Annotated in this window: 43 protein-coding genes, 1 tRNA gene and 2 pseudogenes; 30 read left to right on the forward strand and 16 right to left on the reverse strand. The window is 67.0% G+C overall.

Translation table 11 applies throughout. The features are described 5' to 3' along the window. Positions 1-392: 392 nt before the first annotated feature. From ACODRX_RS21330 to ACODRX_RS21345, 4 genes are all read left to right on the forward strand, one after another. Complete coding sequence (locus ACODRX_RS21330) at positions 393-1,562, forward strand: FAD-dependent monooxygenase (RefSeq protein WP_488873548.1); 1,170 nt, start codon at positions 393-395, stop codon at positions 1,560-1,562. Between the two features lie 52 nt (positions 1,563-1,614). Further along, complete coding sequence (locus ACODRX_RS21335; RefSeq protein WP_488873549.1) at positions 1,615-2,166, forward strand: (2Fe-2S)-binding protein; 552 nt, start codon at positions 1,615-1,617, stop codon at positions 2,164-2,166. Next, positions 2,163-5,045, forward strand: coding sequence for a c-type cytochrome (locus tag ACODRX_RS21340; protein WP_488873550.1), 2,883 nt, complete (start codon positions 2,163-2,165; stop codon positions 5,043-5,045). Before ACODRX_RS21335 ends, ACODRX_RS21340 begins: the two co-directional genes overlap by 4 nt. A gap of 210 nt (positions 5,046-5,255) precedes the next feature. Beyond that, positions 5,256-6,572, forward strand: a complete 1,317-nt coding sequence (locus tag ACODRX_RS21345; protein ID WP_488873551.1) for an MFS transporter — start codon at positions 5,256-5,258, stop codon at positions 6,570-6,572. 134 nt (positions 6,573-6,706) lie between these two features. Here the strand turns inward: ACODRX_RS21345 and ACODRX_RS21350 are convergent, their stop codons facing one another. Further along, the gene (locus ACODRX_RS21350; RefSeq protein WP_488873552.1) at positions 6,707-8,101 is read right to left on the reverse strand and encodes an FAD-binding oxidoreductase; all 1,395 of its coding nucleotides are present in this window, start codon (positions 8,099-8,101) and stop codon (positions 6,707-6,709) included. A 149-nt stretch (positions 8,102-8,250) separates the two neighbouring features. Further along, entirely contained in the window at positions 8,251-8,718 is a 468-nt protein-coding gene (locus ACODRX_RS21355; protein WP_488873553.1) for a MarR family winged helix-turn-helix transcriptional regulator, read from the reverse strand. 227 nt (positions 8,719-8,945) lie between these two features. On the opposite strand from ACODRX_RS21355, the gene ACODRX_RS21360 reads away from it, so the two are divergent. The 3 genes from ACODRX_RS21360 to ACODRX_RS21370 are packed head-to-tail and all read left to right on the forward strand — an operon-like array spanning position 8,946 to position 14,236. Further along, on the forward strand, positions 8,946-11,069 hold the full coding sequence (locus tag ACODRX_RS21360) for a formate dehydrogenase subunit gamma (protein WP_488873554.1): 2,124 nt from the start codon (positions 8,946-8,948) through the stop codon (positions 11,067-11,069). 12 nt (positions 11,070-11,081) lie between these two features. Continuing rightward, on the forward strand, positions 11,082-14,012 hold the full coding sequence (fdhF, locus tag ACODRX_RS21365) for a formate dehydrogenase subunit alpha (protein ID WP_488873555.1): 2,931 nt from the start codon (positions 11,082-11,084) through the stop codon (positions 14,010-14,012). Then, positions 14,012-14,236 (forward strand): formate dehydrogenase subunit delta, encoded by a 225-nt coding sequence (locus tag ACODRX_RS21370; protein WP_488873556.1) that lies wholly within the window; start codon positions 14,012-14,014, stop codon positions 14,234-14,236. Before fdhF ends, ACODRX_RS21370 begins: the two co-directional genes overlap by 1 nt. Positions 14,237-14,265: 29 nt before the next feature. Here ACODRX_RS21370 and nfsB read toward each other — a convergent pair whose 3' ends face one another. From nfsB to ACODRX_RS21385, 3 genes are all read right to left on the reverse strand, one after another. After that, positions 14,266-14,919: an oxygen-insensitive NAD(P)H nitroreductase gene (nfsB, locus tag ACODRX_RS21375; protein ID WP_488873557.1), complete on the reverse strand. Its 654-nt coding sequence runs from the start codon at positions 14,917-14,919 to the stop codon at positions 14,266-14,268. 203 nt (positions 14,920-15,122) lie between these two features. Then, positions 15,123-15,503 (reverse strand): 5-carboxymethyl-2-hydroxymuconate Delta-isomerase, encoded by a 381-nt coding sequence (locus ACODRX_RS21380; RefSeq protein WP_488873558.1) that lies wholly within the window; start codon positions 15,501-15,503, stop codon positions 15,123-15,125. After that, on the reverse strand, positions 15,504-16,424 hold the full coding sequence (locus ACODRX_RS21385) for a Bug family tripartite tricarboxylate transporter substrate binding protein (protein ID WP_488873559.1): 921 nt from the start codon (positions 16,422-16,424) through the stop codon (positions 15,504-15,506). 152 nt (positions 16,425-16,576) lie between these two features. Between ACODRX_RS21385 and ACODRX_RS21390 the strand changes: the two genes are divergently transcribed. Both ACODRX_RS21390 and ACODRX_RS21395 read left to right on the forward strand, forming a co-directional pair. Beyond that, positions 16,577-17,551, forward strand: coding sequence for a LysR family transcriptional regulator (locus ACODRX_RS21390; protein ID WP_488873560.1), 975 nt, complete (start codon positions 16,577-16,579; stop codon positions 17,549-17,551). Positions 17,552-17,597: 46 nt separating this feature from the next. Then, positions 17,598-18,533: a LysR family transcriptional regulator gene (locus ACODRX_RS21395; protein WP_488873561.1), complete on the forward strand. Its 936-nt coding sequence runs from the start codon at positions 17,598-17,600 to the stop codon at positions 18,531-18,533. A 26-nt stretch (positions 18,534-18,559) separates the two neighbouring features. Here the strand turns inward: ACODRX_RS21395 and ACODRX_RS21400 are convergent, their stop codons facing one another. Further along, positions 18,560-19,480, reverse strand: a complete 921-nt coding sequence (locus tag ACODRX_RS21400) for a tripartite tricarboxylate transporter substrate binding protein (protein WP_488873562.1) — start codon at positions 19,478-19,480, stop codon at positions 18,560-18,562. 3 nt (positions 19,481-19,483) lie between these two features. Continuing rightward, on the reverse strand, positions 19,484-20,401 hold the full coding sequence (locus ACODRX_RS21405; RefSeq protein ID WP_488873563.1) for a LysR family transcriptional regulator: 918 nt from the start codon (positions 20,399-20,401) through the stop codon (positions 19,484-19,486). 94 nt (positions 20,402-20,495) lie between these two features. Between ACODRX_RS21405 and ACODRX_RS21410 the strand changes: the two genes are divergently transcribed. From ACODRX_RS21410 to ACODRX_RS21445, 8 genes are all read left to right on the forward strand, one after another. Next, entirely contained in the window at positions 20,496-21,878 is a 1,383-nt protein-coding gene (locus ACODRX_RS21410; RefSeq protein ID WP_488873564.1) for a hypothetical protein, read from the forward strand. A 192-nt stretch (positions 21,879-22,070) separates the two neighbouring features. Continuing rightward, entirely contained in the window at positions 22,071-23,000 is a 930-nt protein-coding gene (locus ACODRX_RS21415; protein WP_488873565.1) for a branched-chain amino acid ABC transporter permease, read from the forward strand. Positions 23,001-23,009: 9 nt separating this feature from the next. Further along, positions 23,010-24,086, forward strand: a complete 1,077-nt coding sequence (locus ACODRX_RS21420) for an ABC transporter permease subunit (protein ID WP_488873566.1) — start codon at positions 23,010-23,012, stop codon at positions 24,084-24,086. A gap of 9 nt (positions 24,087-24,095) precedes the next feature. Next, positions 24,096-24,881, forward strand: a complete 786-nt coding sequence (locus tag ACODRX_RS21425) for an ABC transporter ATP-binding protein (RefSeq protein WP_488873567.1) — start codon at positions 24,096-24,098, stop codon at positions 24,879-24,881. 2 nt (positions 24,882-24,883) lie between these two features. Further along, complete coding sequence (locus tag ACODRX_RS21430) at positions 24,884-25,627, forward strand: ABC transporter ATP-binding protein (protein ID WP_488873568.1); 744 nt, start codon at positions 24,884-24,886, stop codon at positions 25,625-25,627. A 33-nt stretch (positions 25,628-25,660) separates the two neighbouring features. Beyond that, the gene (locus ACODRX_RS21435; RefSeq protein ID WP_488873569.1) at positions 25,661-26,053 is read left to right on the forward strand and encodes a DMT family protein; all 393 of its coding nucleotides are present in this window, start codon (positions 25,661-25,663) and stop codon (positions 26,051-26,053) included. A gap of 165 nt (positions 26,054-26,218) precedes the next feature. After that, positions 26,219-26,866: a DUF47 domain-containing protein gene (locus tag ACODRX_RS21440; RefSeq protein WP_488873570.1), complete on the forward strand. Its 648-nt coding sequence runs from the start codon at positions 26,219-26,221 to the stop codon at positions 26,864-26,866. A gap of 13 nt (positions 26,867-26,879) precedes the next feature. Continuing rightward, positions 26,880-27,890, forward strand: a complete 1,011-nt coding sequence (locus tag ACODRX_RS21445) for an inorganic phosphate transporter (RefSeq protein WP_488873571.1) — start codon at positions 26,880-26,882, stop codon at positions 27,888-27,890. A gap of 102 nt (positions 27,891-27,992) precedes the next feature. Here ACODRX_RS21445 and ACODRX_RS21450 read toward each other — a convergent pair whose 3' ends face one another. Together ACODRX_RS21450 and ACODRX_RS21455 are read right to left on the reverse strand one after the other, a co-directional pair. Beyond that, a complete protein-coding gene (locus ACODRX_RS21450; protein WP_488873572.1) occupies positions 27,993-28,451 on the reverse strand; it encodes a TM2 domain-containing protein in 459 nt (152 codons plus the stop codon). A 3-nt stretch (positions 28,452-28,454) separates the two neighbouring features. Beyond that, entirely contained in the window at positions 28,455-28,979 is a 525-nt protein-coding gene (locus ACODRX_RS21455) for a GNAT family N-acetyltransferase (protein WP_488873573.1), read from the reverse strand. 110 nt (positions 28,980-29,089) lie between these two features. Between ACODRX_RS21455 and rpsP the strand changes: the two genes are divergently transcribed. The 3 genes from rpsP (at position 29,090) to trmD (ending at position 30,825) form a co-directional block, all read left to right on the forward strand. Further along, complete coding sequence (rpsP, locus tag ACODRX_RS21460) at positions 29,090-29,344, forward strand: 30S ribosomal protein S16 (RefSeq protein WP_488873574.1); 255 nt, start codon at positions 29,090-29,092, stop codon at positions 29,342-29,344. A gap of 129 nt (positions 29,345-29,473) precedes the next feature. Continuing rightward, positions 29,474-30,046 (forward strand): ribosome maturation factor RimM, encoded by a 573-nt coding sequence (gene rimM / locus ACODRX_RS21465; RefSeq protein WP_488873575.1) that lies wholly within the window; start codon positions 29,474-29,476, stop codon positions 30,044-30,046. An 11-nt stretch (positions 30,047-30,057) separates the two neighbouring features. Beyond that, on the forward strand, positions 30,058-30,825 hold the full coding sequence (trmD, locus tag ACODRX_RS21470; protein WP_488873576.1) for a tRNA (guanosine(37)-N1)-methyltransferase TrmD: 768 nt from the start codon (positions 30,058-30,060) through the stop codon (positions 30,823-30,825). Positions 30,826-30,833: 8 nt separating this feature from the next. On the opposite strand, the gene ACODRX_RS21475 is transcribed toward trmD, so the two are convergent. Further along, positions 30,834-30,965, reverse strand: a complete 132-nt coding sequence (locus ACODRX_RS21475) for a hypothetical protein (RefSeq protein ID WP_488873577.1) — start codon at positions 30,963-30,965, stop codon at positions 30,834-30,836. On the opposite strand from ACODRX_RS21475, the gene rplS reads away from it, so the two are divergent. From rplS to ACODRX_RS21490, 3 genes are all read left to right on the forward strand, one after another. Further along, positions 30,964-31,344: a 50S ribosomal protein L19 gene (gene rplS / locus ACODRX_RS21480; RefSeq protein ID WP_488873578.1), complete on the forward strand. Its 381-nt coding sequence runs from the start codon at positions 30,964-30,966 to the stop codon at positions 31,342-31,344. The two genes, ACODRX_RS21475 and rplS, sit on opposite strands and share 2 nt — an antisense overlap. A gap of 128 nt (positions 31,345-31,472) precedes the next feature. Beyond that, positions 31,473-32,183: a CoA pyrophosphatase gene (locus tag ACODRX_RS21485; protein ID WP_488873579.1), complete on the forward strand. Its 711-nt coding sequence runs from the start codon at positions 31,473-31,475 to the stop codon at positions 32,181-32,183. Next, positions 32,180-33,148 carry a CobD/CbiB family protein gene (locus ACODRX_RS21490; protein WP_488873580.1) on the forward strand — a complete coding sequence of 323 codons (969 nt, stop codon included), beginning with the start codon at positions 32,180-32,182 and terminating at the stop codon, positions 33,146-33,148. Before ACODRX_RS21485 ends, ACODRX_RS21490 begins: the two co-directional genes overlap by 4 nt. Before the next feature lie 138 nt (positions 33,149-33,286). On the opposite strand, the gene ACODRX_RS21495 is transcribed toward ACODRX_RS21490, so the two are convergent. Further along, positions 33,287-36,352 (reverse strand): beta strand repeat-containing protein, encoded by a 3,066-nt coding sequence (locus ACODRX_RS21495; RefSeq protein WP_488873581.1) that lies wholly within the window; start codon positions 36,350-36,352, stop codon positions 33,287-33,289. A gap of 118 nt (positions 36,353-36,470) precedes the next feature. Further along, positions 36,471-37,664, reverse strand: a complete 1,194-nt coding sequence (locus ACODRX_RS21500; RefSeq protein ID WP_488873582.1) for an MFS transporter — start codon at positions 37,662-37,664, stop codon at positions 36,471-36,473. A 145-nt stretch (positions 37,665-37,809) separates the two neighbouring features. On the opposite strand from ACODRX_RS21500, the gene ACODRX_RS21505 reads away from it, so the two are divergent. Then, positions 37,810-38,784 carry a LysR family transcriptional regulator gene (locus ACODRX_RS21505; RefSeq protein WP_488873583.1) on the forward strand — a complete coding sequence of 325 codons (975 nt, stop codon included), beginning with the start codon at positions 37,810-37,812 and terminating at the stop codon, positions 38,782-38,784. Here ACODRX_RS21505 and rsgA read toward each other — a convergent pair. Together rsgA and ACODRX_RS21515 are read right to left on the reverse strand one after the other, a co-directional pair. After that, on the reverse strand, positions 38,765-39,739 hold the full coding sequence (rsgA, locus tag ACODRX_RS21510) for a ribosome small subunit-dependent GTPase A (protein ID WP_488873584.1): 975 nt from the start codon (positions 39,737-39,739) through the stop codon (positions 38,765-38,767). The two genes, ACODRX_RS21505 and rsgA, sit on opposite strands and share 20 nt — an antisense overlap. Beyond that, complete coding sequence (locus tag ACODRX_RS21515; protein ID WP_488873585.1) at positions 39,736-41,025, reverse strand: M48 family metallopeptidase; 1,290 nt, start codon at positions 41,023-41,025, stop codon at positions 39,736-39,738. Before ACODRX_RS21515 ends, rsgA begins: the two co-directional genes overlap by 4 nt. 60 nt (positions 41,026-41,085) lie before the next feature. On the opposite strand from ACODRX_RS21515, the gene orn reads away from it, so the two are divergent. The 6 genes and pseudogenes from orn (at position 41,086) to ACODRX_RS21545 (ending at position 46,435) form a co-directional block, all read left to right on the forward strand. Next, on the forward strand, positions 41,086-41,706 hold the full coding sequence (gene orn / locus ACODRX_RS21520) for an oligoribonuclease (protein WP_488873586.1): 621 nt from the start codon (positions 41,086-41,088) through the stop codon (positions 41,704-41,706). Positions 41,707-41,978: 272 nt separating this feature from the next. Beyond that, positions 41,979-43,919, forward strand: a complete 1,941-nt coding sequence (locus ACODRX_RS21525) for a DEAD/DEAH box helicase (RefSeq protein WP_488873587.1) — start codon at positions 41,979-41,981, stop codon at positions 43,917-43,919. A 141-nt stretch (positions 43,920-44,060) separates the two neighbouring features. Then, positions 44,061-44,249: pseudogene (locus tag ACODRX_RS21530) on the forward strand (IS701 family transposase); the annotation flags it as partial. Between the two features lie 5 nt (positions 44,250-44,254). Next, positions 44,255-44,395: pseudogene (locus ACODRX_RS21535) on the forward strand (transposase domain-containing protein); the annotation flags it as partial. 196 nt (positions 44,396-44,591) lie between these two features. Further along, entirely contained in the window at positions 44,592-45,803 is a 1,212-nt protein-coding gene (locus tag ACODRX_RS21540) for a hypothetical protein (protein ID WP_488873588.1), read from the forward strand. Beyond that, positions 45,800-46,435: an alpha/beta hydrolase family protein gene (locus ACODRX_RS21545; protein WP_488873589.1), complete on the forward strand. Its 636-nt coding sequence runs from the start codon at positions 45,800-45,802 to the stop codon at positions 46,433-46,435. The genes ACODRX_RS21540 and ACODRX_RS21545 overlap by 4 nt, the downstream gene beginning before the upstream one ends. Positions 46,436-46,610: 175 nt before the next feature. Here ACODRX_RS21545 and ACODRX_RS21550 read toward each other — a convergent pair whose 3' ends face one another. Further along, positions 46,611-47,828 (reverse strand): multidrug effflux MFS transporter, encoded by a 1,218-nt coding sequence (locus ACODRX_RS21550; protein ID WP_488873590.1) that lies wholly within the window; start codon positions 47,826-47,828, stop codon positions 46,611-46,613. 366 nt (positions 47,829-48,194) lie between these two features. Beyond that, positions 48,195-48,270: transfer RNA gene (locus ACODRX_RS21555), tRNA-Lys, on the reverse strand. Positions 48,271-48,397: the final 127 nt, after the last annotated feature.

The raw sequence follows: 48,397 nt of genomic DNA on the forward strand, positions 1-48,397 counted from the left end.
CGGTATCTCGGTCTCCATGGTGGTGTTCGAACTCGGCACGATCTGGCCGATGCGGTAGGTCTTGGTCATTGGGCTTGCTTTCTGCAGTGGTCAATAGGATTTGATTGAAATCAAATGAGCGTATACGCTTTATTCTTGCAAAAGATATGCCGTTTGGCAAACATCATTTTTATAGTGGTTTGTACCTAAACAGTGCAAAAATTGCACCAAAAAATCCAGAAAAACATTTATTCTGCTGCCTTGTGGTGCAGTTGATGTTTTAAAAAATTAAGTGCATACACCTGAATTAAGGCCTTTGAAGCTTGGCATGGATCCTGCTGTACACCCGGCATGAACAGGCTGACGCGATGGCTGTTTTGTCTGCCTCTCAACATTCCCGCAAGGAGAAAACCATGTCCTCATCCACCTCCCAGTCCCCCCGCATCGCCGTGGTCGGCGCCGGCCTCGGTGGCGCAGCTGCTGCCAAGCTGCTGCTCCAGGAAGGCTTCAATGTCCGCGTCTATGAGCAGGCGCCCAGCTTCTCGCGGCTGGGAGCAGGCATCCACGTCGGGCCCAACGTGATGAAGATCCTGCGGCGCATCGGCATCGAGGATGCGCTCAACGAGCAGGGCTCGCATCCCGACTACTGGTACAGCCGCCACTGGCAGACCGGCGACGTGCTGGCCCAGATCCCGCTGGGCGACTACGCCGTCAAGGAGTACGGCGCCAGCTACCTGACCGTGCACCGCGGCGACTTCCATGCGCTGCTGGTCGAGGCCCTGCCCGACAGCGTGATGGCCTACGGCAAGTTCCTCACCAAGGTGGAGGACCGCGGCAACGTGGTGGTCATGCACTTCGCCGACGGCACGACCGAGGAGGCGGATATCGTCATCGGCGCCGACGGCGTGAACTCCCGCATCCGCGAGGAACTGCTGGGCCCCGAGCTGCCCAAGTACGCGGGCTACCTGGCCCACCGTGCCGTGTTCCCCACGCCCGAGGTCAAGGCCGGCATGCTGCCCTTCGATGCCTGCGTGAAGTGGTGGAGCGATGACCGCCACATGATGACCTACTTCGTCACCGGCAAGGCCGACGAGCTCTACTACGTGACCGGCGTGCCGGTCGAGAAGTGGGACCTCAACGACCGCTGGCTGGAGAGCAGCAAGGAAGAGATGCGCGAGGCCTTCTCGGGCTGGCACCCGACGGTGCAGGCGCTGATCGACGCCACCGTGGAAGTGACCAAGTGGTCGCTGCTGGAGCGCGACCCGCTGCCGCTGTGGAGCCGCGGCCGCCTGGTGCTGCTGGGCGATGCCTGCCATCCCATGAAGCCGCACATGGCCCAGGGCGCGGCCATGGCCATCGAGGATGGCGCCATGCTGGCGCGCTGCCTCAAGGAAGTCGGTGCGCACAACCATGAACTGGCCTTCGCGCTGTACGAGGCCAACCGGGCCGAGCGCGCCAGCAAGGTGCAGCGCATCTCGCACGACAACACCTGGCTGCGCACCAACGAAGATCCGTCCTGGTGCTTCGGCTACGACGTGTTCAACGTGCCGCTGGTCGAGCCCAAGGCCAAGGCCGCGGCCTGATACTGGCGGCCCGACAGCCCGAACCGCAGCCCCGTTGCAAGAACCCAGCCCCATGGCAAACCCAGTCCATCACAGCAGTACCGTCCAGCCCCTGCGCCTGCAGGTCAATGCGCGCATGCACGAGGTGCCAGCGGCGCCCGAGGCGGCGCTGCTGCATGTGCTGCGCAATGACCTGGAACTGAACGGTCCCAAGTACGGCTGCGGCCTGGGCGAGTGCGGCGCCTGCACGGTGCTGATCGATGGCGTGGCCGCGCGCTCCTGCGTGATCCCGGTGAAGGCGGCCGTGGGCCGCGAGGTGACCACGCTCGAAGGCCTGGGCACGCGCCAGTGCCCGGGCCCCACGCAGCAGGCCTTCATCGACTGCCAGGCGGCCCAGTGCGGCTACTGCCTCAACGGCATGATCATGACGGTGGAGGCCCTGCTGCGCCGCAACCCGCAGCCCACCGAGCAGCAGCTGCGCAACGAGCTGCACCACAACCTGTGCCGCTGTGGCACGCATGTGGAGATCATGCAGGCCGCGCTGCGCGCGGTGGAGCTGCGCGCCGGCCGCGGCCCGCAGCCCTGCCCGGGCCATGCCTGCGCAGCGCGGGGGGCAAAGGCATGAGCCCGAGCGCATCCCCCGCCCTGCAGGCCGCCGTGGCGCTGCCGCCGGACCTGCTGCACGGCCTGGCGCTGCGCCCGCCGTTCGCGGCCTGGGATGGCCTGCGCTACCAGGGCGCGGAACTGGCCGCGGAACTCGGCGAGGCCCGGCTGGCCGAAGCCCGCGGCATGGCCGGCGTGGTTGCCGCGCTGCGGCGCGCGAACTTTCTCGGCGTGGTTGCGGTGGCGCCTGTCCATGCGCACCAGGCAGCCGCGAGCCTGGCGCCCGTATGGCATGGCGCCAGCGCGGCAGCCCCCTTGGCGGGTAGCGATGGAGAGGGTGCCGGCCCATTCATCTGGCGCATGCCGCGTGCCGATGCGCCGGCGGGCGCGCAGGCCATTGCCTGGTGTGCCGACGGCCATGCCAGCCTCTGGCTGCCGCGCTGCGCGGCCGAGCTGCAGGCCATGATCGTTGGCGAAATCGCCGCGCTGCTGCAGCTGCCCGTCTCGGCGCTGCGCGTGCTGGCCCTGGAAGGCGCTGCGCCGCATCCGCTCGACCTGATGGATGCCGCCGCCGATGCGGCCCTGCTGTCGCAGGCCGTGGGCCGGCCGGTCAGCGTGGCCTGCGAAGGCGAGCAGCTGCCGGGCGAGCTGGTGCTGCGGCCTGCAAGGGCATCCGGGGCTGAGACACTGGCAGCCCGGGCCGAACCCGGCACCGCGCTGCAGCCTGGGGCCGCGGCACCGGCGCCGGCCACCTTCTCGGCCGACCAGCCCTGGGCGGTGCGGCCCAGCCTGGCGCGGCTGCTGAGCCAGCCCGGCCTGGCGCGTGCCGCGGCCCGCGCCAGCGTGGTCGATGCCGGCACGGTGCAGGCACGCAGGCAGGCGGCAGGCCTGGCGCATGCCGGGGTCGACGAGCTGAACGCCGCCCAGGTCTTCGCCAGCGAAAGCCTGTGGCACGAGCAGGCGCTGGAGCAGGGCGCCGAGCCGCTGGCCTGGCGGCTGCAGCACCTGCCACAGGGGCCGGGGCGCGAGCTGGCCGCGCGCGTGGCGCAAAGCGCGGCGTGGCCGGAGAAGGCGCAGGATGCCGATGGCCGCCTGCGGGGCCGGGGCTTTGCCGCGGCGCAAGTACAGGCCCTGGACAGCATGGTCTGGAGCGCCTGGGTGGCCGAGGTGGCGGTGGACCCGCAAACCGGCGAGGTCGAGGTCACCCGCGTGGTCGCGGGGCACGACAGCCGGCATCTGCACGCTGCGCAGGGTGCAAGCCTGCATCCGCAGATTGTGCGGCAAGACCCGCAGCTGCTGGCCGGTGCGCGCCGGCTGCTGGGCGCGCCGGCGGCCTTTGACGACTGGCGCGGCCCCGCCGGTGCCGATGCGGCAGCGGCCGGCGCTGCCCTGGTGCCCGATGCGGCGGCGCCGGCAGGCGCGGTCATCGCGCATGGCAGCCTGGGCCTGGACGGCGTGGCCACCTTGCCCGCCGCTGCCGCGATTGCCAACGCCATCCGCCATGCGACCGGGGTGCGGCTGCGCGAAGTGCCCTTCCAGCCCGAACAGCTGCGCCTGGCGCTGGCCGGCGAGGTCGCGGGCAAGCCATCCGCTGCAAAGCCCGGCCGTGGCTGGGGCTGGCTGGCCGCCGGTGCGGCCGGCATCGCCGGCATGGCCGCCATGGCCTGGCCGCTGAAGCCGGCCCTGCCGCTGACGGACGGGCCCGATGTGTCGCTGTACTCGCCCCAGGCCCTGGAGCGCGGCCGGCTGGTGGCGGCGGCGGGCGACTGCGTGGTCTGCCACACGGCGCCGGGTGGCGCTGCCAATGCGGGTGGCTTCGGCCTGGAGACGCCGTTCGGCACCATCTACTCCACCAACATCACGCCCGACAACGAGACCGGCATAGGCCGCTGGTCCTACGCCGCCTTCGAGCGCGCCATGCGCCACGGCATCCACCAGGATGGCCGCCAGCTGTATCCGGCCTTCCCGTACACGGCCTTCGCCAAGCTCAGCGATGGCGACCTGCAGGCGCTCTACGGCTACCTAATGTCCCAGCCCGCCGTAAAGGCCAAGGCCCCCGAGACGCAGCTGGCCTTTCCCTACAGCCTGCGCCCGGCCATGGCCGGCTGGAACCTGCTGTTCCACGATGCCACGCCCTTCAAGGCCGATCCCGCGCGCAGCGCCGAATGGAACCGGGGCGCCTACCTGGTCGAAGGCGCGGGCCACTGCGCGGCCTGCCATTCGCCGCGCAATGCGCTGGGCGCCGAAAAGACCGGCATCCACTACCTGGGCGGCGGCGAGGCCGAGGGGTGGAGCGCCCCGGCCCTCAACCAGCTCGCAGGCGGCAAGCTGCCCTGGAGTCGCGACGAGCTGTACCAGTACCTGCGCACCGGCTTCTCGGCCCGCCACGGCGTGGCCGCCGGGCCCATGGCGCCGGTGATCCATGGCCTGGCCGAGCTGCCCGATGCCGACGTGCGCGCCATCGCCACCTACCTGATGGCGCTGCCGGGCCAGGCGCCGCAGGTGGCCGAGGCGGCGGCTGCACCGGCGCCGGCCGCGCCGGCCAGGCTCTTGGCGCGCCACGCCAATGGCGAGCGCATCTACCACAACGCCTGCGCGGTCTGCCACGAAGCGGGCAGCGGCCCCACGCTGTTCGGCGCCAAGCCGCTGCTGGGCTTGAACACCAACCTGCATGCGGCCAGCCCCGACAACCTGGTCCAGGTGATCCTGAACGGCATACAGGCGCCGGCCGACGATGCGCTGGGCTACATGCCGGGCTTTGGCGACAGCCTGGACGACCGGCAGATCGCGGACCTGCTCGGATATTTGCGCGAACGATTTGCACCGGAGGAAAAAGCGTGGCCAGACGATACGACGACGATTAGCAGGCTGCGGGCGCAGATGCATGCGCAGCAGCATTAGGGTGCAGGCAGGCGGCGGCATGGCGTGGCCGCGGATACACGAGGCGGGCTCCAGCCCGCGCTTCTGAAGACCAAGGTTTCTTTTGTGATCGGACCATTCGGATGGTGCCGAGGGGATGGGTTTTGCGTTAAGGGTTTCCGGCGGGGGGCGCAGGCCGCTGCCGGATATGGATTCAACAGCATTGCGATGGCTACAAAGAGGAGTTCCTACATGTCATCTTCATTCGTTTCAGTGGAAAAAGGCATCCAGACGGCGGGTGTCGGCAAGTTCCAGTACCGGCTTTTCGTGATCTTCGGCCTGGTCTGGCTGGCCGATGCGATGCAGGTGCTGTCCATCGGCTTCAGCGCGCCGTCGATCGCCAAGACCTTCGGCAAGACCGTGCCCGAGGCGCTGCAGACCGGCACCTTCTTCTTCATCGGCATGCTGATCGGCGCCTTCGTATTCGGCCGCCTGGCCGACCGCATCGGCCGCCGCCCGGTGCTGATGATGGCGGTGGTCATCGATGCCTGCTGCGGCGTGGCATCGGCCTTTGCGCCCGAGTTCGCCTGGCTGCTGTTCCTGCGCTTCCTGACCGGCATCGGCGTGGGCGGCACGCTGCCGGTGGACTACACCATGATGGCCGAGTTCCTGCCCAGCGACCGGCGCGGGCGCTGGCTGGTGCTGCTGGAATCGTTCTGGGCCGTGGGCACCATTTTCCTGGCCATCCTGGCGCTGGTCGCGGTGGCCTGGGGCGACGATGCCTGGCGCGTGATCTTCTTCGTGACCGGCATTCCGGCCCTGATCGGCGTGGTGCTGCGCTTCTACATCCCCGAGTCGCCGATGTTCCTCAACCGTAACGGCAAGTCCGAGCAGGCGCGCAAGGTGCTGGAGCGGGTGGCCAAGACCAACGGCAACGCGGTGCAGATCCCGCCGCTGCAGCCCGAGGCGCAGGTGCGAAAGTCGCTGGGTGCGCTGTTCTCGTCCGAGCTGCGCCGCCGCAGCCTGGCGCTGTTCCTGGCCTGGGCGCTGATCTCCATCGCCTACTACGGCGTCTTCGTCTACCTGCCGGTCAAGCTCGGCAGCGAGGGCTTCGCCTTCATGCGTGGCCAGGTCTTCCTGGTGGTGCTGGCCCTGGTGCAGCTGCCCGGCTTCGCGCTCTCGGCCTATGGCGTGGAGCGCTGGGGCCGCAAGCCCACGCTGATCGGCTTTTTGCTGCTCAGCGCCGTGGGCTGCATGTTCTACAGCCTGGGCTCGTCGCCCTTCGTGGTCATCGGCTCGACCTTGCTGATGAGCTTCTCGCTGCTGGGCACCTGGGGCGCGCTGTATGCTTTCACCCCCGAGGTCTACCCCACCGACCTGCGCGCCAGCGGCATGGGCATGGCCGGTGCCGTGGCGCGCTTCGGCGGCCTGTTCGCGCCGGCCATCATCGCGCCCATCATGGCCACCCACTTCACGCTGGCCCTGGCCGTGCTGTCCAGCATGCTGGTGGCCGGGGCGATCTCGATCTGGGCGGTGGACGTGGAGTCGCGCAACCGGGCGCTGGATTGATGCCTCGACGCAGGCCTGAGGCGAAAAGGCCTGCGCAGCAGGCTGTGTAAACAGTCTGCCGCGCCTGGCATGAAAGCTGCCCCGCTCTTGCGGGGCATCCTTCATGGGAGCGATCAAAAAGCAAGGCCTTGGCTTCAGAGGTATTTGCGCCAGAGCTCGTTGGAGAACTTGGCGTTCGGGTCCACCTGTCGCTTCAGCAGACGCAGCTGCGCTATTTCAGGATAGGCAGACTCAAACTGCCGCGCCGTCGCGTGCAACTGGTAGGGCAGGTAGTAGCGGCCGCCATGCTGCAACGACAGGTCGATGAGTTCGCGCGTCCAGCGGCCCACTTTCTCCTGGGCGCTGCTCCAGGTGCGTTGCTTGTAGTAGAGCACGAAGGAGAACACGTTCTCGCGCGCCCAGGGCAACAGTGCCGTTGTGTCGGCCGGCGCGTGCCGGATGGAGATGTTCAGCGCTGCCACTTCGTGTTGCTGCAGAACCCTGGCCATCGCGCGCACGAAGCTCACGGCCTGCTGTTCCGGGATGAAGTATTCCTGCAGCACATAGGTGGACATGGCACGCGTGCGCGGCTCCAGCGCGGCGACGTCCAGGCTGGCCTCATGGTTCAGCCACTTGACGGCGGGCTTGTCCAGGAGCATGGGCTGGATGAGGTTCTTGCGTAGCGCCTGCCCGCCCGGCAGCTCCGTAACAGACCAGATGATGTTCTGCTCCCACCCATAGGACTGGCCCCGGGGCACCAGCCTCTCGGCCTGGGTCAGCGGCGTGGTTTGCGGCACCTGCCGCCAGGTCACGCACACCGGACTGTCAAAACTGGGGGGCAGCAGGTCGGCGTTGTGCATGACGGCGCGCTGGTCGCCAAGCACCTTCTCCTTGAAGTGCGCCACGTAGCCTTCCAGCGGTACGGTCTCCACCACGCGCTCGATGCGGATGTTGTCCGTGAGTTCAAGCTCGACTTCGGTGATGACGGCAATGGCCCCATATCCTCCGATGGCTGCCCGAAACAGTTCGGGCCGCATGGAGGCGCTGGTCTCGACAACCGACCCGTCGGCCATGACCAGTTGCAGTGCGCGCACCGTATTGCCAATCGAGCCATGGCCAACGTAGCGGCCATGGCAGTTGACCGAGACCGAGCCTCCCACGGTGAAGTTGGCGTAGCTCTGCATCGTCTTGACCGCAAGGCCCAGCGGGTCCAGGCTGTCCTGCAGGTCGCGCCAACACATCCCCGCCTGAACCCTGGCCAGGCGGTTGGCAGGCTGCACCCAGACCAGCCGGTTCATCCGGCGCATATCAAGATGGAGCCCGGCCTGGACGGCGACTTGTCCGCCCATGCTGTAGCGGCCACCCCCGATGCCCACCTGCCCCGGCCAGTTGCGTATCAAGGTGGATACCTCATCAGTGGAGCGAGGGGCCTCGATGCGCGCTACCTGGACGGAATACAGTCCAGTGACGTTGGTGACGAGCAGTCGCTCGGCAGCAAGCGCAGGCACCGGCGCCGGGGCCAGCAAGCCCGCACTTGCCAGCGACTTCACGAGGAATGTTCGGCGGGCCGGGCAAACAGCCGAGGGCAGCTGGGCTGTGTGTTCCGGGGCCTTCGGGTCACCGCATTTGGATCGGGGAGAACGGGCTGGCGCTGCTGCGGTTAGCTCGCAAAGCAATGCCCTGCTGGCAGCCCGGCACGTCATGGGGTGTCGTTGCCTTCAAGCATCTTGCGCAGCAGGAAATCCAGCGCCAGCCGCTCGGCGGGGTTGAGCCTGCCGTAGGTGCTCTCGGTGATCTGCTGGGCGAACGGCTCCATCTCCTGCACCAGCTGCCGGCCGGCCGGCGTGAGGTCGATCACCACCTTGCGCCGGTCGCTCTTGTCGTGGTCCACGCGGACGAGCTCGCGCTGTCTGAGCCGGTCGACCACGCCGCGGATCGTGGCCTGGTCGATCACCGTGGCCTTGACGATGTCGGCCAGCGAGCTGCCGCCATGCTCGCGCACCGAGCACAGGACGACGAACTGGGCGGCCGTGAGCTGCGAGTCGGGGATGTATTGCTGGAACAGCGCGGTGTGGCGCTGGTAGACGCGCCGCAGCAGGTGGCCGATCTGGTCGGAAAAGTGATAGTCGCCCAGGTCGGCGGTTGGCGGATTGGTCATTTGGTGCATGAGCTTAGCAAAGATCGGGCGCGCCGATGCGAATGCCGCGCGCGCCGGCGCCAGGCCAGGGCAAGCCCTCATTTCAGAATTGAATCAGGCAATCACGGGATTGAATTTGACGTGGATGCACATTGCGCTTGAAATAGCGTGGAGACAAGCGGGGTGCCGGCTGCCCAGGGCATGCGCCTCGCCGCCCTACAACAATAGCCAGCGAAGACCCTGCGGGGTCCATTTCCATGCCAGCTACCCACGGGACCACCATCCCCATCGTTGCCAGCGCAGCGCTGGGCGCCCATGAACGCGAAGCCGTCGACCACGCCATCGCATCCCAGGCGCTGCGCCCCGGCCCCCTGATCGAGTTGCTGCACGCCGTGCAGGACACGCTGGGCCATGTCCCCGAAGCCGCCGTGCCGCGCATCGCCGATGCATTGAACCTCTCGCGCGCCGAGGTGCATGGCGTCCTCTCCTACTACCCCCATTTCCGCACCACGCCGCCGGGCCGCCATGTGCTGCAGGTCTGCCGCGCCGAGGCCTGCCAGTCGCGCGGTGCCGACGCGCTGCTGCAGCATGCGGGCGAGGCGCTGGGCTGCGGGTCCCATGGCCGCAGCGCCGATGGCGCCGTGACGCTGGAGCCGGTGTACTGCCTGGGGCTGTGCGCGTCGTCGCCGGCCGTGATGCTCGATGGCCATCCCCATGCCCATGTGACGGCGCGGGATCTGGACGCGCTGCTGCAGCAGTGCCGCCATCCTGGACCGGTGAACGCTGCCGCCCAGCCTGCTGCGGCATCGCAAGGCGTGCGCGTCTACGTTCCCCGCGATGCCGCTGCTCTGGCCGTGGGGGCCGATGCCGTGGCCCGCACCCTGCAGGGCGAGTGCGCTGCGCGCGGCCTTCAGGTGCAGATCGTGCGCAATGGCTCGCGCGGCCTGCTGTGGCTGGAGACCCTGGTGGAGGTCGAGACGCCCGAAGGCCGTGTGGCCTACGGTCCGGTCACGGCCGATGCCGTGCCGGGGCTGCTGGATGCCGGAATGCTGCAGGGCCGAAACCATGCGCTGTGCCATGGGCTGACCGAAGCCATTCCCTACCTGGCGCGCCAGGAGCGCCTGACCTTTGCGCGCCTGGGCGTCACCGACCCGCTGAGCCTGGCCGACTATGCGGCCCATGGCGGCTGGCAGGGACTGGAGCGCGCGGCGGGCCTGGAGCCTGCCGCCATCGTGCAGGAGGTGCTGGATTCGGGCCTGCGCGGGCGCGGCGGCGCGGCCTTTCCGGCCGGCATCAAGTGGAAGACCGTGGCCGCCGCCAAGGGGCCGCAAAAGTACATTGCCTGCAATGCCGACGAAGGCGATTCAGGCACCTTCGCGGACCGGCTGCTGATGGAGGGCGACCCCTACACGCTGATCGAGGGCATGGCCATCGCCGGCCTGGCCGTGGGCGCCACCCAGGGCCTTGTCTATGTGCGCAGCGAGTATCCGCATGCCATCGCCACGCTGAATGAAGCCATTGCGCGTGCCGAGGCCGCAGGCTGGCTGGGCCGCGACGTGGCCGGCAGTGGGCGCGCCTTCCACCTGGAGGTGCGCAAGGGCGCGGGCAGCTATGTCTGCGGCGAGGAAACCGCCATGCTGGAGAGCATCGAGGGGCGGCGCGGCATCGTGCGTGCCAAGCCGCCGCTGCCGGCCATCGAAGGCCTGTGGGGCCGGCCCACGGTGATCAACAACGTGATCACGCTGGCCACGGTGCCGCTGATCCTGGCGCGCGGCGCGGCCTTCTACCAGGGCTTCGGCATGGGCCGCTCGCGCGGCACGCTGCCGTTCCAGCTGGCCGGCAACATCGCGCGCGGCGGCCTGGTGGAGAAGGCCTTCGGCCTGAGCCTGCGCGAGCTGGTGGAGGACTTTGGCGGCGGCACGGCCTCGGGCCGCACCGTCAAGGCCGTGCAGGTGGGCGGCCCGCTGGGCAGCTATGTGGCGCCGGCCGACTGGGATGCGCCGCTGGACTACGAGGCCTATGCGGCCAAGGGCAATGTGGTGGGACACGGCGGCATCGTCGTGCATGACGACACGGCCGACATGGCGCGGCTGGCGCGCTATGCCATGGAGTTCTGCGCCATCGAGTCCTGTGGCAAATGCACACCCTGCCGCATAGGCTCCACGCGCGGCGTGGAGGTCATCGACCGCATCGTGCGCGCCGGCACCGACCCTGCCGCCCACGCCGGTCAGGTGGCCCTGCTGGAAAGCCTGTGCGACACCATGCAGCACGGCTCCCTGTGCGCCATGGGCGGGATGACGCCGTATCCCGTGCGCTCGGCGCTGAACCACTATCCCCAGGACTTCGGCATCGAGTCCACCACGGTGGCTGCAGCCGCCTGACCGGAGAACACCATGCTCGACCATCTGAAGCAAGCCGACTGGGGCACGCCCGCCAGTCCGTCCGAACGCCTGATCACCCTGGAAATCGATGGCCGCGAGGTCAGTGTGCCCGAAGGCACCTCGCTGATGCGCGCGGCCATGGAGGGCGGCGTCAGCGTACCCAGGCTGTGCGCCACCGACAGCCTGGAGCCCTTCGGTTCCTGCCGCCTGTGCCTGGTGCAGATCGAGGGGCGCAAGGGCTTTCCGGCCTCTTGCACCACGCCCGCCGAGCCCGGCATGAAGGTGCGCACGCAAAGCCTGCAACTGCAGGAACTGCGCCGCGGCGTGATGGAGCTGTACATCTCCGACCACCCGCTGGACTGCCTGACCTGCAGCGCCAACGGCGACTGCGAACTGCAGGACATGGCCGGCACCGTGGGCCTGCGCGAGGTGCGCTACGGCTTTGAGGGCGCCAACCATTTCAAGGGCCAGGCGCGGGCCGAGGTCGATGCGTCCAACCCGTATTTCAGCTACGACCCCAGCAAGTGCATCGTCTGCAACCGCTGCGTGCGCGCCTGCGAGGAGACGCAGGGCACCTTCGCGCTGACCATCTCGGGCCGGGGGTTCGACTCGCGCGTGACGGCGGGGCAGGGCGGCAGCTTCATGGACAGCGACTGCGTCAGCTGCGGCGCCTGCGTGCAGGCCTGCCCCACGGCCACGCTGCAGGAAAAGACTGTGGCCGAGCTGGGCCAGGCCGGGCACAGCGCCATCACCACCTGCGCCTACTGCGGCGTGGGCTGCGGCTTCAAGGCCGAGATGAAGGGCGAGCAGGTGGTGCGCATGGTGCCCTGGAAGGACGGCCAGGCCAACGAGGGCCATGCCTGCGTCAAGGGCCGCTTTGCCTGGGGCTATGCCACGCACAAGGACCGCATCACCCAGCCCATGGTCCGCGCGAAGATCACCGACCCCTGGCGCGAAGTCAGCTGGGAAGAGGCCATTGCCCACACGGCCCGCGAGTTCCGCCGCATCCAGGCGAAGCACGGCAAGGATTCCATCGGCGGCATCACCTCCTCGCGCTGCACCAACGAGGAGGCCTACCTGGTGCAGAAGCTGGTGCGCACGGCCTTCGGCAACAACAACGTCGATACCTGCGCGCGCGTGTGCCACTCGCCCACGGGCTACGGCCTGGGCCAGACCTACGGCACCTCGGCCGGCACGCAGACCTTCAAGTCCATAGAGCACACGGACGTGGTCATGGTCATAGGCGCCAATCCCACGGCCGCGCACCCGGTGTTCGGCTCGCGCATGAAAAAGCGCCTGCGCGCGGGCGCCAAACTCATCGTCATCGACCCGCGCGAGATCGAGCTCGTCAAGTCGCCCCACATCCGCGCCGACTACCACCTGCAGCTGCGGCCCGGCACCAACGTGGCCATGATCACCTCGCTGGCCCATGTCATCGTCACCGAGGGCTGGCTGGCCGAGGACTACATTGCCGAGCGCTGCGATGCCAAGTCCTTCGCGCAGTGGAAGGCATTCGTGGCCCGGCCCGAGAACTCGCCCGAGGCCATGGCCGAGGTCACGGGCGTGGCGCCCGAACTCGTGCGCGGCGCCGCGCGCCTGTATGCGCTGGGCGCCGAGGACCATGTGGCGGGCACCCCCGTCAACGCCGCCATCTACTACGGACTGGGCGTGACCGAGCATGCGCAGGGCTCGACCATGGTCATGGGCATCGCCAACCTGGCCATGGCCACGGGCAACGTGGGCCGCGAGGGCGTGGGCGTGAACCCGCTGCGCGGCCAGAACAATGTGCAGGGCTCCTGCGACATGGGCTCCTTCCCGCACGAGCTGCCCGGCTACCGCCACATCTCGGACAGCACGGTGCGCGCCGAGTTCGAGGGCGCCTGGGGCGTGGCGCTCAGCCCCGAGCCCGGCCTGCGCATTCCCAACATGTTCGAGGCCGCCCTGGCCGGCAGCTTCATGGGCCTGTACTGCGAGGGCGAGGACATCGTGCAGTCCGACCCCAACACCCAGCATGTGACGGCCGCGCTCTCGGCCATGGAATGCGTGGTGGTGCAGGACATCTTCCTCAACGAGACCGCCAAGTACGCCCATGTCTTCCTGCCGGGCGCCTCCTTCCTGGAAAAGGACGGCACCTTCACCAATGCCGAGCGCCGCATCTCGCGCGTGCGCAAGGTCATGGCGCCGCTGGCCGGGTACGCCGACTGGGAGGTCACCCAGCTGCTGGCCAATGCGCTGGACTACCCCATGCACTACACGCACCCGCGCGAGATCATGGCCGAGATCGCCGCGCTCACGCCCAGCTTTGCCGGCGTGAACTACGACAAGATCGACCGCCTGGGCAGCGTGCAATGGCCCTGCAACGACAGCACGGAAGAGGCAGGCACCCGCATCATGCACAGGGACCGCTTCGTGCGCGGCAAGGGCCGCTTCATTATCACCCAGTACGTGGCCACCGACGAGAAGGTCACCCAGCGCTTTCCGCTGCTGCTGACCACGGGCCGCATCCTCTCGCAGTACAACGTGGGCGCCCAGACCCGGCGCACGCACAACGGCCACTGGCACAGCGAGGACCGGCTGGAGATCCATCCGCATGATGCCGAGGACCGCGGCATACGCGATGGCGACTGGGTGGGCATCGCCAGCCGCGCGGGCGAGACGGTGCTGCGCGCCACCGTCACCGAGCGCATCCAGCCGGGCGTGGTCTACACCACCTTCCACTTCCCCGAATCGGGCGCCAACGTCATCACCACCGACAGCTCCGACTGGGCCACCAACTGCCCCGAGTACAAGGTCACGGCCGTGCAGGTGCTGCCCGTCCCCCAGCACGCCCAGCCGTCCGACTGGCAGCGAGAATTCGCGCGTGTCCATGAAGAGCAGGTAGCCCTGCTGCAGGCCGCGCAGGCGCCACAGGCGCAGCAGCCCGCCATGGCAGGAGGCAAGTGATGGACAGCGCCAACCTGGTGCGCATGGCCAACCGCATCGGCGAGTTCTTCGAGGCCATGCCCGAGCGCGACGAGGCCCTGCAGGGCATTGCCGAGCACATCCGCAAGTTCTGGGAGCCGCGCATGCGCACCGAACTGGCCCGCGTGCTGGCCAGCCCCGAGGAGGCGCAGGCGCTCAAGCCCATCGTGCGCGAGGCGCTGGCGGCGCATCCGGAGCGGGGATAGCCGAAGGCTGTCTCCCTGCGGGCCCATGCTTACAGCGTGCACATGACCCTGGACTCGGGCAGGCGCGACTTGGGGATGCGCGCGTTGAAGTCCTGTTCGCTGCCGTAGCCCAGCGCCACCAGGGCGATGCTGTGCAAGCCCTTGCTGTGCAGCTTGAATTCCACGTCGAGCTTGGCGAAATCCACGCCTTCCATGGGGCAGGCATCGATGCCAAGGGTGCGTGCGCCCAAGAGCAGCGTTCCCAGGGCCAGGTATACCTGCTTTTCCATCCATGCGCTCAGGCCTGCTGCCGACTGGCGGTTGAGCTCGACATAGAAGCGCCGGCCCTTGTCCTGGCCGGCCTGGGCTTCGGGCGAGGAGAAGCGGCCATCGCTGTTTTCCTGCGCCAGCAGGGCTTGTAGATAGGCGTTGTCGATGTCGTTGCGGGCGCAGAAAACCACGACGTGGGAAGCATGGAGCACCTTGGCTTCGTTGTACCCGTAGCTGGGCTGCGTGGCCAAGGCCACGCGCTTTTTGGCCTCGTCGCTTTGCGCGATCAGGAAATGCCAGGGTTGGGAGTTGACGGAGGATGCGCTGTGGCGCAGCAGGCTGCGCAGCTGCTCCATGTGGGTTTCATCGATCTGGCGCGTCGGATCGAAGGCCTTGGTGGTGTGGCGGCTGGTGGCGATGTCGGCAATGTTCATGATCTCGATGTGGAAAGGTCGAAGAGGCCAGCGGCGCGCCCATGGCCGCTGCTGTGGGAGTCATTCTGGATGCGAGGCCTGATCGAAAAAAGGGCCATGGCGCATAAGCCCGTTTCAAATAAGCGTTGAAATGCCGGCCGTGGTGCCCCTGGGATACCTGCTGGGCACATCCGTTGTGCCGGTTCGCGATGGCTGGTAGTTTGCTAGCCCGCAGGCGCGTTCCATTGCCGTTTGAGGTAGTGCTCCTTGGGGTGCTCGCGCAGAAATACACAGCACTGCACCCATGCTCGGGGCTGGCAGGCCTGCACGGCTGCGCACAGGTGCTCGAAGACCAGCTGCGCCATCTGATGGCAGGTGCCGGGCGGGCGCGGGTTGGTCAATGTCAGGGTGGCAACGAGCTGCGTGGCCGCCGCATCGTGTCCGCACAGCTGTGTGCTGATGGGGAGCACGCGCGACTTCAGGTCGCCCATGGCTGCCCAGCCACGTGCGGCCAGCGCCTCGTGCAGCGCACGCAGCAGCGGGGGCCAGTCGATGGCGGCGGCCAGTTCGGCGGGCGCTTCGATGACGATATGGGGCATTGGCATCTAGTCCAGTCGGATGCCGATCTCTCGGATCAGCGTCTGCCAGCGTGTGCGCTCGCTGTCCATCAGCTGGGCAAAGGCCTGGGGGGAGCTGTCCACGCGGATCGAGCCCAGCTCGGCCAGCTTGTCCTGTGTAGCTTTTTGCGCCAAGGCCTTGGCCATGTTGTTGCTCAGCCAGGCGATCCGCTCCCGGGGCGTGGCGGCCGGGGCAACGAAACCGTACCAGCCGCTGATGTCCGCATTGATGCCAGCCTCCTTGAGCGTGGGTACGGAGGTTAGGGCGGCAGGCCGCGTGGCCGTGGTCACCGCCAGGGCCTTGAGCCTGCCGCTGGCGATGTGCTGCAGGATGGCCGGCGATGCCTCGAACAGCAGCTGCACCGAGCCGCCCAGCACATCGTTGAGGGCTGGAGCCGAGCCGCGGTAGGGCACATGCAGCATGGAGGTCCGCGTCTCGCGCTTGAACAGCTCGCCGGCCAGGTGCTGGGGCGTGCCGTTGCCGGCAGAGGCGTAGGAGTACTTGCCCGGTGCGCGATGCAGCAGGGCCACTGCCTCGCGCAGATTGTCCGCTGCGAAGGATGGATGTGCCGCCATCACCAGCGGTACCGATGCGGCCAGGGCCAGCGGAGTGAAGTCCTTGGCGGGGTCGAAGTTGAGCCTGGCGTACAGCGCGGGGTTGGCCGCCATCGGCCCCAGCGCGGCCAATAGCACGCTGTGGCCGTCTGCTTCGCCGCGGGCGACCTGCTCGGTGCCGATGTTGCCGCCGGCACCGCCGCGGTTTTCCACGATGGCGGTGGCGCCGCTGACGGCCTGCAGAGCGTTGGCCATCAGGCGGGAGACGGCGTCAGTGGTTGCTCCCGCCGGATAGGGGCAGACGATGCGGATGGGGCGGGACGGAAAGCTTGCCGCGTGCAGTGCGCCTGCCATGCGAAGGCTGGCGAGTGCGGCGGTGGCTTGGACAAGATGGCGTCTCTTCATGGTGCGGACTGTGGGTTGTGGGCGAGATGCCAGTGTCCAAAGCCTGGTCGGGGTTGGCAAATCGTACTTTTTTCCCCTATCGATCGGATAATCCGATCACCATGGCTGTCCCCGGAGCTTTCATACCCTCGCAGCGCAACCTACTGGAGCGTGTGTCGCTGCGGCAGCTGCGCTACTTCCATGCGGCCATGCATGCGGCCAGCTTCAAGGAGGCTGCTCGCGAATGCTCGATTTCGCAGCCGGCGCTGTCCGAGCAGATAGCCCTGCTGGAGGACGTGCTGGGCGTGTCGCTGTTTGAGCGCACGGCCGGCCGGGCCCTGCCGACGCTGTCGGCGCATGCGCTGGCGCCGCGCCTGGCGGCTTGTCTGCTGGAGTTGCAGGCCATGCTGCGGGAAGCGCCCGCGCAGGCCGACACCATCGCTGGCCAGGTGCGCATCGGGCTGGTGCAGTCCTATGGTGCCTGCTGGGTCATGCCGGTGGCGCGCGCGGCCCAGGCCCAGTGGCCGGAGCTGTCGGTGGCTTTGCGCCGGCGCACGGCGCAGGCGCTCAACGAGGGGGTGCTGCGGGGGGATATCGATTTCGCGGCCAGCTTCGACCCGGAGCCGCATGCCGACCTGGAGATCGTGCCTTGCTTTATCGAGGGCGTGGTGGCCGTGGGGCTGCAGAGCCGGCCCGGGCGCCGCAAGCAGGCCACGCTGGCGCAACTGGCTGGCAGCCGCCTGGCCCTGCTGCCCAGCGATCATGCGATGCGCAGGCAGCTGGATGCGGCCTTTGCCTCGCTGGGAATCAAGCCCCAGGTGCAGCTGGAGTCCGACGTGCTGGATGATTTGGTGGCTGCCGCGCGCGAGAGTGGCATGGTGGCCATCCTCAACGCGGCGGCGGCGCTGAGCCTGGGTGTACACGATGCCGAGCCGCTGCAGGTGCAGGGCATGCAGCGCCGGGCATGCCTGGTGCGGCTGCGCCAGCGGCAGCACAGCCACGCCAGCCGCTACCTGTGGGATGCGCTGGTCGCTGGCACGCCGAGCCTGCCGGTGTCAGGGCGGCCTCGGCGTACCAATGAGGCAGGCAAGCATTGAAAATGGCTGCGCCCACTTTGAACACGCTCTCAGAAAAAACTCTTCCATGAAAGCACTGCAAGACCTCGACATCTTCTTGCGCACGGCCGCAAGTGGCAGCCTGAGCGCGGCCGCGCGGGCGCTGGATCTGACGCCGGCGGCGGCCAGTGCGGCCGTCAAGCGGCTGGAGGCCGAGCTGGACGTGCGCTTGTTCGTGCGCTCCACGCGCCATCTGCGCCTGACACCCGAAGGCGAGATGTTCTTGGCCGCTTGTGCGCCGGCCGTCGAGTCCCTGCAGGAGGTGGCTCGAAGCGTGGGTGCCGGCACCGAGCCGCGCGGCGTCGTCAAGCTGTCGGCGCCCTCCGATTTCGGCCGCAACCTGTTGCTGCCATGGCTGGTGCAGCTCCAGTCCCTGCATCCTGCGGTGACGGTTCGGCTGCAGTTGTCGGACCAGCTGGCCAACATCTACAGCGAACCCGTGGATGCCGCCCTGCGCTATGGCAGCCCTGCCGACTCGGACCAGGTGGCGCTGCCTGTGGCCCTGGACAACCACCGCATACTGTGCGCCGCTCCGCAATACCTGCAGCGGCGCGGCATGCCTCGTTCTCCCCATGAGCTGGTGCAGCATGATTGCCTGTGCTTCATGGTGGGCAACGAAATCCACGATCTGTGGCGTTTCCTGCCACCCACGCCGCAGGACGCACCGCCCCTGGCCGTGCGCGTGCGGCGCGGCAATGTCTGCAACGACGGAGACGCCGTGCGCCGCTGGGCCCTGGCCGGTCAGGGCATCGCCTACAAGTCGCGTTTCGATGTGGCGCAGGACTTGCATGCGGGCAGGCTGGTGCAACTGTGCCGCGACTGGCGTGGCGAGCCTGCGCCGCTGTACCTGGTGCTGCCGGGCCGCCGCTACATCACGCCCACGCTGCGCCTGCTGCGCGACTTCGTGGCCCGGCAGCTGGAACTGCTGGCCGCGGGCCAGGCCGATGCACCGTGCCCTGCGTAGGCGCGGCGAGGAAATCCGCGCACGGCTCAACGCTCCGCTTCCCGCACCACCTGCAGTGCGAAATCCTCGGACGAACCCTCGAACGGCTGGTTGCTGGCCGCCTGCAGCCGGCTGCGGATGGGCGCGGCGCGCAGCGCCCGGGCGAGCGCCGCATGGATGCGCCCGGCCAGGGCCGGCGGCAGCCGCGGCGGCGCGAACAGGCCGAACAGCGAGTCCAGGTTGGCCTGCGCATAGCCTAGCTGCGCCAGCGTGGGCACATCGGGCAGCACGGATAGGCGCTGCGGCGCGCCCACGGCCAGGGCCTTGAAGCGGCCCGCGCGCAGCGCCTGCAGCTGCAGCGGCGCGACATTGGTGGACAGCAGCTCGAAATGCCCGGCCAGCGCGTCGTTGAGCTGCTGGCCGCCGCCCTTGTAGGGCACATGCACGATGGGAATGCCGGTGGCGCGCCCTATGCGCCGCAGCACCGCGTGGCCGGTAGTTCCGTCGCCCGTGGTGGCCCAGCGGATGCCGCCGGGCATGGCGCGCGCCTCGGCCAGCATGCCTTCGAAATCTGTGGCCTTGAGCGCCGGCGTGCCGACCAGCAGCATGGGTGTGCGCATCACGCCGGCCACCGGCGTCACCGGAGCTTGCGCCAGGCCGGCCGCGGTGGCCGCGGCAAAAGCCAGGGTGCGGCCATCGGGCGCGCTGCGCGCCAGCAGCTCCAGCGCCAGCGTGCCGCTGGCGCCGGGCCGGTTGTCCACCACCACCGGCACGCCCCATTGCAGTGCCAGCTGCTCGGCGAGCGCCCGGGCCACGAGGTCGCTGACGCCGCCCGGCGGGTAGGCCACGAGAATCCGCACGCTGGCGCCGGGCCAGGCCGGCGCCGCGATGGCGGCCCCGGCCAGCGCACCGACGCCGGCCGCCAGCAGGGCGCGCCGGCCGGTGTCGGGGGGCTGTGGGCCGCGCATGCCTCAGCCGTCCTGAGCCTGGTGGCGCTGCGCCAGCTCGCGCGCCAGCGCGATGAAGGTGCCCACCGGGCCTTCGTCGCCGGCCTCGCGGTACACCAGGGTGAGCGGCGCACCCAGCCGCACCGCGGAGGCGAAGGCGCGGTAGACCACCGCCTGGGGATGGGCGCCGCGCACCGAGGCCGGCACGATGGACAGGCCCATGCCCGCGGCCACCAGGTTCACATTGGTCATCATGCGCTCCACCTCGGCGGCCACCTCCACCCGCACCCCTTGCTGGGCGCACAGGGCCAGCAAATTGGCGTACAGGCCCGGCGCGCCGCTGCGCCGCACCAGGATCAGGCGCTCGCCGTCGAGCTGCTTCAGGGCCACCGGCCGCGATGGCTCGCGCGCCAGCCGGTGGTCCGCCGGAATCGCCAGCAGCGCCGGCTCCTGCAGCAGCGTCTCGAACACCAGCCCCTCGGGCCGTGCGACCGGCACGCGCAGAAAGCCGCAGTGCATGCGCCCGAGCTGCACCGCCTCGGTGATCTCGGCCGCGTTGTGCTCGCTCACGTCGAGCGCGATCTCGGCATGGCGGCCGCGGCACAGGCGCAGCACCTCGGGCGTGAAGGCATGGGCCGCGGCCGAGCTGGTGAAGCCCACGTGGATGCGGCCGCGCTCGCCGCGCGCAAAGGCCAGCATGCGCGCGCGCATGGCGCCGAAGTCGCCCAGCAGCCGCGTGGCCTCGCCGCGCAGCTCGCGGCCCGCGTCGGTGAGGTCCACGCCCTTGGGGTGGCGCCTGAAGAGGGCAATGCCCAGCTCTTCCTCCAGCGCGCGGATCTGCTGCGACAGCGGCGGCTGCTGCATGCCCAGCAGCTCGGCGGCGCGCGTGATGTGGCCGGTGTCGGCCACGGCCAGGAAGTAACGGAGGTGGCGCAGTTCCATATATGTCAAAAGTATTCGATCGATATCCTAAAAATCTTTGAAATATTAGGCAAGCCTCTCCAGAATCGAGGCCGACAAATAACCGGAGACCCGCATGCAACGATTCGCCCCTTTTCCCCTGCGTCCCGCCGGCGCCGCGCTGCTGGCAGTATCAGCGCTTGCCGGCTGCGGCGGCGGCTCCACCGTGCTGCAGGGGCCGGTGGCCTCGGTCGAGGCCGCACCCCAGCCCACCGCCTGCCCCGCCGAGATTCCTGCGGGCATCAGCTGCTGGGCCGGCCAGGATTCCAAGGGCGCCTACTACCTGATCGCCAAGCCGGCGCAGTGGAACGGCACCCTGGTGCTGCATGCCCACGGCGGCCCCGACCTGGCCGCGCCCACCGCCGAGCGCGCGGCCGAAGACCTGGTGCGCTGGTCCATCATGGTGCGCGCGGGCTATGCCTGGGCCGGCTCCACCTACCGCCAGGGCGGCGTGGAGGTACGCGCCGCCGCCGAGGACACGGAACGCCTGCGCGGCATCTTCCGCCAGCATGTGGCCAAGCCCCGGCGCACCATTTTGCACGGCCAGTCCTGGGGCGCGGGTGTGGCCTCCAAGGGCGCCGAGATGTTCACCGAGCAGACCGTGGGCGAGCGCCCCTACGATGGCGTGCTGCTGACGAGCGGCGTGCTGGGCGGCGGCACCCATGCCTACGACTTCCGCACCGACCTGCGCGTGGTCTACCAGTACCTGTGCGGCAACCATCCGCGCGCGAGCGAACCCCAGTATGCGCTCAACCTGGGCCTGCCCGCCGATGCCAAGATGCGCCAGGCCGACGTGGCGCTGCGCGTGAACGAATGCCTGGCGCTGGACAAGCCGGCCGCCCAGCGCACGGCCGCGCAGCAGGCGAAGATCGACACCATCGCCCGGGTCATCAAGATCCCCGAGAGCGCCATCCAGTCGCACCTGAACTGGGGCACCATGCACTTCCAGGACATCTCGGCCAAGCGCACCGGCGGCGCCAGCCCCTTCGGCAACGAGGGCGCGGTCTACTCGGGCTCGGCCGACGATGCCGCGCTCAATGCCGGCGTGCTGCGCTACCGCGCCGACCCGGCGGCCTACCGCAAGTTCGCCGAAGACACCGATCCCGCCGGCAAGATCCCGGTGCCGGTGCTGTCGGTCAAGTGGATCAGCGATCCCACCGCCTTCGTGGAGCTGGATGCGCGCTTTCGCACGCTGATGGAGCAGGGCGGCAGCGGCGCGCGGCTGGTGCAGACCTTCACCCGCCAGGGCACGCACAGCTATATCAGCGATCCCACCTATCCCACGCTGATGACGGCGCTGATGCAATGGGTCGATTCGGGCACCAAGCCCACTGCGGCCGGCATCGCGCAGGCCTGCGCGGGCAACGAGGCGCGTTTCGGGGCGGGCTGCAGCTTCGATGCCGGCTATGCGCCGGCGGCGCTGCAGACGCGGGTGCCGGCGCGGCAGCGGCCGCAGTGAGCTGTTGCCTGCGCTGCCGCAGCATAGGGAAACTCCGAGCGTGATGCTTCGGGAAACCACTGCTTCCCCTCGCTAAAATCACCGCGATCCGCATGTATACGACTGTTATCGCGGTTGGTGGTGAGCGGCGCCGGGCCTATCCCTGTCCGGGTTTCGCGCACCAAGTGGGTTCACTCGGCAGAGGGGTTTTGCATGGATATCTTGCTGCAACAGATCATCAACGGTCTGGTGTTGGGCAGCATGTACGCATTGATAGCCTTGGGCTACACAATGGTGTACGGCATTATTCAATTGATCAATTTCGCACACGGCGAAGTGCTCATGGTCGGCGCGCTGACCAGCTGGAGCATCATCGGCATGATGCAGACCGCCATGCCCGACATGCCGGGCTGGATCATCCTGCTGATAGCCACCATCATCGCCTGCGTGGTGGCGGCGGTGCTGAACTTCAGCATCGAGAAGATCGCCTACCGGCCGCTGAGGAGCAGCCCGCGGCTGGCTCCGCTGATCACCGCCATCGGCATGTCCATCCTGCTGCAGACGCTGGCGATGATCATCTGGAAGCCGAACTACAAGCCCTATCCCACGCTGCTGCCCTCCGATCCCTTCGAGGTGGCCGGCGCGGTGATCACGCCCACGCAGGTGCTGATCCTGGTGGTGACCACGATCACGCTGGCGCTGCTGATGTACCTGGTGAACTACACCCGCCTGGGCCGCGCGATGCGGGCCACGGCCGAGAACCCGCGCGTGGCCGCGCTGATGGGCATCAAGCCCGATTTCGTGATCTCGGCCACCTTCGTGATCGGCGCGGTGCTGGCGGCCATCGCCGGCGTGATGTGGGCCTCCAACTACGGCACGGCCCAGCACACCATGGGCTTTTTGCCGGGGCTCAAGGCCTTCATCGCCGCGGTGTTCGGCGGCATCGGCAACCTGGCGGGCGCGGTGGTGGGCGCGATGATCCTGGGCTTGGTGGAGGCCATTGGCGCCGGCTACATCGGCACGCTCACCGGCGGCGTGCTGGGCAGCCAGTACGTGGATATCTTCTCGTTCATCGTGCTGATCATCGTGCTCACCCTGCGTCCCTCGGGCCTGCTGGGCGAACGTGTGGCCGACCGCGCATAAGGAGTGGCGATGCAGAACAAGAAAGCACAATGGATCGTGGGCGCGCTGGTGCTGCTGGCGCTGCCGCTGGTGCTGCAGTCCTTCGGCAACGCCTGGGTGCGCATCGCCGACCTGACCCTGCTGTACGTGATGCTGGCCCTGGGCCTGAACATCGTGGTCGGCTTCGCCGGCCTGCTGGACCTGGGCTACGTGGCCTTCTACGCGGTGGGCGCGTACATGTTCGGGCTGATGGCCTCGCCTCACCTGGCCGAGACCTTCGAGGGCTTCAAGGCCTTGTTCCCCAATGGCATGCATACCTCGATCTGGCTGGTGATTCCGCTGGCGGCGCTGCTGGCGGCCTGCGCGGGGGTGCTGCTGGGCATGCCGGTGCTCAAGCTGCGCGGCGACTACCTGGCCATCGTGACGCTGGGCTTCGGCGAGATCATCCGCATCTTCATGCTCAACCTGGACCAGCCGGTGAACATCACCAACGGCCCCAAGGGCCTGGGCCAGATCGATTCGATCAAGATCTTCGGGCTGGACCTGGCCAAGCGCATCGAGATCGGCAGCTACACCATCGAGTCGGTGTCGCTGTACTACTACCTGTTCCTGCTGCTGGTGCTGGTGAGCGTGTTCATCTGCTACCGCCTGCAGGATTCGCGCATCGGCCGCGCCTGGATGGCCATCCGCGAGGATGAGATCGCCGCCAAGGCCATGGGCATCAACACGCGCAACATGAAGCTGCTGGCCTTCGGCATGGGCGCCACCTTCGGCGGCGTGGCCGGCGTGATGTTCAGCGCCTTCCAGGGCTTCGTGTCGCCCGAGTCGTTCAGCCTGATGGAGTCCATCATGATCGTGGCGATGGTGGTGCTGGGCGGGCTGGGCCATATTCCCGGCGTGATCCTGGGCGCGGTGCTGCTGTCGGCCCTGCCCGAGGTGCTGCGCTATGTGGCCGGCCCGCTGCAGGCGATGACCGACGGCCGGCTCGACGCCTCCATCCTGCGCCAGCTGCTGATCGCGCTGGCGATGATCGTGGTGATGCTGCTGCGCCCGCGCGGCCTGTGGCCCTCTCCCGAGCACGGCAAGAGCGCCTTGCAGAAGAACTGAGGAAGCACCATGAACCATGTGAATACTGCGGCTGCGGTGCTGAAGGTCGCCGGCATCTCCAAGCGCTTTGGCGGCCTGCAGGCGCTGTCCGACGTGGCGCTGACCATCGAGCGCGGCCAGGTCTACGGCCTGATCGGCCCCAACGGCGCGGGCAAGACCACGTTCTTCAACGTGATCACCGGGCTGTACACGCCCGATTCGGGCAGCTTCGAGCTCGAAGGCCAGCCCTACGAGCCCAAGGCGGTGCACCTGGTGGCCCGCTCGGGCATCGCGCGCACCTTCCAGAACATCCGGCTGTTCGCCGAGATGACCGCGCTGGAGAACGTGATGGTCGGGCGCCATGTGCGCACCAGCTCGGGCGTGCTCGGCGCGATCTTGCGCGGCGCCAGGTTCAAGGCCGAGGAGGCCGCGATCCGCGCCCGGGCGCGCGAGTTGCTGGCCTATGTGGGCATAGAGCGCTTTGCCGACTACAAGGCGCGCACGCTGTCCTACGGCGACCAGCGCCGCCTGGAGATCGCGCGCGCGCTGGCCACCGACCCGAAGCTGATCGCGCTGGACGAGCCGGCCGCCGGCATGAACGCCACCGAGAAGGTGCAGCTGCGCGAGCTGATCGACCGCATCCGCAACGACGGCCGCACCATCTTGCTGATCGAGCACGATGTGAAGCTGGTGATGGGCCTGTGCGACCGCGTGACGGTGCTCGACTATGGCAAGCGCCTGGCGGAAGGCACGCCCGCCGAAGTGCAGAAGAACGACAAAGTGATCGAGGCCTACCTCGGCACCGGAGGACACTGAGCATGGCCGATCAATCGAGCAAACAAGAAGGCCGGCAGGCGCTGCTGAAGGTGCGCGGCCTGAGGGTGGCCTATGGCGGCATCCAGGCGGTCAAGGGCGTGGACCTGGATGTATTCCAGGGCGAGCTGGTGTCGCTGATCGGCTCCAACGGCGCCGGCAAGACCACCACGATGAAGGCGGTTACCGCCACGCAGCAGCTCAACGACGGCAGCATCGAGTATCTGGGCGAGAGCATCCGGGGCAAGGGCCCGTGGGACCTGGTCGCCAAGGGGCTGGTGATGGTGCCCGAGGGCCGCGGCGTGTTCACGCGCCAGACCATCACCGACAACCTGCTGCTGGGCGCCTACCTGCGCCGCGACAAGGCCGGCGTGCAGGCCGACATCGAGAAGATGTTCGGCATCTTCCCGCGCCTGCGCGAGCGCAAGGACCAGCTGGCCGGCACCATGTCGGGTGGCGAGCAGCAGATGCTGGCCATGGCCCGCGCGCTGATGGCCCAGCCCAAGCTGCTGCTGCTGGACGAGCCGTCCATGGGCCTGTCGCCCATCATGGTGGACAAGATCTTCGAGGTGGTGCGCGACGTGCACTCCATGGGCGTGACCATCGTGCTGGTGGAGCAGAACGCCAGCCGCGCGCTGGCCATCGCCGACCGCGGCTACGTGATGGAGTCGGGCATCATCACCATGAGCGGGCCGGGCCAGCAGCTGCTGAGCGACCCGAAGGTGCGCGCGGCCTACCTGGGGGAGTAGTTTCCCCTGCGGGCCAGCGAAAAGCGCCGGACAATGGCGCTTTTCTCGTTTTCGGGCGCCATCGTGAATTTCCTGAGCAACCTTCCCGTGCCGGTGCAGGCCATAGCCCTGCTAATCGCCAGCAATGTGTTCATGACCTTTGCCTGGTACGGGCACCTGAAGAACCTGTCGGCCTCGCCGTGGTACATCGCTGCGCTGGTGAGCTGGGGCATCGCGTTCTTCGAGTACATGATGCAGGTGCCGGCCAACCGCATCGGCTTCACGCAGTTCAGCGTGGGCCAGCTCAAGATCCTGCAGGAGGTGATCACGCTGCTGGTGTTCGTGCCGTTTTCGGTCTGGTTCATGGGCCAGCCGCTGAAGTGGGACTACCTCTGGGCCGGGCTGTGCCTGCTGGGGGCGGTGTATTTCGTGTTCCGCAGCGCGTAGGCCCGGGCATCCGGGCTGGATGCAGGGATGTTGTGGCCGGAAATAAGTCGGTTCGATGACAGCTCGCGTAGAATTTCGGAAATCTGTGCCGCACAGTCCCATGGTGCTCTGCCGTGGGGGCTGTGTGGCACATCCTTTATCCGCATAGAACCCCACAGGTACATCATGCTCTTTGGCAAGCTATTGCCGCGCGAAGGCAACTTCTTCGACATGTTCAACCAGCACGCGGATCGCATCGTCGAGGCGGCCCACGCGTTTTCGCAGCTCGTGGCCAACTATGGCGATGCGCATCTGCGCGAGAAGTACAACCAGGACGTGGACAACGCCGAGCGCGCGGCAGACCGGGTGACCACCGAGGTCAACCGCACGCTGCACAAGACCTTCATCACGCCGATCGACCGCGAGCAGATCCATTCGCTGATCAACACCATGGACGACGTGGCCGACCTGATCCAGGATTCGGCCGAGACCATGGCGCTGTACGACGTGCGCCACATGACCGACGAGATCACGCGGCTGACCGACCTGGCGGTCAAGTGCTGCGAGCGCCTGCGCGACGCGGTGAAGATGCTGGCGCGCATCGCCGAGCCCTCGGTGGCCGAGGCCGCGATCAAGACCTGCGAGGAGATCGACCGCCTCGAAGGCGACGCCGATCGCGTGATGCGCAGCGCCATGAGCAAGCTGTTCCGCGAGGAGCCCGACGTGCGCGAGGTCATCAAGCTCAAGGCGATCTACGAGCTGCTGGAGACCATCACCGACAAGTGCGAGGATGTGGCCAACCACATCGAAGGCATCATCCTGGAAAACTCCTGAAGCCGGGGTAGCGATGCAAACCATGCAAACCGCCCTGTGGGTGATCGTGGTGCTGGTGGCGCTGGCGATCCTGTTCGACTTCATGAACGGCTTTCACGACGCGGCGAACTCCATCGCCACCGTCGTCTCCACCGGCGTGCTCAAGCCCACGCAGGCCGTGGTGTTCGCGGCCTTCTTCAACTTCGTGGCGATCTTCGTGTTCCACCTCAGCGTGGCGGCCACCATCGGCAAGGGCATCGTGCAGCCGGGGGTGGTGGACACGCATGTGATCTTCGGCGCGCTGCTGGGCGCCATCACCTGGAACGTCATCACCTGGTACTACGGCATTCCCAGCAGCTCGTCGCATGCGCTGATCGGCGGCATCGTCGGCTCGGTGATCGCCAAGGCCGGCGCGGGCTCGTTGATCGCCAGCGGCATCTGGAAGACGGTGCTGTTCATTTTCGTGTCGCCGCTGCTGGGCTTCATCCTTGGCTCGCTGATGATGGTGCTGGTGGCCTGGATCTGCCGCCGCACCAGCCCCGGGCGCATCGACAAATGGTTCCGCCGCCTGCAGCTGCTGTCGGCCGGAGCATACAGCCTGGGCCACGGCGGCAACGACGCGCAAAAGACCATCGGCATCATCTGGCTGCTGCTGCTGTCCACCGGCTATGCCTCGGCCAGCGACCCGAATCCGCCGACCTGGGCCGTGGTCGCCTGCTACACCGCGATCGGCCTGGGCACCATGTTCGGCGGCTGGCGCATCGTCAAGACCATGGGCCAGAAGATCACCAAGCTCAAGCCGGTCGGGGGCTTTTGCGCCGAGAGCGGCGGCGCGCTGACGCTGTTCATCGCCACCGCGCTGGGCGTGCCGGTGTCCACCACCCACACCATCACCGGCGCCATCGTCGGCGTGGGCTCCACCCAGCGCGCCAGCGCGGTGCGCTGGGGCGTGGCGGGCAACATCGTCTGGGCCTGGGTGCTGACCATCCCGGCCAGCGCGTTCGTGGCGGCGGTGGCCTACTGGGTGAGCCTGCAGATATTCTGAACGGCGCAGCAAAAAAGAGAGCTGCCAGCGCTCGTGTTCTCTAGGTTTCAGATAGTTTTATATCTGAAAACTAGTTGTAGTAAGCGCTGACGGCTCTCTTTTTTAATCAGGGTCCTGCGAGATCTTGCGCGCCTCTTCGATCTGGTACTCGAAATAGTGCTCGAAGCTGTAGGCCAGGCTGGCCATCAGCACCGCGGTGCCCAGCATCAGCGCGGTGGCGATGCCGACCACGGTGAACCAGTTGGTGCGCCCCGCGGGGTGCTCGGGCTCCAGTTGCGGGTTGTGGCGGGCGTTCCATTTCTCCGGCGCCATCAGCCCGTAGATGATGGCGGTCAGCGCGCAGGCGGCGATCGTGAAGCCCAGCAGCGGGATCAGCACCCAGCTGCCCTGGTCGTCGATGCCGTTTTCCAGCAGCCGCTCGATGCCATACAGGCCCAGCGCCGTCGGAATCGGCAGGAACCAGCCCCAGGCGTCGCCCAGGCCGTGCAGGTAGAAGCGGTGCAGGCCCAGCGGCCCGCCCAGGAAGGCGAGCCAGGTCGCCAGGGTCTTGTTCTTCGCCATGGCTCAGGCCGCGGGCGCGCTCGTGTCGCCGGCGCCCAGGGTTTTTTCCATCAAGACCACGTCGCGCCACTGGCCGAATTTCCAGCCCACCGACTTCATCGTGCCCACATGCGCAAAGCCCAGCGCAGCGTGCAGGCCCACCGAGCCCTGGTTGGCCGAGTCGCCGATCACCGCGATCATCTTGCGCACGCCGCCGGCCTCGGCCTGCTCCAGCAGCGCAGCCAGCAGCAGGCGGCCCAGGCCGCGCCCCTGCTGCGCGGCATCGACATAGATCGAATCCTCGGCCGAGAAGCGGTAGGCCGGGCGCGGCTTGAACCAGTTGGCATAGGCGAAGCCCGCCACCTGCCCGTCGTGCTCGGCCACCAGGTAGGGCAGCTGGCGCGCCAGCACGTCGCTGCGGCGCTGCGCCATGTCGGCCTCGGTGGGCGGCTCGGTCTCGAAGCTGCCGGTGCCGTGCAGCACATGGTGGGCGTAGATGCGGGTGATGGCGGCAAGGTCTGCCGTGGTACTGGCGCGAATGCTTGGCATGGTCTGGCGAAAATCGTATAATGCAGGGCTTTGCTGCGTGTCTCTGGCCGGGTGGCTAGTTGCGTGTCTCAAACGCGGCAGGAATTCAATCACCACCCGAAGGATTCATTATGGTCGTAATTCGACTCTCGCGCGGCGGCGCCAAGGCCCGTCCTTTCTTCAACATCGTCGTTGCCGACAAGCGCGTGCGCCGCGATGGCCGCTTCATCGAGCGCATTGGTTTCTACAACCCGACTGCCAAGGGCGGCGAGGAAACGCTGCGCATCGCGCAAGACCGCCTGGCCTACTGGGTGGGCGTGGGCGCGCAGGCTTCCGACACGGTGGAACGCCTGGCCAAGCAAGCCGCTGCCAAGCAAGCCGCTTAAACACACCGCTTAACAGGTCGCCTGAGCAGGCCGCTTAACAGGCTGCCTCAGTTCCGGTAGATTCCATACCCAAGCGGAGGCCGTTGGTCATCGACTGACGGCCTCCGCTTTTTTCCATCGCCAGATTCCATGCAACCCGCCCCAACGCCCCTTCAGCCCGCCGAGCTGCCCGCCGATGCCATCGAGGTCGCCCGCATTGCGGACGCCTGGGGCGTCAAGGGCTGGTTCAAGGTGCTGGCGCACAGCTCCGATCCGCAGGCGCTGTTCAATGCCAAGCGCTGGTTCCTGCTGCCGCCGCAAAAGGGCGCGAAGCACTTTGCCGGCACCGTTCTGCTCGCCATGCGCCAGGCGCGCTTTCATGGCGGCACGGTGGTCGCGTCGGCCGAGGGCATAGACGAGCGCAGTGCGGCCGAAAGCCTCAAGGGTGCGCGCGTGTTCGTCTCGCGCGCCGACTTTCCGCAGGCCGGCGACGATGAGTACTACTGGGTCGATCTGATGGGCCTGGCGGTGGTCAACCGCGAGGGCGTGGCGCTGGGCGTGGTGCGCGAGCTGCTGTCCACCGGCCCGCAGACCGTGCTGGTGATCGGCTACGAGGAGGACGGCAAGGCGCGCGAGCGCATGATCCCCTTCGTCGCGGCCTATGTGGACCAGGTGTCGCTGCAGGACAAGCGCATCACGGTCGACTGGCAGGCCGACTACTGACATGCACTGACATGCGCTTTGACGTCATCACGCTGTTCCCCGAGCTGTTCGAGCCCTTTCTGGCCAGCGGCGTGACGCGCCGCGCCTACCAAAGCGGCCAGGTGGCGGTGCGCTGCTGGAATCCGCGCGACTTCGCCGACGGCAACTACCGCCGGGTGGACGACCGGCCCTTCGGCGGCGGCCCCGGCATGGTGATGATGGCCGAGCCGCTGGCGCGCTGCCTGGCGGCCATCCGCGCAGACCGCGCCGAAGCCGAGGGCGCCGCGGCGCCGCTGGTGCTGTTCTCGCCCATAGGCCGCAGGATCGAGCATGCGCTGGTGCAGCAGTGCTCGGGCGGCGCCGGCGCGGTGCTGCTGTGCGGGCGCTACGAAGGCGTGGACCAGCGCTTCATCGACCGGTATGTCGATGCGCAGCTGAGCCTGGGCGACTTCGTGCTGTCCGGCGGCGAGATCGCCGCGATGGCGCTGCTCGACGCGGTTGCGCGGCTGCAGCCCGGCGTGCTGCACGACGAGGGCAGCCACCAGTTCGACAGCTTCAACCCCGCGCTCGACGGCCTGCTCGACTGCCCGCACTACACCCGGCCCGAGGTCTGGGAGGGCCAGCCGGTGCCCGAGCCGCTGCTGTCGGGCCACCATGCGCGCATCGAGCGCTGGCGCCGCGACGAGCGCCTGCGCACCACCGCCGGCCACCGGCCCGAGCTGCTGCAGCAGGCGCGCCAGGCGGGGGCGCTGGACAAGGGCGACGAGAAGTTCTTGAAGCAGTTGGGCAAACTGCTATAATCCACGGTTTACCGATCCTCTGCGCGGCCGTTTTTCCTGATGGCAGGAAGAGCAAAACCCGTGGACGCCAGCGACACCATGTTCTTGGCTGCCCCATTCGCCCATTCGATGGCGCGTGCAAGATCGTTGGATGACACCATGAATCTGATCCAGATCCTCGAGCAGGAAGAAATCACCCGTCTGAACAAGACCGTTCCCGATTTTGGCCCCGGCGACACCGTCGTGGTGAATGTGAACGTGGTCGAAGGCACCCGCAAGCGCGTGCAGGCCTACGAAGGCGTGGTGATCGCCAAGCGCAACCGTGGCCTGAACAGCGGCTTCACCGTGCGCAAGATCTCCAGCGGCGAAGGCGTGGAGCGTACCTTCCAGACCTACAGCCCGCTGATCGCCAGCATCGAAGTCAAGCGCCGCGGCGACGTGCGCCGCGCCAAGCTGTACTACCTGCGCGAGCGCAGCGGCAAGTCGGCCCGCATCAAGGAAAAGCTGCCGTCGCGCAAGGCTGCCGTGGCTGCGGAATAATCCCCAGCCGCACGCCTCGTGCCACAAGCCGCTACGCTCCGCGTGTAGCGGCTTTTTTCTTTGGAGATGAAAGGATGGCCCCGTTGGATCGCCCGTCAGACACCGCGGCGGCTTTGACGCCGCGTCCGATGTCCAGCATTCCCGGCTTCGACCCGCGCCAGGTGCCGGTGGTCGGCGTGGACACGCAGCTGCCCGCGATCGCTGCCGCGCAGCTGACCGCGGGCGCGCTGCGCCAGCGCTTCGCCGCCCCGCATGCGCCCTGGCAGCCCGAGGTCAGCACCGAGGGCCGCTGGACGACGCGCCCCATCGCCAAGGCCGCGGTGCTGGTGGCGCTGGTGCAGCGCGACCAGCCCTACCTGCTGCTGACCGAGCGCACCCACAATCTCTCGAACCATTCCGGGCAGATCGCCTTTCCGGGCGGCCGCCAGGACGAGGGCGACCGCGATGCCGCCGACGCCGCGCTGCGCGAAGCCTGGGAAGAGGTGGGCCTGCCGCGCGCGCAGGCCGAGGTGATCGGCTGCCTGCCGCAGTACGAGACTGGCTCGGGCTTCGACATCACGCCGGTGGTGGCGCTGGTGACGCCGCCGGTGCAGCTGCGCCCCAACCCCGGCGAGGTGGCCGACGTCTTCGAGGTGCCGCTGGCGTTCCTGATGAACCCGGCCCACCACCACTGGCAGCAGTTCCAGATGCAGGACATGCGGCGGCGCTGGCTGTCCATGCCCTATTTCGACCCCATCGCGGGCAAGGAGCGCTTCATCTGGGGCGCGACCGCGGGCATGCTGCGCAACCTGTACCGCTTTCTGTCGCTGCCCTTGCCTGGGTATGATGTGCGCCCATGAGTTTTTTCGCCACGCTGATCGCGCTGCTGCTGGAGCAGGCCAAGCCGCTGGACCGGGACAACCCGGTCTACGCCGCGGTGCGCGCGTGGGTGCAGTGGGTCAGCCGCAATCTCGATGCCGGCCAGCGTCACCACGGGCGCCTGGCCTGGTGCGTGGCGGTGCTGCTGCCCAGCGCGCTGGCGCTGGGCATCGACTGGCTGCTGAGCTACCTGGTGGGCTGGCCGCTGGCCATGCTGTGGAACGTGGCGGTGCTCTATGTCACGCTGGGCTTTCGCCAGTTCAGCCACCATTTCACCCGCATCCGCGATGCGTTGGAGTCCGGCGACGAGGCCCTGGCGCGCCAGTATCTGGCCGACTGGCAGCAGGTGCAGGCCGATGACCTGCCGCGCCGCGAGATCGTGCGCCATGTGATCGAGTATTCGGTGCTGGCGGCGCACCGCCATGTGTTCGGCGTGCTGGCCTGCTACTCCATAGGGTCGGCGCTGGGGCTGGGGCCGGCCGGCGCGGTGTTCTACCGCATGGCCGAATTCGTCGGCCGGGTGCTGGGCCCGGGCGGGCGGCTGGCCGATGCCAGCGCCGCCATGCAGCGCGCGGCCAGCGCCGCCTGGTGGGCCATCGACTGGCTGCCGGCGCGGCTGACCGCGGTGAGCTTCGCCGCGGTGGGCAACTTCGAGCAGGCCATAGACAACTGGCGCTTCCAGACCCAGCACTTTCCCAATGACGACGACGGCGTGATCCTGGCCGCCACCGCCGGCGCGATCGACATCCGCCTGGGCGGCGCGGCCTTGCGCGCGCGCAGCGCCGCGGCCGAGGATGCCGGCCCGCTGGACGGCGACGGCAGCACCACCCCGGGGCGCGACCCCGAGGTAGCCCACCTGCGCAGCGTGGTCGGGCTGGTGTGGCGCTCGGTGGTGGTGTGGATGCTGCTGCTGGCGCTGCTCACGCTGGCGCGCCTGCTGGGCTGAAGCGGTTTTTCGCAATCAAGCGGGAACGCGGCGCAGAGCCGCTGGCGCCACGAGTAATATCGCCGCCTGCCGGCCTGCCCAGAAAAAACGCCCCATCCCGCGAGCGGAGATGGGGCGCCGGTGGGGCGGGGGCCTAGGTTATCGGCCCGCGGACTTGGCGCGCTTGCGCCAGGCGCCGGCGGCGGCACCCATCAGCATGAGGCCCAGCAATGCCAGGCCGGCAGGGTTGGAGGCCGGCACTTGTTGCAGGTTCTTGTTCGGCTGCACCACCGGGTCGGTGTCGCTGGCCGTGTTGTTGCTCGGGTTGGTGTCGTGCACCGCGGCGGGAATCAGCAGCGTGGCGGTGTTGGTCACCGAGCCGCTCAGGCCTGCGTCGACCGTGGCGGTGACCGTGTAGGTCACCGAGCCGCCGGCCGGCAGCGAGACCAGCTCCGACAGGTTGCCGCTGCCGCTGGCCGCGGCGCAGGTGGCGCCGCCGGCCGCGCTGCAGGTCCAGCTGCCGTAGCTCAGGCCGGAGGGCGCCGGGTTCGACAGGGTCACGCCGGCGATATCCGAATTGCCATGGTTGGTGACGACGACCACATAGGTGGTGGTGCCGCCGGGCTGCAGGCTATTGGCGTTGTTGGTGATGGTCACGCCCACGTCGCCGTCGCCGATCACCGATGCGGTGGCCTGGGCCGGGCCGGTGTTGGCCAGGCCGGTCGACGAGGTCAGGCCGCCGGGCGCAACGATGTTGGTCAGGTTGCCGTAGGCCGTGCCGGTCACATCCACGGAGAGCGTGCAGGTGGCGCCTGCCGGCACGGTGGCGCCGGCGCCCGCCATGGCGACGGTGCTGGCGCCGGCCGCGGCCTGCAGATCGGCCGCTGCGATGGTGCAGCTGCCGGCGAGCGCCAGGTTGGGCGGATCCGCAACCACCATGCCGAAGGGCAGGTTGTCCTGCAGCTTGACCCCGGTCTGCGTGGGCGCGCCTTCGGTGTTGCTGATGATCAGCTTCAGCGTGGTCTTGTCGCCCAGCCGCTCCAGCGTGGCCTTGCTGAACTCCTTGCTCAGCTGCAGCGAGGCGCTGGACGCGGTGAGCGATGCCGAGGCGGTGTTGTTGTTGGACACGTTCTCATCGGTGGTGATGGAGCGCGCCGCCAGGGTGTTGGCGATGGTGCCGTTGGCGCCGGCGGGCGCGCCCACCTCGACCACGATGCTGCAGCTGCTGGCCGCGTCCTGGCCGCCGGCCGGCATGGCGATGGCGCCACCGGACAGCGACAGCTGGCCCGGCGTGCCCAGATCCAGGGTGCCGCCGCAGCTGTTGCTCACCAGGTTCTTGGCTTCGAGCACGAACGGCGCGCTGGGGAAGGTGTCGGTGAACGACAGGTTCGTCAGGTCGGTCGCGCCCGCGGCCCGGTTCAGCGTGATGGTCATGGTCGAGGTGCTTTGCCCGGACGAGATCGTGTTGGGGCTGAAGGACTTGCCGGCGGTGAGCGCCGCGCTGGCATTGACCTCGGCCCACTGCAGGGGCGTCCAGACATTGCCGTTGGTAAGGATCAGGTTGCTGTCGCCCTGGCCCGAGGTGCCGCCGATGCGGTTGCGGTGCAATCCGGGCGTGGCGTTGCCGTCGATCTTGACCGGTACCGAGATGGTGCAGGAGCTGTTCGCGGGGATCGCGCCGTCGCTCTTCTCGATCAGGGTGCCGCCGATGGTGGCGTTGACCGAGCCGCCGCAGGTCGTGCTGGCCGCTCCGCCCACGGTGAACGATGTGCCCATCAGGCTCAGATCGTCCCTGATCGAGGTGATGGTCGCCGGGGTGGCGGCGCTGTTGGTCAGCGTGAGCACCATCTGGAGGGTGTTGGTCTGCCGGCCCTGGTTGGCATTGGTCACGCTTTGCAGGCCATTGAAGGTCTTGGTGGCGTTGATGCCCGGCCCTGGCCCGCCGGGGTTGAGGGTCACGCTGTCGCCCACGACCGTCACGGCGACCGGGCCGAACTGCAGGGGGCTGGGCACGAAGTTCGCTTGGCTGTTGGCGACGGAGATGTAGTTGCCCGTCGTATTGGTCGCGGTGTACTGCACTTCGATGGTGCAGCTGCCCACGCCAGCCGTGGTGCCACCGGCCACGGAGCCACCGCTCAGGCTGACCGACGAGCCGGTGAACGAGGCGCTGCCGCCGCAGGTGTTGCTGTTGATCGCGGTGGGCGTGACGCCTGCCGGCACATTGTCGGTGAAGCTGATGCCGCCAAGCGCAGTGGCGTTGAAGTTCTGGATCACCAGGGTGAAGCGGGCCGAGCCGCCGTTGGGCACCGGGTCTTCGACGAAGTTCTTCACGATGCGCGCGCCGGTGTTGACGCCGACCGTGCCGCTGAACGGCGCGATATTGGTGGCGCCATAGTCCGCGGTGACGCCGCTGGAGTCGATGGTGTTCGTCTGGTTGGCGCTGAAGAACACGTTGGGATCGGACGGGGTGACGTCGAAGCTGAGCGTGCAGCTGCCCTGGGCCGGGATGGTGCCGCCCGACAGGCTGACGCTGCCGGCCCCTGGCGCGGCGCCGACCGTGCCGCCGCAGCTGCTGCTGGCGTTGGCTGGCGTGGCGACCATGAGCTTGGCCGGCAGCGTGTCGGTCAGCGCGGCGCCTGTCAGGGGCACGTTGTTGGTGTTGTTCAGCGTGATGGTGACGGTGGAGATGCCGCCGCCGCGTACCGTCGTGGGGCTGAATGCCTTGGCGCCCTTGATAGGCGCCAGCGCGTTCACCCGCAGCGCCACGCTGGATGGGCTGGCGTTGCTGCCCTGCGACGAGCTGGCTGCTCCCGCGGCGACTTCGCTCAGATAGGTGCCGGAGGCCGGCACGGTGACCTGGGCGGTGATCTTGCACTGTCCGTTGGGGCCGGCGGGTATGGTGCCATTGCTGAGCACCAGGTTGGAGCCCGACATGGCGGCGGTGCCCGGGGCGCAGGTGGTCGAGATGGCGGTGACGTTCATGCCCGCCAGCGGGATGGAAACCCCGGCTCCCGTGGCCGCCGCCGGGTTCTGGTTGATCAGGTTCACCGTCAGCGTGGTGGGCTGGCCCACGATGACCGTGGAGGGGCTGAAGCCATGGTTGATGCCGATATCGGCCTGCGCGGCGAAGGATGCCAGGCTGGCCGTTGCCAAGACCCAGCAGGCGCGGGCCGCTCTGCTGGCGCGCGGCATCGGGGGTATGCCGTTAGCGTTGTCGGGGGACATATAGTTTCTCCAGTGTAAAGCTGATGAAACTATAGATAAAACAAATCAAATAGGACAAAGCTATTTGCAAACAATGCTCTTTGCCGTGTCGGGGAAATCCCCGCCCGCTACCCGCCCGCTACCGCCCCGGTTCGGCCACGCAGCCGGCCGGCAATGGCTGGCGCCCGCCGTCCGCCAGCCACGGGCTTGCCGCGGCCAAGGCCAGGCCCAGGGCCGACAGGGCCGCCGCGCCCCAGCCTATCGACAGCAGGCCCAGCCCGCCGGCGATGATCGCGCCGCCCACCCAGGCGCCCAGCGCATTGCCCAGGTTGAAGGCCGCGATGTTCAGGCTGGACGCCAGGTTGGCGCCGCTGCTGCCGGCAGACTGCAGCACCCGCATCTGCATCGGCGCCACGGTGGCAAAGGCGGCGATGCCCAGGACCACCACATAGGCCATGGCCACGGCCGCCTGGCCAAAGGCCCAGCGGCCCAGCAGCAGGATCAGCGCCAGCGCCGCCAGCGTGAGCACCAGGGCCCGCAGCACGCCGCGGTCGGCTAGCTTGCCGCCCAGCCAGTTGCCCAGCGCCAGGCCGGCGCCGAACAGCAGCAGGGTGATCGCGACCAGGCTGTTGGCCATATGCGTCACCTGCGTCAGCAGCGGCTCCACATAGGTATAGAGGGCAAACACGCCGGCAAAGCCGAACACGGTCACCAGCAGGCCGAGCCAGACCTGCGGGTGGCGCAGCACCGCCAGCTCCGCGCGCAGGCCGCCGGCCTGCGGCAGCGGCAGCTCGCGCGGCACGAAAACGGCCAGCACGGCCAGCGCCAGCAGGCCGACCACGGCCACCGCCGCAAATGCCATGCGCCAGCCCCACAGCTGGCCCAGCCAGGCGCCGGCCGGCACGCCCAGCAGCGTGGCCAGGGTCAGGCCCGAGAACATCAGCGCGATCGCCGAGGCCTTCTTGTCGGCCGGCACCAGGCTGGTGGCCACCACCGCACCCACGCCGAAGAAGGTGCCGTGGGTCAGCGAGGTGAGCACGCGCGCCGCCATCAGCCAGCCATAGCTGGGCGCCAGCGCGGCGGCGGCATTGCCGGCGATGAAGATCAGCATCAGGCCCATCAGCAGCCGCTTGCGCGGCCAGCGCAGCGTGGCCAGCGTGAGCACCGGCGCGCCTACCGCCACGCCGACGGCATAGCCCGAGATCAGCGTGCCCGCGGTGGGGATGGAGATGTCCAGGCTTTGGCTGACCTGGGTCAGCAAGCCCATGATGATGAATTCGGTGGTGCCGATGCCGAAGGCACCGGCGGCCAGCGCCAACAGGGATACAGGCATGGAGCCATCCTTTCTTGCAAAGAAGCCAGGATTGTGGCGCCCCCGCTTTTGCATGGGTAGATGGAATAATGGAAAGATATTTGTGCCCACATGGAACGAATGGGCGGGCACAATGCCGCTCTCGCCTTCGTCCAGCCGCCTCGCCATGCCATTGCAACCACCCACCGCCGCCCCGTCTCCGCTGGAGGTCAACCGCTCGGGCGAGCTGGAGGTGTTCGTGCTGGTGGCCGAGCGCGGCAGCTTTTCCGCGGCGGCGCGGGTGCTGGGCGTGTCGCCATCGGCGGTGAGCAAGATCGTCGCGCGGCTCGAGGCGCGGCTGGGCACGCAGCTGCTGCTGCGCAGCACGCGGCGGCTGCAGCTCACGCCCGAAGGCAGCCAGCTGCATGATGGCGCCAGGCGGGCGTTGGCGGAGCTCAATGATGCGGAATCGGCCGCCGCCGCGCGCAGCCAGCCGCGCGGCGTGGTGCGCATCAATGCCAGCTCGTCCACCGGCCAGCTGCTGCTGGTGCCGCTGCTGCCCCGCCTGATGGAGGCCTACCCCGGGCTGCGGCTGGACCTGAGCTTCACCGACCAGGTGGTAGACCTGATCGAGGCGCGGGCGGACATCGCGATCCGCTGGGGCGAGCTGCCGTCCTCGGACATGGTGGCGCACCTGCTGGGCCGCACCCGCCAGGTGATCGTGGGCGCACCCGGCTATCTGCGCCGGCGCGGCTGGCCGCAGCATCCCCGGGATCTGCAGCACCATGTGCGCATCGGCTGGAACTACCCGCGCGCGGTGCCGCACTGGCCTTTCAGCGTGGATGGGCGCAGGCTCGATGTGGACATCGGCGATCTGGTACGGGTGAACGATGGCGACGTGATGCGCAACCTGGCGCTGCAGGGCACGGGGCTGGCGCGGCTGTCGCTCTACCATGCCTGGCCCGACCTGGCGGCCGGCCGGCTGGCGGTGGTGCTGGAGGACTTCAACACCGGCGTGCTCGAACCGATCCACGCGGTCTACCTGGGCAAGCCCGAGCGGCTGCCGCCGCGCACCCGCGCGGTGCTGGACTTCTTGAAGGCCCACGTCGACCTGCGCCATGCCGAGGCGCTGCCGCCGCGACTCAGTAGCGCTGCTGGCTGAGCTCGGCGAACAGGTCGCCGTAGATCGCGTAGCGGTTCTCGCTGAGGGGCAGGGCGGCATCGCCGTTCTGCACGGCCTCGATCACGCCGCAGCCTGGCTCGTGCAGGTGGGTGCAGTTGTAGAACCGGCAGTCGCCGGCATGCGCCGCGATGTCGGGCATGCAGGCCGCGAGCTGGGTGGGCTCGATGTGGTGCAGGCCGAACTCCTGAAAGCCCGGCGAGTCGATGAGGGCCGTGGTGCGCGCCTCGTCCACCCAGTACAAGGTGGTGCTGGTGGTGGTGTGCTTGCCGGTGTTCAGCGCCTGCGAGATCTCGTTGGTGGCCACGTTGGCGCCGGGGATCAGCAGGTTGATCAAGGTGCTTTTGCCCACGCCGGACGGGCCGAGCACCAGGGTGGTCTTGCCTGCGAGCAGGCCGTAGATGGCATCGCGCTCTGCGCCGTCCGCGCCCGCCAGCGCGAACGGCAGCACCGTGTAGTGCGCTGGGGCGTCCTCGGCGTCGCGCATGGTGCGGTACGGCTGCAGCCGCTCCCAGGCGCGCACAAAGGGCTCGCCCAGATCCATCTTGTTCAGCGCGATGACGGGCCTGATGTGCGCCGCCTCGGCGGCGATCAGCGCGCGCGCCAGCTGGCTCTCGGAGAACACCGGCTCGGCCGCCAGCAGGATCAGGACCTGGTCGAGATTGGCCGCGAAGGACTTGGTGCGGATCTCATCCTGGCGGTAGAACAGGTTGCGCCTGTCCTGCACCTTCTCGATCGTGCCCTCGTCGCCCTGGCCGGGCGGCGGCGGCTGCCACAGCACCTGGTCGCCCACCACCGCCTGGCTCTTCTTGCCGCGCGGGTGGCAGATGCGGCGCGTGCCGTCGGGCGTCTCGACCACGCAGTGGCGGCCATGGCTGGCCACGACCAGGCCGGTGAGCGCGGTGGCCGCGCCGGGCTTGGCGTGGGCGCGCTTCATGCGGCCGCCAGCCGCTGCAGGTGGGCCATGCGCTCCACCGCCGGCGGGTGCGAATAGTAGTAGCGCACATAGACCGGATCGGGCGTCAGCGTCGAGGCATTGTCCTCGTACAGCTTGAGCAGCGCGGTCTGCAGGTGGCGGGCGTCGGTCTGGCGCGCGGCATAGGCGTCGGCCTCGAACTCGTGGCGGCGCGACCAGCCCGATGCCAGCGGCGACACGAAGCCGCTGAACACCGGCACCGCCAGCATGAACAGCAGCAGCGCCAGCGCATCGTTGGGTGCCGATCCGGGCACGCCGGCGATGTTGAAGTTGGGCGTGACCCCCAGGCCCGCGTAGAACCAGCCCTGGCGCGACAGCCAGCCCAAGAGCGCAAAGCCGGCCAGCGTCAGCACGAACATGCCGGCCATGCGCTTGGCGATGTGCCGGTGCTTGAAATGGCCCAGCTCGTGCGCGAGCACCGCGTCGACCTCGTCGGCATCGAGCTTTTGCAGCAGCGTGTCGAAGAACACCACGCGCTTGGCGGCGCCGAAGCCGGTGAAGTAGGCGTTCGCATGCGCGCTGCGGCGGCTGCCGTCCATCACGAACAGGCCCTTGGCCGAAAAGCCGCAGCGCTGCATCAGCGCCTGCACGCGGCCCTTGAGCGCCTCGTCCGCCAGCGGCTCGAACTTGTTGAACAGCGGTGCGATGAAAGTCGGGTAGACCACCATCAGCAGCAGGTTGAAGCCCATCCACGCCGCCCAGGCCCACAGCCACCACCAGCGGCCCGCGGCGCCCATCAGCCACAGGATCAGCGCCAGGATGGGCAGGCCGATCGCCGCGCCCATGGCCGCGCCCTTGAGCAGGTCGGCCAGCCACAGGCCGGGCGTCATCTTGTTGAAGCCGAAGCGCTGCTCGATCACGAAGGTCTGCCACCAGCTGGCCGGCAGGTCGATCAGGCCGCTGACCAGCACGAAGGCGGCCACCAGCGCCAGCTGCTGCCACATGCCGCCGCCCAGCCAGGCCAGCAGCGCGCCATTGAGCGCATCCAGCCCGCCCAGCAGCGTCCAGCCCAGCAGCACGGCCACGCCCAGGGCCAGCTCCAGCATGCCAAAGCGCGCCTTGGCCACGGTATAGGCCGCGGCCTTCTGGTGCGCGGCCAGGCTGATGCGCTCGGCAAAGCCGGCGGGCACCGCATCGCGGTGGCGCACCACATGGCGGATCTGGCGGCTGGCCAGCCAGAGCTTGAGCAGGGTGCCGGCGCACAGCGCGACGGCAAAAACCAGCGTGAACAAAAGAGAGGTGGTCAAAGGCAAGGCAGCGTCGGTTGCAAAGCAGGCAAGTGTAGGGGATCAGTGACAATACCCGCCATGGCTATCACCCACATCCCTGAAACCTCCGCGCCTGCCCAAGCCCCCATGCTGGCCAAATCCGACCTGAACCTGATCTGGCTCGACTGCGAGATGACCGGGCTCGACCCCGATACCCACCGCATCATCGAGATCGCGGTGGTGGTGACCAGCCCCGACCTGGCGGTGCGGGTGGAGGGCCCGGTCATCGCCATCCACCAGGGCGAGGACGAGCTGGCCAAGATGGATGCCTGGAACCGCGGCACCCATGGCAGGAGCGGCCTGACCGAGCGCGTGCGCGCCTCCCTCATCGACGAGGCCATGGCGCAGAAGGCGGTGCTGCAGTTCCTGCGGCACTATGCGCCCAAGGGCAAGGTGCCGATGTGCGGCAACAGCATCGGCCAGGACCGGCGCTTCCTGGTCAGGTACATGCCGCAGCTGGAAGCCTTCTTCCACTACCGCAATATCGACGTCAGCACGCTCAAGGAGCTGGCCCGCCGCTGGCGGCCCGAGCTGGTGGCGGCCTTCAAGAAGGCGCAAAAGCACACCGCGCTGGCGGATGTGCACGAGTCCATCGATGAGCTGGCCTACTACCGCGGCGGGTTCCTGCAGATGGAGCGCCCGGCCGCCGCCGTGGCGTGATACACCCCTCGATTTGGGGAAAACCCGGCTTTGTGCGATAATTGCGGGCTACCCGCCAGTGCGCATGGATTGCGCGGCGGATAGCACGCACATCTCCCTTCATTCATCGGGCTCCCAGCAAGGCGCAAACCTTGGCTAGATAGAACAGCCCACCTGCTTTTTTTCTGAAGCCGGTTCCGTTTGATGGTTGATGTATTTGAAACCATCCGGATCGGTGCCATGCCCAGGCCTTTGCCTGCGCATGCGCTGTCCCTTGCTTTTCGAGCTCAATGATGACGCATGATTTTTCCGTGCAGGGCGATGCCGCGCCTGCAGAACGTTCTATTCCCCTGGATGGCGGTAGCGCCAGCGCGCTGGACCAGGTGGCCGCACAGGCTGCGCTGGCCGCCGACGATGCCCTCGATGGTGGCGCCGAAGCCATCGCCGCAGCCCAGGCCGAAGTGCCCGAGCTGCCCAATCGCTTCGCCGAGCTGGGCCTGGCGCCCGAGCTGCTGCAGGCGGTGCAGGAGCTGGGCTACACCCAGCCCACCGCGGTGCAGGAGCAGGCGATTCCGCTGGCCATGCAAGGCGAGGCCGGCAGCCATACCGACCTGATGGTCTCCAGCCAGACCGGCAGCGGCAAGACCGCGGCCTTCCTGCTGCCGGTGCTGCACACGCTGATCCAGCAGCAGGCCGCGGCCCATGCGGCCGAACGCGCCGAGTACGAGCGCCTGTGCGCCGAAGCCGCCGCCAGCGGCCAGCCGGCACCCAAGCGCCCCAAGCGCAAGAACCCGCTGAGCCCGCGCAGCTTCAAGGCCGCGCAGCCGGGCGCGCTGGTGCTGTGCCCCACGCGCGAGCTGGCCCAGCAGGTGGCGCATGACGCGATCGAGCTGGTGCGCCACTGCAAGGGCCTGCGCATCGCCAACGTGGTGGGCGGCATTCCGTACCAGCTGCAGATCGCCAAGCTGCAGAACGCCAACCTGGTCGTGGCCACGCCCGGCCGCCTGCTCGACCTGCAGCGCTCGCTGCAGATCAAGCTCGACCAGGTGCAGTTCCTGGTGGTGGACGAGGCCGACCGCATGCTCGACCTGGGCTTCTCGGACGACCTGGCCGAGATCAACCAGCTCACCATCGCCCGCCGCCAGACCATGATGTTCAGCGCCACCTTTGCGCCGCGCATCCAGCAGCTGGCCATGCGCGTGATGCACGACAACGGCGCCAGCGTGAAGAAGATCCAGATCGCCACGCCGCAGGAAAAGCACGCCAACATCGAGCAAAAGCTGTTCTGGGCCGACAACTCCGACCACAAGCGCCGCCTGCTCGACCACTGGCTGCGCGACACCTCGATCAACCAGGCCATTGTCTTTGCCAGCACCCAGATCGAGTGCGACGGGCTGGCGAGTGACCTGCAGCAGTCGGGCTTTGCCGCCGTGGCGCTGCACGGCGCGCTGAGCCAGGGCCTGCGCAACCGCCGCCTGATGGCGCTGCGCAACGGCCAGGTGCAGATCCTGGTGGCCACCGACGTGGCGGCGCGCGGCATCGACGTGCCCACCATCACCCACGTCTTCAACTACGGCCTGCCGATGAAGGCCGAGGACTACACCCACCGCATCGGCCGCACCGGCCGCGCGGGCCGCAGCGGCCTGGCGATCACCTTCGCCGAGTTCCGCGACCGCCGCCGCATCTTTGATATCGAGGCCTTCACGCGCCAGCAGTTCAAGACCGATGTGGTGCCGGGCCTGGAGCCCACGCAGCGCTTCCCCAGCGGCCGCAACGAAGGCCCGCGCGGCGGTGGCCGTGGTGACCGCGGCCGTCCGGCAGGGCGCGGCGGCTTCGGTGCCGACCGTGGCGGCCGTAGTGACCGTGGCGGCGAGCGCGGCTTTGGCCCGCGCCGCGACCATGACGGCTATGGCCGCAAGCCGGGCTTCGGCGATGCGGGCGCGGGCCGCCGCGATGCGCGCTTTGACGGCCGCTTCGAGGGCCGTCCCGAGGGGCGTTTCGAAGACCGTCGCCCGGACTTCCGGCAAGATCACCGTCCGGCGGGCGGCGATGCGCGCTTCGAGCGCCGCGAGCAGCCGGGCGAACGCCGTTTTGAAAACCGTTTCGAGCGCGGCGACCGCCATGGCGATCCGCGTGGTGGCAGCCGCGGCGGGCAGGCAGCGCCGCGCCGCGCACCGGGCGGCGGCCGGCCCTATGTACCCGCAGGCGGCAAGGCCCGCAGCGAGCACCGCTGATCGGCGGTAAGCGCCGCGCAATAGCTGCAATAGCCAAAAAAGCAGCCAGCGCCTGGTGACGGGCGCTGGCTGCTTTTCTTTTGGTCTTACTATGTCATAAATGTCACAATTCGATCTTTTCGACTTCATGCAGAAGGGGCGATGAATGCAACCCAGCGCTTTGACTGCTACATGGAGCTCCTGAGCGAAGGCTTGAGTCACGCGGATCGGCACGCGGGGCTTCGAGGCTACTGCACGGGCTTGATACTCCTCCTATCGCGCAAGAGCGCGCAGCCCATGGTCGTGGCCAAGGCCGAGTGCACCGACACCCAGATGTTGCGCAGCGTGTGCATAGTTCGCTGATCGAGACAACCAAGGCCAACAACGTCGAGCCCTATCGGTACCTCGTCGCCTTGTTCAAGAAGCTGCCGCTAGCGCAGGCCGTCGATGACTACGAGGCGCTGCTGCCCTGTAACATTGAGCTCTGCGGCATGTAGGCCTCGCCGCGCGCAGCGGCTCCGACATCACGCGCACGGGCGTGGTTGATTGACTGCTTACAATGATTCAAGCTTTAGAAGGTCTTGGGAACTCTTGATGAACGGACCTGGCTTGACGGCGAACAAAATCATTGGAGTGACACTGGTAGGGGGTCGGAGATTATCAGAAGAGCGGGTTAATTAGGCCGAAAACTCTGTGAAAATTAGAGCATATGTATTGTTAGCCGGTTTGGTCGGCATCTGTATTGGTTTTGCTATGCATAGTAGATCCAGTATAGAGTCGGCTAAATCCACAGCACAGACATATCAGGCAAATGCTAATGAACTATGCAGGACAGAAGGCGAGAATGTAGCCGTATCCCCGGAAGGGAGATTTGTGGTTTTCGATCAAAACATAAGTCGCGACTATTCGCCAGTCCCTGACGGAACCCATCTGAATATTCTCAATGTTCAATGTGCCCTATCGAAAAAATCATTTAATGGTTGTTTGATTGGCATATCGTCAATGGCTGGAATAAGACTAATGAGTTGGGGTGAAAGTGACCAATCATTGTTCGCTATCGAGAATAATAATAATCTATTAAAAATAGATTTAAATTCCGCCATGTCAAAAGGGGAGATTGTAGATCAAGTCAGACTACATAGCAGAGATATTGCATTGACTGTTATGAGGGTGGGGCCGACAGACTCCATTTCGGCGCAGCAAGAAAATGACCAACTTGAAACCCTCCGAATCAAAGCCCTTAATGGTTTCAATCATCAAGAAGTTGCAGGTGTTTTTTTAAAATCTAACGCAGTAGCTGGGGCGATTTTTGAAGATTTCAATGATTTGCATTTATATACGGTTGTAGACGGTATCAAAAAAGATTCAACAACCAAATGGCGAGAAGTTTCGAGCTCACAAATAGTATATGAATCACCCTCTCCCTTTGATTCGAATACGGCACTGATAGTTGCCAAAGGTGCAATAGCCAAGGGTTCTTCGGATAATTTCAAATCAATTGGTGACATGCCATTCGCTAAGCCTGTGATATCTCCCAAGGATGGTACTCTCCTTGGATATTTCAATGGCTCGAAAATACAATTGAATGTATCAAAAGAATTTGATGAGAGAATTCAAACATTCGTAAATGGCAAAAGCAGCAATAATAACTATATTCAAAGTGTTGGTATTTCCCCAGTCGGAATTCATGCTCAAATAATAAAAAAGATCGACGGAAGCAAAAGCATTATTGTTGCGACTCCCGAAGGGGCAGTGGAGCAAACCTGTTTCTCGGAAGACACTAGAACGCCCAAGAATACGATTGGCTACGTCACTATGGGATCGAAGAATTGGCCGGTATACGGTTTGCTTATTCGCCCAATCCAAAGTAAGGGGCTAATAATTTTTTTGGTGGCGGCCCTTTGAACAACATTGAGAAAATTCCATTTTCTATTCGCCAATTTCTTAGACTCAATTGGAGTGTTCTCGCGATTAATTATAGCGGAAGCATAGGCAGTGGAGCTGATGTGTCTGGACGCCTATACAACTTCGGTCCAAAAACCGCCTTCCAAAGAGATGCCGCTGCAGTTTTTGAGTACTTGAAATCGAGCTCTCAAAACAAAGAAAAGATTGTGATCTACGGAGAGAGCCTTGGTGCGCTTCCTGCCGTATCCTTGGGCGATATTTTCAACGATCCAAAAGAAATTATCTTGGTTGCGCCGTTTTTAAAGCATCAATCCCCTAGTGCATGGATAGATGAAAAATCAGAAGCAAATTATTTATCTGGCTCCGTAAATATAGAATATCAAAAGAAGTTTGAAAGATATTTTCTAGGAGAGTATTTCGATAATGATCAAGCAGCCATTTTAAGTATGAAAAAGACTGATATGCGAACATTGGTAATTTTTGCAAAGAATGATCGAATGTCTCTTATTGAACATATGCCGACTTCTTGGAAAAATGGAAATCTTACGATTGATACGGTACCAGGTGGACATGAATTTTCTACAGCTCAGCCCGATACCTGGAAAATTATCAATGATTGGATGAATAAATAATTGCAAAACGCTGGTTTCTCTCGCCGAAGTTCAAACCACCGCTTTTGGGCCGTTCTAGGCCACGTGTCACGTTATGTGGGTGTCAAGTATCGCCAAAAAGGTCTGACGAGGGAGGTCAATTCATACCCGGGGCGGTTCATAGTTGTAATCCGCGAGGCTTTCATATAAGCCGCTCTTAGTGCGCCGCGTGCCGGCCGATATCGGGCCAGCGGTGGTGGAAGTACACCCAGCTGAGCAGGCCGATCAGCATCATCGCCACCGAGCTGATGGCCAGCAGCACGGTCGAATCCATCACCAGCGGCGCCACCACGCCGGCCACCACGCCGTTGGCCACCGACGACACCACCGCCTGCAGCGACGAGGCCAGGCCGCGGCGCTCGGGGTGCAGGTCCAGCACCATCAGCGTGACCACCGGCGTCATCAGCGCCCAGCCGAATGAATAGATGCCCAGCGGAAACAGCGCCCACGAGGGGTGCGGCTTGAAGGCGATGTTCAGTCCCAGGTAGACGATGGACACCACGAACATGATCAGAAAGCCATGGCGCACCTGGCGCTTGGGCGGGATCTTGCCGGCCAGCCGGCCGCTGACCCAGGCGCCCACCATGATGCCGCCGATCGTGCAGCAGAAGAACCAGAAGAACTGCGTGGGCTGCATGCCCATGTGCGTGCCCAGGAAGGTGGGCGCCGACAGGATATAGACGAACATGCCGTTGAACGGTATGCCGCTGGCGATGGCCAGCAGCAGAAAGCGCGGGCTGCTGCACAGCTCCCAGTAGCCGCGCAGCAGGTTGCCGATGTCGAAGGGCTGGCGCATGGCCGGCGGCAGGCTTTCCGGCAGCAGCCGGTAGTTGTACAGCCACAGGAAGGCGCCGACGCCGGTCAGGAACCAGAAGATCGCGGTCCAGTGCAAATGGGCCACCAGCAGCCCGCCGATGATGGGCGCCACCGCCGGTGCCACGCCGAAGAAGATGGTTACCTGGCTCATCACCCGCTGGGCCTGCGCCGGCGGAAACAGGTCGCGCACCACCGCGCGCGACACCACGATGCCCGCGCCGGTGCTGGCGCCCTGCAGCGCGCGAAAGAAGATCAGCTGGCCGATGTCCTGCGCCAGCGCGCAGCCCACCGAGGCCAGCGTGAACGCGGCCAGGCCCCACAGCACCACCGGGCGGCGGCCCAGGCTGTCCGACAGCGCGCCGTGGAACAGGTTCATGAACGCGAAGGCGAACAGGTAGGCCGACAGGGTCTGCTGCATCTGCAGCGGGCTGGCCGAGAGCGACTGCGCCATGCTGCCGAAGGCTGGCAGGTAGGTGTCGATGGAAAACGGCCCCAGCATGCCCAGCAGCGCCAGCACGATGACCAGCGCCCACTGCGGCGCTGTGGCGCCAGCATGCATGGGAGGATGTGGCAATGAAGGCGAGGGGGTGTGGGCGGGCGCCTGCTGCGTCGCCGCCTTGTCGGTGGGTGTGCTCATGGACTCAAGCGGGGCCGCGCGGGCGCAATCGTCGCGCCTGCGCGGTGGTGTTTCGGGTAGGTGGAGCCTGTGCGGGGCGCTGCCCGTGAGAGTCGGGCGCCGGCCGGGCTCAGCGCAGCGGGGTGCTGCCGGATGCTTGCGAGGTTAACTGAAACCCGCCCGCCGTGGCGGACGGCCTGCAGTAGGCGGGCGCGCAGCTATGGTATCGCGGGGGGAGTTGCTATCGCGGCAAAAACAAAAGGACCTGGCGATTGCTCGCCAGATCCTTGATGTCCAAGCGTGGTGACTTGGTGGGCCCTGAGTGACTCGAACACTCGACCAACGGATTAAGAGTCCGCTGCTCTACCAACTGAGCTAAGAGCCCGAAAACGCTGCCGTGACCGCTGTGGCATACGGCTGATGTGCGCGCCTGCCGCAAGGCAGGCGCCTGAAAAGCTGGTGGGCCCTGAGTGACTCGAACACTCGACCAACGGATTAAGAGTCCGCTGCTC

The sequence above is a fragment of the Comamonas sp. FG99 genome (assembly GCF_057808605.1).

Bases quoted from the DNA above. Each gene is read 5' to 3' on its own strand.
- ACODRX_RS21425 (WP_488873567.1), top strand. From the start codon at position 24,096: ATGAACCATGTGAATACTGCGGCTGCGGTGCTGAAGGTCGCCGGCATC.
- ACODRX_RS21385 (WP_488873559.1), bottom strand. From the start codon at position 16,424: ATGGCAGGCGCACTGCACGCGGCAAGCTTTCCGTCCCGCCCCATCCGC.
- ACODRX_RS21395 (WP_488873561.1), top strand. From the start codon at position 17,598: ATGAAAGCACTGCAAGACCTCGACATCTTCTTGCGCACGGCCGCAAGT.
- ACODRX_RS21435 (WP_488873569.1), top strand. From the start codon at position 25,661: ATGGCGCTTTTCTCGTTTTCGGGCGCCATCGTGAATTTCCTGAGCAAC.
- ACODRX_RS21485 (WP_488873579.1), top strand. From the start codon at position 31,473: ATGTCCAGCATTCCCGGCTTCGACCCGCGCCAGGTGCCGGTGGTCGGC.
- trmD (WP_488873576.1), top strand. From the start codon at position 30,058: ATGCGCTTTGACGTCATCACGCTGTTCCCCGAGCTGTTCGAGCCCTTT.
- ACODRX_RS21345 (WP_488873551.1), top strand. From the start codon at position 5,256: ATGTCATCTTCATTCGTTTCAGTGGAAAAAGGCATCCAGACGGCGGGT.
- ACODRX_RS21505 (WP_488873583.1), top strand. From the start codon at position 37,810: ATGCCATTGCAACCACCCACCGCCGCCCCGTCTCCGCTGGAGGTCAAC.
- ACODRX_RS21440 (WP_488873570.1), top strand. From the start codon at position 26,219: ATGCTCTTTGGCAAGCTATTGCCGCGCGAAGGCAACTTCTTCGACATG.
- ACODRX_RS21340 (WP_488873550.1), top strand. From the start codon at position 2,163: ATGAGCCCGAGCGCATCCCCCGCCCTGCAGGCCGCCGTGGCGCTGCCG.
- ACODRX_RS21355 (WP_488873553.1), bottom strand. From the start codon at position 8,718: ATGCACCAAATGACCAATCCGCCAACCGCCGACCTGGGCGACTATCAC.
- ACODRX_RS21495 (WP_488873581.1), bottom strand. From the start codon at position 36,352: ATGTCCCCCGACAACGCTAACGGCATACCCCCGATGCCGCGCGCCAGC.
- ACODRX_RS21550 (WP_488873590.1), bottom strand. From the start codon at position 47,828: ATGCATGCTGGCGCCACAGCGCCGCAGTGGGCGCTGGTCATCGTGCTG.
- ACODRX_RS21455 (WP_488873573.1), bottom strand. From the start codon at position 28,979: ATGCCAAGCATTCGCGCCAGTACCACGGCAGACCTTGCCGCCATCACC.
- rsgA (WP_488873584.1), bottom strand. From the start codon at position 39,739: ATGAAGCGCGCCCACGCCAAGCCCGGCGCGGCCACCGCGCTCACCGGC.
- ACODRX_RS21400 (WP_488873562.1), bottom strand. From the start codon at position 19,480: ATGCGCGGCCCACAGCCCCCCGACACCGGCCGGCGCGCCCTGCTGGCG.
- ACODRX_RS21330 (WP_488873548.1), top strand. From the start codon at position 393: ATGTCCTCATCCACCTCCCAGTCCCCCCGCATCGCCGTGGTCGGCGCC.
- rplS (WP_488873578.1), top strand. From the start codon at position 30,964: ATGAATCTGATCCAGATCCTCGAGCAGGAAGAAATCACCCGTCTGAAC.
- rimM (WP_488873575.1), top strand. From the start codon at position 29,474: ATGCAACCCGCCCCAACGCCCCTTCAGCCCGCCGAGCTGCCCGCCGAT.
- orn (WP_488873586.1), top strand. From the start codon at position 41,086: ATGGCTATCACCCACATCCCTGAAACCTCCGCGCCTGCCCAAGCCCCC.
- ACODRX_RS21525 (WP_488873587.1), top strand. From the start codon at position 41,979: ATGACGCATGATTTTTCCGTGCAGGGCGATGCCGCGCCTGCAGAACGT.
- ACODRX_RS21420 (WP_488873566.1), top strand. From the start codon at position 23,010: ATGCAGAACAAGAAAGCACAATGGATCGTGGGCGCGCTGGTGCTGCTG.
- ACODRX_RS21500 (WP_488873582.1), bottom strand. From the start codon at position 37,664: ATGCCTGTATCCCTGTTGGCGCTGGCCGCCGGTGCCTTCGGCATCGGC.
- ACODRX_RS21410 (WP_488873564.1), top strand. From the start codon at position 20,496: ATGCAACGATTCGCCCCTTTTCCCCTGCGTCCCGCCGGCGCCGCGCTG.
- ACODRX_RS21415 (WP_488873565.1), top strand. From the start codon at position 22,071: ATGGATATCTTGCTGCAACAGATCATCAACGGTCTGGTGTTGGGCAGC.
- ACODRX_RS21475 (WP_488873577.1), bottom strand. From the start codon at position 30,965: ATGGTGTCATCCAACGATCTTGCACGCGCCATCGAATGGGCGAATGGG.
- ACODRX_RS21430 (WP_488873568.1), top strand. From the start codon at position 24,884: ATGGCCGATCAATCGAGCAAACAAGAAGGCCGGCAGGCGCTGCTGAAG.
- ACODRX_RS21380 (WP_488873558.1), bottom strand. From the start codon at position 15,503: ATGCCAATGCCCCATATCGTCATCGAAGCGCCCGCCGAACTGGCCGCC.
- ACODRX_RS21370 (WP_488873556.1), top strand. From the start codon at position 14,012: ATGGACAGCGCCAACCTGGTGCGCATGGCCAACCGCATCGGCGAGTTC.
- nfsB (WP_488873557.1), bottom strand. From the start codon at position 14,919: ATGAACATTGCCGACATCGCCACCAGCCGCCACACCACCAAGGCCTTC.
- ACODRX_RS21405 (WP_488873563.1), bottom strand. From the start codon at position 20,401: ATGGAACTGCGCCACCTCCGTTACTTCCTGGCCGTGGCCGACACCGGC.
- ACODRX_RS21445 (WP_488873571.1), top strand. From the start codon at position 26,880: ATGCAAACCATGCAAACCGCCCTGTGGGTGATCGTGGTGCTGGTGGCG.
- fdhF (WP_488873555.1), top strand. From the start codon at position 11,082: ATGCTCGACCATCTGAAGCAAGCCGACTGGGGCACGCCCGCCAGTCCG.
- ACODRX_RS21490 (WP_488873580.1), top strand. From the start codon at position 32,180: ATGAGTTTTTTCGCCACGCTGATCGCGCTGCTGCTGGAGCAGGCCAAG.
- ACODRX_RS21390 (WP_488873560.1), top strand. From the start codon at position 16,577: ATGGCTGTCCCCGGAGCTTTCATACCCTCGCAGCGCAACCTACTGGAG.
- ACODRX_RS21335 (WP_488873549.1), top strand. From the start codon at position 1,615: ATGGCAAACCCAGTCCATCACAGCAGTACCGTCCAGCCCCTGCGCCTG.
- ACODRX_RS21450 (WP_488873572.1), bottom strand. From the start codon at position 28,451: ATGGCGAAGAACAAGACCCTGGCGACCTGGCTCGCCTTCCTGGGCGGG.
- rpsP (WP_488873574.1), top strand. From the start codon at position 29,090: ATGGTCGTAATTCGACTCTCGCGCGGCGGCGCCAAGGCCCGTCCTTTC.
- ACODRX_RS21360 (WP_488873554.1), top strand. From the start codon at position 8,946: ATGCCAGCTACCCACGGGACCACCATCCCCATCGTTGCCAGCGCAGCG.